General features: G+C 72.6%; 38 protein-coding genes, 1 tRNA gene, 1 pseudogene and 1 riboswitch (1 of these 41 cut by a window edge). Of the genes and pseudogenes, 26 read left to right on the top strand and 14 right to left on the bottom strand.

Annotated elements, in window-relative coordinates:
• The first annotated feature begins 289 nt into the window (after positions 1-289).
• The 5 genes from AB0N63_RS29350 to AB0N63_RS29330 all read left to right on the top strand — a co-directional run bounded on the left by AB0N63_RS29350 (position 290) and on the right by AB0N63_RS29330 (position 10,267).
• Positions 290-1,216 carry a cellulose-binding protein gene (locus AB0N63_RS29350; protein ID WP_365533474.1) on the top strand — a complete coding sequence of 309 codons (927 nt, stop codon included), beginning with the start codon at positions 290-292 and terminating at the stop codon, positions 1,214-1,216.
• A 491-nt stretch (positions 1,217-1,707) separates the two neighbouring features.
• Entirely contained in the window at positions 1,708-2,496 is a 789-nt protein-coding gene (locus AB0N63_RS29345; protein ID WP_365533472.1) for an ABC transporter ATP-binding protein, read from the top strand.
• Positions 2,493-5,072, top strand: a complete 2,580-nt coding sequence (locus tag AB0N63_RS29340; RefSeq protein WP_365533470.1) for an FtsX-like permease family protein — start codon at positions 2,493-2,495, stop codon at positions 5,070-5,072. The genes AB0N63_RS29345 and AB0N63_RS29340 overlap by 4 nt, the downstream gene beginning before the upstream one ends.
• A 538-nt stretch (positions 5,073-5,610) precedes the next feature.
• Positions 5,611-9,165 carry a transcription-repair coupling factor gene (gene mfd / locus AB0N63_RS29335; protein WP_365533468.1) on the top strand — a complete coding sequence of 1,185 codons (3,555 nt, stop codon included), beginning with the start codon at positions 5,611-5,613 and terminating at the stop codon, positions 9,163-9,165.
• Positions 9,166-9,487: 322 nt separating this feature from the next.
• Positions 9,488-10,267 carry an HNH endonuclease family protein gene (locus tag AB0N63_RS29330; protein ID WP_365533465.1) on the top strand — a complete coding sequence of 260 codons (780 nt, stop codon included), beginning with the start codon at positions 9,488-9,490 and terminating at the stop codon, positions 10,265-10,267.
• An 18-nt stretch (positions 10,268-10,285) separates the two neighbouring features.
• Here AB0N63_RS29330 and AB0N63_RS29325 read toward each other — a convergent pair whose 3' ends face one another.
• The 3 genes from AB0N63_RS29325 to AB0N63_RS29315 all read right to left on the bottom strand — a co-directional run bounded on the left by AB0N63_RS29325 (position 10,286) and on the right by AB0N63_RS29315 (position 12,056).
• Positions 10,286-10,729 carry a hypothetical protein gene (locus tag AB0N63_RS29325; protein WP_365533463.1) on the bottom strand — a complete coding sequence of 148 codons (444 nt, stop codon included), beginning with the start codon at positions 10,727-10,729 and terminating at the stop codon, positions 10,286-10,288.
• A gap of 141 nt (positions 10,730-10,870) precedes the next feature.
• Complete coding sequence (locus AB0N63_RS29320; protein WP_365533460.1) at positions 10,871-11,227, bottom strand: hypothetical protein; 357 nt, start codon at positions 11,225-11,227, stop codon at positions 10,871-10,873.
• Between the two features lie 76 nt (positions 11,228-11,303).
• Entirely contained in the window at positions 11,304-12,056 is a 753-nt protein-coding gene (locus AB0N63_RS29315; protein WP_365533458.1) for a hypothetical protein, read from the bottom strand.
• Between the two features lie 402 nt (positions 12,057-12,458).
• On the opposite strand from AB0N63_RS29315, the gene AB0N63_RS29310 reads away from it, so the two are divergent.
• From AB0N63_RS29310 to AB0N63_RS29250, 13 genes are all read left to right on the top strand, one after another.
• Positions 12,459-13,289: a glycoside hydrolase domain-containing protein gene (locus tag AB0N63_RS29310; protein ID WP_365533455.1), complete on the top strand. Its 831-nt coding sequence runs from the start codon at positions 12,459-12,461 to the stop codon at positions 13,287-13,289.
• Between the two features lie 172 nt (positions 13,290-13,461).
• Entirely contained in the window at positions 13,462-14,094 is a 633-nt protein-coding gene (locus tag AB0N63_RS29305) for a SurA N-terminal domain-containing protein (protein ID WP_365533453.1), read from the top strand.
• A gap of 127 nt (positions 14,095-14,221) precedes the next feature.
• Positions 14,222-15,205, top strand: a complete 984-nt coding sequence (locus tag AB0N63_RS29300; RefSeq protein ID WP_365533451.1) for a nucleoside triphosphate pyrophosphohydrolase — start codon at positions 14,222-14,224, stop codon at positions 15,203-15,205.
• Positions 15,206-15,435: 230 nt separating this feature from the next.
• On the top strand, positions 15,436-16,851 hold the full coding sequence (locus tag AB0N63_RS29295; protein WP_365533448.1) for a cytochrome P450: 1,416 nt from the start codon (positions 15,436-15,438) through the stop codon (positions 16,849-16,851).
• A gap of 157 nt (positions 16,852-17,008) precedes the next feature.
• A complete protein-coding gene (locus AB0N63_RS29290; protein WP_365533445.1) occupies positions 17,009-18,127 on the top strand; it encodes a transglycosylase family protein in 1,119 nt (372 codons plus the stop codon).
• Positions 18,128-18,309: 182 nt separating this feature from the next.
• Positions 18,310-18,475: riboswitch (cyclic di-AMP (ydaO/yuaA leader) on the top strand.
• 4 nt (positions 18,476-18,479) lie between these two features.
• Positions 18,480-19,211 carry a transglycosylase family protein gene (locus tag AB0N63_RS29285; protein WP_365533443.1) on the top strand — a complete coding sequence of 244 codons (732 nt, stop codon included), beginning with the start codon at positions 18,480-18,482 and terminating at the stop codon, positions 19,209-19,211.
• A gap of 311 nt (positions 19,212-19,522) precedes the next feature.
• Entirely contained in the window at positions 19,523-20,809 is a 1,287-nt protein-coding gene (gene eno, locus AB0N63_RS29280) for a phosphopyruvate hydratase (RefSeq protein ID WP_365533441.1), read from the top strand.
• Positions 20,810-21,009: 200 nt separating this feature from the next.
• Positions 21,010-21,483, top strand: coding sequence for a septum formation initiator family protein (locus AB0N63_RS29275; protein WP_365533486.1), 474 nt, complete (start codon positions 21,010-21,012; stop codon positions 21,481-21,483).
• A gap of 19 nt (positions 21,484-21,502) precedes the next feature.
• Complete coding sequence (locus AB0N63_RS29270) at positions 21,503-22,060, top strand: DUF501 domain-containing protein (protein ID WP_365533439.1); 558 nt, start codon at positions 21,503-21,505, stop codon at positions 22,058-22,060.
• Entirely contained in the window at positions 22,057-22,998 is a 942-nt protein-coding gene (locus tag AB0N63_RS29265) for a Ppx/GppA phosphatase family protein (protein ID WP_365533437.1), read from the top strand. Before AB0N63_RS29270 ends, AB0N63_RS29265 begins: the two co-directional genes overlap by 4 nt.
• Before the next feature lie 92 nt (positions 22,999-23,090).
• On the top strand, positions 23,091-24,242 hold the full coding sequence (locus tag AB0N63_RS29260; protein WP_365533435.1) for a PRC and DUF2382 domain-containing protein: 1,152 nt from the start codon (positions 23,091-23,093) through the stop codon (positions 24,240-24,242).
• 547 nt (positions 24,243-24,789) lie between these two features.
• Positions 24,790-26,169 carry an NAD(P)/FAD-dependent oxidoreductase gene (locus AB0N63_RS29255; RefSeq protein ID WP_365533434.1) on the top strand — a complete coding sequence of 460 codons (1,380 nt, stop codon included), beginning with the start codon at positions 24,790-24,792 and terminating at the stop codon, positions 26,167-26,169.
• 253 nt (positions 26,170-26,422) lie between these two features.
• A complete protein-coding gene (locus AB0N63_RS29250; RefSeq protein ID WP_365533432.1) occupies positions 26,423-27,730 on the top strand; it encodes a cyclopropane-fatty-acyl-phospholipid synthase family protein in 1,308 nt (435 codons plus the stop codon).
• A 66-nt stretch (positions 27,731-27,796) separates the two neighbouring features.
• Here AB0N63_RS29250 and AB0N63_RS29245 read toward each other — a convergent pair whose 3' ends face one another.
• On the bottom strand, positions 27,797-30,325 hold the full coding sequence (locus tag AB0N63_RS29245; RefSeq protein WP_365533430.1) for an FtsX-like permease family protein: 2,529 nt from the start codon (positions 30,323-30,325) through the stop codon (positions 27,797-27,799).
• A gap of 172 nt (positions 30,326-30,497) precedes the next feature.
• Positions 30,498-31,268, bottom strand: coding sequence for an ABC transporter ATP-binding protein (locus AB0N63_RS29240; RefSeq protein ID WP_365533428.1), 771 nt, complete (start codon positions 31,266-31,268; stop codon positions 30,498-30,500).
• A gap of 495 nt (positions 31,269-31,763) precedes the next feature.
• Between AB0N63_RS29240 and AB0N63_RS29235 the strand changes: the two genes are divergently transcribed.
• From AB0N63_RS29235 to AB0N63_RS29225, 3 genes and pseudogenes are all read left to right on the top strand, one after another.
• Positions 31,764-31,846: transfer RNA gene (locus tag AB0N63_RS29235), tRNA-Leu, on the top strand.
• Positions 31,847-32,090: 244 nt separating this feature from the next.
• Positions 32,091-32,266, top strand: a pseudogene (locus AB0N63_RS29230) (4-hydroxybenzoate 3-monooxygenase); the annotation flags it as partial.
• Between the two features lie 213 nt (positions 32,267-32,479).
• Complete coding sequence (locus tag AB0N63_RS29225) at positions 32,480-33,391, top strand: Bax inhibitor-1/YccA family protein (RefSeq protein WP_365533426.1); 912 nt, start codon at positions 32,480-32,482, stop codon at positions 33,389-33,391.
• 108 nt (positions 33,392-33,499) lie between these two features.
• On the opposite strand, the gene AB0N63_RS29220 is transcribed toward AB0N63_RS29225, so the two are convergent.
• On the bottom strand, positions 33,500-33,727 hold the full coding sequence (locus AB0N63_RS29220; RefSeq protein ID WP_009189013.1) for a DUF4287 domain-containing protein: 228 nt from the start codon (positions 33,725-33,727) through the stop codon (positions 33,500-33,502).
• Positions 33,728-33,828: 101 nt separating this feature from the next.
• Here AB0N63_RS29220 and AB0N63_RS29215 point away from each other — a divergent pair, with 101 nt between their 5' ends.
• Positions 33,829-34,140: a hypothetical protein gene (locus AB0N63_RS29215; protein WP_365533424.1), complete on the top strand. Its 312-nt coding sequence runs from the start codon at positions 33,829-33,831 to the stop codon at positions 34,138-34,140.
• A gap of 104 nt (positions 34,141-34,244) precedes the next feature.
• Here AB0N63_RS29215 and AB0N63_RS29210 read toward each other — a convergent pair whose 3' ends face one another.
• The 3 genes from AB0N63_RS29210 to AB0N63_RS29200 all read right to left on the bottom strand — a co-directional run bounded on the left by AB0N63_RS29210 (position 34,245) and on the right by AB0N63_RS29200 (position 37,878).
• A complete protein-coding gene (locus tag AB0N63_RS29210) occupies positions 34,245-35,048 on the bottom strand; it encodes a hypothetical protein (RefSeq protein ID WP_365533422.1) in 804 nt (267 codons plus the stop codon).
• Between the two features lie 325 nt (positions 35,049-35,373).
• Complete coding sequence (locus AB0N63_RS29205; protein WP_365533420.1) at positions 35,374-36,594, bottom strand: acetyl-CoA C-acetyltransferase; 1,221 nt, start codon at positions 36,592-36,594, stop codon at positions 35,374-35,376.
• Between the two features lie 258 nt (positions 36,595-36,852).
• Entirely contained in the window at positions 36,853-37,878 is a 1,026-nt protein-coding gene (locus tag AB0N63_RS29200) for an SGNH/GDSL hydrolase family protein (protein WP_365533418.1), read from the bottom strand.
• Positions 37,879-38,115: 237 nt separating this feature from the next.
• Between AB0N63_RS29200 and AB0N63_RS29195 the strand changes: the two genes are divergently transcribed.
• Positions 38,116-39,504, top strand: a complete 1,389-nt coding sequence (locus tag AB0N63_RS29195) for a cystathionine beta-synthase (protein WP_365533416.1) — start codon at positions 38,116-38,118, stop codon at positions 39,502-39,504.
• Between the two features lie 651 nt (positions 39,505-40,155).
• Here AB0N63_RS29195 and AB0N63_RS29190 read toward each other — a convergent pair.
• On the bottom strand, positions 40,156-40,587 hold the full coding sequence (locus tag AB0N63_RS29190; protein WP_365533485.1) for a hypothetical protein: 432 nt from the start codon (positions 40,585-40,587) through the stop codon (positions 40,156-40,158).
• Positions 40,588-41,041: 454 nt separating this feature from the next.
• Here AB0N63_RS29190 and AB0N63_RS29185 point away from each other — a divergent pair, with 454 nt between their 5' ends.
• Positions 41,042-41,884, top strand: coding sequence for a MurR/RpiR family transcriptional regulator (locus AB0N63_RS29185; protein WP_365533415.1), 843 nt, complete (start codon positions 41,042-41,044; stop codon positions 41,882-41,884).
• A 102-nt stretch (positions 41,885-41,986) separates the two neighbouring features.
• A complete protein-coding gene (locus AB0N63_RS29180) occupies positions 41,987-42,580 on the top strand; it encodes a hypothetical protein (RefSeq protein ID WP_365533412.1) in 594 nt (197 codons plus the stop codon).
• A 203-nt stretch (positions 42,581-42,783) separates the two neighbouring features.
• On the opposite strand, the gene AB0N63_RS29175 is transcribed toward AB0N63_RS29180, so the two are convergent.
• From AB0N63_RS29175 to AB0N63_RS29160, 4 genes are read right to left on the bottom strand one after another with little or no spacing between them, the layout of a single operon-like run.
• Positions 42,784-43,158, bottom strand: coding sequence for a hypothetical protein (locus AB0N63_RS29175; protein ID WP_164588709.1), 375 nt, complete (start codon positions 43,156-43,158; stop codon positions 42,784-42,786).
• A 37-nt stretch (positions 43,159-43,195) separates the two neighbouring features.
• Positions 43,196-43,741: a roadblock/LC7 domain-containing protein gene (locus tag AB0N63_RS29170; RefSeq protein WP_365533410.1), complete on the bottom strand. Its 546-nt coding sequence runs from the start codon at positions 43,739-43,741 to the stop codon at positions 43,196-43,198.
• Positions 43,742-43,754: 13 nt separating this feature from the next.
• Positions 43,755-44,723: a hypothetical protein gene (locus AB0N63_RS29165; protein WP_365533407.1), complete on the bottom strand. Its 969-nt coding sequence runs from the start codon at positions 44,721-44,723 to the stop codon at positions 43,755-43,757.
• Positions 44,720-45,112 carry a hypothetical protein gene (locus tag AB0N63_RS29160; protein WP_365533405.1) on the bottom strand — a complete coding sequence of 131 codons (393 nt, stop codon included), beginning with the start codon at positions 45,110-45,112 and terminating at the stop codon, positions 44,720-44,722. The genes AB0N63_RS29165 and AB0N63_RS29160 overlap by 4 nt, the downstream gene beginning before the upstream one ends.
• Before the next feature lie 518 nt (positions 45,113-45,630).
• Here AB0N63_RS29160 and hutU point away from each other — a divergent pair.
• On the top strand, positions 45,631-46,209 hold the 5' portion of the coding sequence (gene hutU, locus AB0N63_RS29155) for a urocanate hydratase (RefSeq protein ID WP_365533402.1). The gene runs 1,086 nt beyond the window's last position; the window shows 579 of its 1,665 coding nt (coding positions 1-579); it begins with the start codon at positions 45,631-45,633; the stop codon falls past the right edge of the window.

Below are 46,209 nucleotides of genomic sequence, written 5' to 3'. Positions count from 1 at the left end.
CACCATCCTTATAACAACTATACCTCGACCCGTCTTCCCCCACACGCGCCCTTCCCGTGGGTCGGGGGTTACCCGCTGGGGGAGCGGGGGCCGGGCCCGGTCGTACGACCGGGCCCGGCCCTTTCGCGTGCCCGGCCTCCGCCCGTCGGTCACTCGTCCGGAGTGTCGCGTTATGAAGATTTCCGTCCTATACATCAAGATGTCCGCGCAATCATCGTGATGCGTCCCTGTGTGTCCGTCCGGACGTGCAACGCGTCCGGCTGGTCGGATTCGGCGGAGAGGGTTCGGGATGAGCAGCGCCTCCAGGTCATCGACGTCGTCCGGGTCGTCGGCAGCGGCCCCGGTCCACGGCTTCGTCGTCGTACGGGGGCGCGGCTACCGGCCCGACCAGGTGGACGCGTACGCGGACGCGCTCTCCGCGGACCGGGACGCGGCCTGGGAGCGCGCCGCCCGGCTGACGGTCCTGGCCAAGCACATGGAGGCGGAGACCGAGGCGCTGCGGGAGACGGTCGCCCGACTCGGCGAGCAGACCTACGAGTCGCTGGGGCAGGGCGCCCGTCGGCTGTACGAGCTGGGGCAGCAGGAGGCCGACGCCGTACGGGACCGGGCCCGGCGGGAGGCGCGGCGTACGACGGAGGGGGGGCGCACAGGCGCCGAGGCCGTGCTCCAGGAGGCGCGGGCGTACGCCGACGCGGTGCGCGCGCAGGCCGAGGAGTGGGCGCGTCGCCGGCTGCGCGCGGCCCAGGCGCAGGCCGAGGAGATGCGGATCGCGGTGCGGCACGAGGTGCGCGAGTGCCGCAGTGAGGCGCTGAAGGCGCTGCGCGAGGCGCGCCGCGCCACCTCCCGGATGCTGACCGAGCAGAGCCGCGAGCACGAGGAGCGGATGATCGCGACCGAGCGCGAACTGTCCGGCCGCCAGGCCGCGCTGGAGGCGGAGCAGGCCGTACGGCTGGCCGCCGTCGAGGCGGCGCTGAGCGAGGCGGAGCAGTCGCTCGCCGATGCGCGGGAGGCGGCGCGGCGCGGTCCCGAGCAGGCGCGGGCGCGGGCGGCGGAGGTGCTGGCCGAGGCGCGGCGGCAGGCGGAGCGGACCGCCCGGGAGACCGAGCGGGTGCTGCGCGCGCACGGCGAGATGTGGGACGACATGCGCGCCCAGATGGACACCGTCCAGGACAGCATCACGACCCTGACCGGACGGGCGGCCCGGGTGCCGCAGTGACGCGCGCGACGACCGGGCCCCGGCGGGCCGGGCCCGGGTCCGCGGGTGGAGACGACCCTGAGAGGAACTCCACCCGACGGTGGAAACCCCCTAGGGGTTGCTCCGTACCGGGGTGGGGGGCGGCTTCGTCCCACCGGAGGACGAGAAGGCCCACGCCCCGTCCTTAACCTGGCTTTACGCCACCGGGGGGTGGCCGGCCGCACCGAGGGGGGTGGGGTTTTCCCCCGTGGAAGACGGTGCCGAGCACCAGCGCGCCGACGGCCCGCACCGGACAGACTCTTCGACGTGGCGAAGACGTGCTGAAGACGCACCGAAGGCGCACCGAGGACGGGCCGGAAGGGGCCGTCCCGACGCACCGTCACCCGGGCGCGGTCCCACCGCATCCGCTTCCGCACGCACCGCGCACCACGCACGCACCACACACGACGCACCCAGCACGCACGCGCCGCGAGCCCGCGCGCTTCACGCCTGACCGACATAGGAGACGTACCGTGACATCGGCTGTGACCATTCCCAGGCACGGGGGTACTGGAGGGACTACGGCCGTTGCCGCGCGAGCGCGGCAGGTCGTGAAGGCGTACGGGGCCGGGGAGACGCGCGTCGTCGCCCTCGACCACGTCGACGTGGACATCGCCCGCGGCCAGTTCACCGCGATCATGGGCCCCTCCGGGTCCGGCAAGTCCACCCTGATGCACTGCCTGGCCGGGCTCGACACCGTGACGAGCGGGCGGATACACCTGGCCGACACCGAGATAACCGGTCTGAAGGACAAAAAGCTCACGCAACTGCGCCGGGACCGGATCGGCTTCATCTTCCAGGCGTTCAACCTGCTGCCGACGCTGAGCGCGCTGGAGAACATCACGCTGCCCATGGACATCGCCGGCCGCAAGCCGGACCGGCAGTGGCTGGACCGGGTGGTGGAGACCGTCGGCCTGGCCGGCCGCCTCAAGCACCGGCCCAACCAGCTCTCCGGCGGCCAGCAGCAGCGCGTCGCCGTGGCCCGGGCGCTGGCCGCCCGGCCCGAGATCATCTTCGGCGACGAGCCGACCGGCAACCTCGACTCGCGGGCCGGCGCCGAGGTCCTCGGCTTCCTGCGCCGCTCCGTGGACGAGCTGGGCCAGACCATCGTGATGGTCACCCACGACCCGGTCGCCGCCTCCTACGCCGACCGGGTGCTCTACCTCGCCGACGGCCGGATCGTGGACGAGATGTACCGGCCGACCGCCGAGGCCGTCCTGGACCGGATGAAGGACTTCGACGCACGGGGGCGTACGTCATGACCGTGCTGAAGACCTCGCTGCGCAACTTCCTCGCGCACAAGGGGCGGATGGCGCTGTCGGCGGTGGCGGTGCTGCTCTCGGTGGCGTTCGTCTGCGGGACCCTGGTGTTCACCGACACGATGAACACCACGTTCGACAAGCTGTTCGCGGCCACCGCCTCCGATGTGACGGTCAGCGCCAAGGGCGCCTCCGACACCGGCGAGACCACCTCCGGCACCGGCAGGCCGCCGGTCATGCCGGCCTCCGTGCTCGACACGGTGCGCCGCACGGCCGGGGTGAAGTCGGCCGAGGGCGCGGTGTCGTCCACCTCGGTGACCGTCGTGGACGCCGCCAAGGACAGCCTCTCGCCGAGCAGCGGCGGCCCCACCATCGTCGCCAGCTGGGGCGCCACCGACGCCCGCACCATGAAGATCACCTCCGGCGCCGCGCCCGAGGGCCCCGGCCAGGTCATGGTGGACGAGGACACCGCCGACAAGCACCACCTGAAGCTCGGTGACCGGATCGCCGTGATCAGCGCGGTCGGCACCCACCCGGCGAAGGTCTCCGGCATCGCCGCCTTCACCGTCACCAACCCCGGCGCCGCGCTCTTCTACCTGGACACGAAGACCGCCCAGCAGACCCTGGTGGGCCGAACCGGCGTCTACACCAACGTCAACGTCACCGCGGCGGCCGGCGTCACCGACCCGCAGCTCAAGCAGAAGGTGACGGCCGCGCTCGGCGGCGGTTACAAGGTGCAGACCGCCAAGGAGGTCGCCGACGCCAACCGCAAGGAACTCGGCAGCTTCCTGGACGTGATGAAGTACGCGATGCTCGGCTTCGCCGGGATCGCCTTCCTCGTCGGCATCTTCCTGATCATCAACACCTTCTCCATGCTGGTCACCCAGCGCACCCGCGAGATCGGCCTGATGCGCGCCATCGGCTCCTCCCGCAAGCAGGTCAACCGCTCGGTGCTGGCCGAGGCGCTGCTGCTCGGCGTGACCGGCTCGGTCCTCGGCGTCGGCGCGGGCGTCGGCATCGCCGTCGGGCTGATGAAGCTCATGGGCAGCATGGGCATGAACCTGTCCACCGACGACCTGACCGTCGCGTGGACGACGCCGGTGCTCGGCCTGGTGCTCGGCGTCGTCGTCACCGTGGTCGCCGCCTACCTGCCGGCCCGCCGCGCCGGCCGGATCTCGCCGATGGCCGCGCTGCGCGACGCCGGCGCCCCCGCCGACGCCCGCGCCGGACGCGTCCGGGCCGCGCTCGGACTGCTCCTCACCGGCGCCGGCGGCGCGTCGCTGTACGCGGCGGCCCAGGCCTCCGAGGCGAGCGAGGGCTCGCTGTGGCTCGGCCTCGGCGTGGTGCTGTCGCTGATCGGCCTCGTGGTCGTCGGCCCGCTGCTGGCCGGCGCGGTGGTCCGGGTGCTCGGCGCGGTGCTGCTGCGGGTCTTCGGCCCGGTCGGCCGGATGGCCGAGCGCAACGCGCTGCGCAACCCGCGCCGCACCGGCGCCACCGGCGCCGCACTGATGATCGGCCTGGCCCTGGTGGCCTGCCTGTCGGTGGTCGGCTCCTCCATGGTGGCCTCGGCCACCGACCAGCTCGACAAGACCGTCGGCACGGACTTCATCATCCAGTCCGACCGCGGCCAGCTGATCACCCCGCAGGCCGTGCAGGCCGTGAAGTCGGTGCCGCAGCTGGAGCGGGTCACCGAGTACCGGCTGCTCGACGTCGCCCTGACCACGCCCGACGGCGAGGTGACCCGGAAGAAGACGCTCAACGCCGCCGACGCCTCCTACGCCGAGGACCTGCGCACCAAGACGGTGGCGGGGAAGCTCGCCGACGCCTACCGCGCCGACTCGATGTCCGTCGTCGAGGGCTTCGCCAAGGACCACGGGCTGAAGATCGGCTCCAAGGTCTCGGTCGACTTCGGGGACGGCCGTACGGCACGGCTCACCGTGCGCGCCGTCACCAGCGACGACGTCGTGGTGGACAAGGGCGCGATGTACACCTCCATCGCCACCGTCGCCCGGTACGTGCCCGCCGACCGGATGCCGCTGGACGTGCTGGTCTTCGGCACCGCCAAGGACGGGCAGCAGGACGCCGCCTACCGGGCGCTCAAGACGAAGCTGCACGACTACCCGCAGTACACCGTGCGCGACCAGAGCGACTACAAGCAGGCGCTGAAGGACCAGATCGGGCAGCTGCTCAACCTGATCTACGGCCTGCTCGCCCTCGCGATCATCGTGGCGGTGCTCGGCGTGGTGAACACGCTGGCCCTGTCGGTGGTGGAGCGCACCCGGGAGATCGGTCTGATGCGGGCCATCGGCCTCTCCCGGCGGCAGCTGCGCCGGATGATCCGCCTGGAGTCGGTGGTGATCGCCCTGTTCGGCGCGCTGCTCGGCCTCGGCCTCGGCATGGGCTGGGGCGCCACCGCGCAGAAGCTCCTCGCCCTGGAGGGCCTGCACGTCCTGGACATCCCCTGGCCCACCATCATCGGCGTCTTCGTCGGCTCGGCCTTCGTGGGCCTGTTCGCCGCCCTGGTCCCGGCGTTCCGGGCGGGCCGGATGAACGTCCTGAACGCCATCGCCACGGAGTAGCGGACCGCCGGGACGCCGCGCGCCACGGGGGTGCGCACGGGGTCCCGGCGGGGGAGGGCCGGCCCGGGGCCGGGAAGCCGCGAAGGCTTCCCGGCCCCGGGCCGTCGTGTTCCGCGGGGGCAGCGCCGGTCTTCGACGCCGAGGACGAGTACGAGGGCGCGCTGACGACCGCGGGGCGGCCGGTGCCCGGTGCCGGCCGGCCTCAGGGCGGTCTTCGCGCGCCGCGTCACGGCTGGTCCGACCTCGGCACGGAGTGATGCGGCACGGAGTGAAGCGACGCGCACGGCCGCCGGTCCCGTCCGGCGGGGCGGCGCGTGACCGCTGCCGTGCGTCCACCGCCCGCGCCCGCGCGCCTCCCCGCCCCCGCCGTACCGGCCCCCGTTCCGACGGGCCGCCCGGTGGCGCCGGGGCCGTCGTCCACAGCCGCCCGTCGGCCCCGTCCCCGGCGTCGTACGCTGAAGGAGCCCCGGCCCGTCGCACGAGTCGGGCTCTTCGCGTTGTCCACACCACCCTGTCACCCCGGACGGAAGCCCCCGCCATGAGCCTGCACGGTCTGCTCGACGCCGTCGTCAAGGATGCCGCCCTCGCGGAAGCGATCGCCGCCGCGGCCGACGGCAACCGCATGCACGTCGACGTGGTGGGGCCGCCCGCGGCCCGGCCCTTCGCCATCGCCGCCCTGGCCCGCGAGGCGGGCCGGCCCGTGCTCGCGGTGACCGCGACCGGGCGGGAGGCCGAGGACCTGGCCGCCGCCCTGCGCTCGCTGCTGCCGGCCGAGGGCGTCGTGGAGTACCCCTCCTGGGAGACCCTGCCGCACGAGCGGCTCAGCCCGCGCAGCGACACCGTCGGCCGCCGCCTCGCCGTGCTGCGCCGCCTCGCGCACCCCCGCGCCGACGACCCCGAGACCGGTCCCGTCTCCGTCGTCGTCGCCCCCGTGCGCTCGGTGCTCCAGCCGCAGGTCAAGGGCCTCGGCGATCTGGAACCGGTGGCCCTGCGCACCGGCCAGAGCGCCGACCTGAACCAGGTGGTGGAGGCCCTGGCCGCCGCCGCGTACGCGCGTGTGGAGCTGGTGGAGAAGCGCGGCGAGTTCGCCGTGCGCGGCGGCATCCTCGACGTGTTCCCGCCCACCGAGGAACACCCCCTGCGCGTCGAGTTCTGGGGCGACGACGTCGAGGAGATCCGCTACTTCAAGGTCGCCGACCAGCGCTCCCTGGAGGTCGCCGAGCACGGCCTGTGGGCGCCGCCCTGCCGTGAGCTGCTGCTCACCGACGAGGTGCGCGAGCGGGCCCGCGCCCTGGCCGAGGCCCACCCGGAGCTGGGCGAGCTGCTCGGCAGGATCGCCGAGGGCATCGCCGTGGAGGGCATGGAGTCCCTGGCGCCCGTCCTGGTGGACGACATGGAACTGCTGCTCGACGTGCTGCCCAAGGGCGCCATGGCCGTGGTCTGCGACCCGGAGAGGGTCCGCACCCGCGCCGCCGACCTGGTCGCCACCTCCCAGGAGTTCCTCCAGGCGTCCTGGGCCGCGACCGCGGGCGGCGGCGAGGCGCCCATCGACGTGGACGCGGCCTCCCTGTGGTCCATCGCGGACGTGCGGGAGCGGGCGCGCGAACTGGACATGATGTGGTGGTCGATCACGCCGTTCGCCGCCGAGGAGAGCGCCGACGACGGCGACACCCTCAAGCTCGGCATGCACGCCCCCGACACCTACCGGGGCGACACCGCCAAGGCGCTCGCCGACACCAAGGGCTGGCTCGCCGACGGCTGGCGCACCGTCTTCGTCACCGAGGGCCACGGCCCGGCCGCCCGCACGGTCGAGGTGCTCGGCGCGGAGGGCATCGCGGCCCGCCTCGCCGTCACCGACGGCCGCACCGGCGACCTCGGCGAGCTGTCCCCGTCGGTGGTGCACGTGGCGTGCGGCTGCATCGACACCGGCTTCGTCGACCCCGCCCTCAAGCTGGCCGTGCTCACCGAGACCGACCTGTCCGGCCAGCGCACCGCGAGCCGCGACGGCGCCCGGATGCCGGCCCGCCGCCGCAAGACCATCGACCCGCTCACCCTGGAGGCGGGCGACTACATCGTCCACGAGCAGCACGGCGTGGGCCGCTACATCGAGATGGTGCAGCGCACCGTGCAGGGCGCCACCCGCGAGTACCTCGTCGTGGAGTACGCCCCCGCCAAGCGCGGCCAGCCCGGTGACCGCCTCTACATCCCCACCGACCAGCTGGAGCAGATCACCAAGTACGTCGGCGGCGAGGCGCCCACCCTGCACCGGCTCGGCGGCGCCGACTGGACCAAGACCAAGGCGCGCGCCAAGAAGGCGGTCAAGGAGATCGCCGCCGACCTCATCAAGCTCTACTCGGCCCGGATGGCCGCCCCCGGCCACGCCTTCGGCGCCGACACCCCCTGGCAGCGCGAGCTGGAGGACGCCTTCCCGTACGCGGAGACGCCCGACCAGCTCACCACCATCGCCGAGGTCAAGGAGGACATGGAGAAGTCGGTCCCGATGGACCGGCTGATCTGCGGCGACGTCGGCTACGGCAAGACCGAGATCGCGGTACGCGCCGCCTTCAAGGCCGTCCAGGACGGCAAGCAGGTCGCCGTCCTCGTCCCCACCACGCTGCTGGTGCAGCAGCACTTCGGCACCTTCTCCGAGCGCTACGCCCAGTTCCCGGTGAACGTGAGGGCGCTCTCCCGCTTCCAGACCGACACCGAGGCCAAGGCCGTCCTGGAGGGCCTGCGCGAGGGCTCGGTGGACGTCGTGATCGGCACCCACCGGCTGTTCGCCTCCGAGACCAGGTTCAAGGACCTGGGCCTGGTCATCGTGGACGAGGAGCAGCGCTTCGGCGTCGAGCACAAGGAGCAGCTGAAGAAGCTGCGCGCCAACGTGGACGTGCTCACCATGTCCGCCACCCCGATCCCCAGGACCCTGGAGATGGCGGTCACCGGCATCCGCGAGATGTCCACGATCACCACCCCACCCGAGGAACGCCACCCGGTGCTCACCTTCGTCGGGCCCTACGAGGAGAAGCAGATCAGTGCGGCGGTCCGCCGCGAACTGCTGCGCGAGGGCCAGGTCTTCTACATCCACAACCGGGTGGAGTCCATCGACCGGGCCGCCGCCCGGCTGCGCGAGATCGTCCCCGAGGCGCGGATCGCCACCGCCCACGGCCAGATGTCCGAACAGGCCCTGGAGCAGGTGGTGGTGGACTTCTGGGAGAAGAAGTTCGACGTGCTGGTGTCCACCACGATCGTCGAGTCCGGCATCGACATCTCCAACGCCAACACCCTCATCGTCGAGCGCGGCGACAACTTCGGCCTCTCCCAGCTGCACCAGCTGCGCGGCCGGGTCGGCCGGGGCCGCGAGCGCGGCTACGCCTACTTCCTCTACCCGCCGGAGAAGCCGCTGACGGAGACCGCCCACGAGCGGCTGGCCACCATCGCCCAGCACACCGAGATGGGCGCGGGCATGTACGTGGCGATGAAGGACCTGGAGATCCGCGGCGCGGGCAACCTGCTCGGCGGCGAGCAGTCCGGGCACATCGCGGGCGTCGGCTTCGACCTGTACGTCCGGATGGTCGGCGAGGCCGTCGCCGACTACCGGCGGCAGCTGGAGTCGGGCGGCGTGGAGGAGGAGCCGCCGCTGGAGGTCAAGATCGAGCTGCCCGTCGACGCGCACGTCCCGCACGACTACGCGCCCGGCGAGCGGCTGCGCCTCCAGGCCTACCGGTCCATCGCGGCCGCCAACTCGGAGGAGGACGTCAAGGCCGTCCGCGAGGAACTCACCGACCGTTACGGCAAGCTGCCCGAGCCGGTGGAGAACCTGCTGCTGGTGGCCGGGCTGCGGATGCTGGCCCGCGCGTGCGGGGTCGGCGAGATCGTCCTCCAGGGCGCCAACATCCGCTTCGCGCCCGTGGAGTTGCGCGAGTCGCAGGAGCTGCGCCTCAAGCGCCTGTACCCGGGCACGGTCATCAAGCCGGCCGCCCACCAGATCCTCGTGCCCCGACCGAAGACGGCGAAGGTCGGCGGCAAGCCGCTGGTCGGACGCGAACTGCTGGGCTGGGTGGGCGAGTTCCTGGCGTCGGTGCTGGGGTCGTAGCGCGGCGGGGGCACGGGCGGGCCGTCGCCCGCGCCGGCGGGGGAGCTTGCCCGCGCCCTTTGGGGTCGGCCTGCCCGAGCCGGGGGTCGCGCCCGGGGGTGCCGCCCGTGTCGTCCGGGGTGTCGTACGCGACACCGACCGAATACACCCCATCTGCTCCTTTTGCCTCTTCGCGCCCCAAGTGGGCTGTACTTGCGTCTGGTTACGGTGGGCACAGGTAAGACAGGCCCGCGCGCACCAGGGGCGGGGCCGAAGAGGCGAGGGAGGGTTCATGGGCGCGCAGGTGTGTCATGGTCGCGAGGAACACGCGGGGCGTCGCGGGATGCGGCGCCCCCTCGCACGCACCGGGCTCGCGGTGTGCGCCGCGGTGGCCCTGGTCGCCGGCTGCAAGGGCGGGGTGGACAAGACGGACGGCGCCGACGGCGCCAAGGGCGGCGGGGCGAGCAGCCGGGCGCCGGTCTCGGACGGGCACGCCGTCAGCCCGCTGAAGAACCCGGACGGCACCAGGCCGGGCCTGGCCCCGCTGACGAGCGACACCGACCGGGCCGCGGCCCGCAAGATCATCGCGACCGTGGCGACGAAGGGGCGCGGCCCGAAGACGGGCTACGACCGGGACGAGTTCGGCTACGCCTGGATGGACAGCGTCGACGGCGTGCCGTACGCGCACAACGGCTGCGACACCCGCAACGACCTGCTCAAGCGCGACGGCCAGAAGGTCGCCTTCCGCAAGGGCTCCAACTGCGTGGTCACCTCGATGACGCTGGCCGACCCGTACACGGGCCGCACCATCCGGTGGACCAAGGCGCACGCGACGACCGTCCAGATCGACCATGTGATGCCGCTGTCCTACGACTGGCAGATGGGCGCCGCGCACTGGACCAAGGAGAAGCGCGAGCAGATCGCCAACGACCCGCTCAACCTGATCCCCGTGGACGGCCCGGCCAACGGCGCCAAGAGCGACTCGGGCCCGGCGACCTGGCTGCCGCCGAGCAAGGACATCCGGTGCGCGTACAGCGTGCGCTTCGCCCAGGTCTCGCTGAAGTACAAGCTGCCGGTGACGACGGCGGACAAGCAGATGATGCTGAAGCAGTGCGGCGGCTGACGGCCGGGACGCGGGCGCTCAGGCCCGTGCCGGCACTCCCGCGACGAACCGCGGCCCGTCCCCGCGGTGCTGCACCGGGAAGGTGATCTTCAGGCCCTGCTCCTGCCCGGCGATCGCGAGGTGCGTGACGTACTGGAGGCCGAGGAAGGCCTTCTTCGAGGCGCCGGCCGACACGTGCGCCAGCGGCAGGTCCAGTACGAGCGCGCCGGGCTTGCCGCCCCGGTTGCCGTCGAGGAACAGTACCCGCCGGTCGGTCAGCGCGAGGTACAGCGGGCGGGGCGTGACGGCCGCCATCACCGTGCCGGCGCTGAGCACGCCGACCACGGCGGCGGTGACCGCCTGCCTGCGCAAGGACACCGAGCCGACACCGGCCAGGCTGGTCAGCCGCACCTGCTCGCCGGGGGCGAGCAACGGGGCTGTGGCGTCCATCAGCTGACGGGCGCGGCGGGAGTTGAGAGCCATGGGGACTCCTGGGGAGGGGACGGGACACGGAACGGAAGGACAGGAGAGGGCGAGGAGGACGGCGGCGGAACGGGACCACGCGGCCCCCGCACGCACCGGCCCGCGACCCGCCCGGCGCCCGTACCGGCCCCGGCCGAGTCCTCAGCGGCCGTACGGGTAGCCGTACGGGCCCTGCGGCGCCGGCCCGTACGGCGCCGGCTGGGGCGTGGGCCGGTCGAAGACCGCGAACAGCAGCATCAGCGTCGCCGCCAGCAGACAGGCGATGAAGACCAGGCCGAGGAGCGCGTCGTCGGACCCCTCCTCGGGCATGAGCGAGATCCAGGTCACCAGCACGCAGTCGAACAGCGTGAACGAGGCGAAGGCGCCCCAGTCGGAGCCCCGGCCGCGGCGGACCGCCACGTACAGGAACGGCACCCACACCAGCAGGCCCATCGAGCCCCATGCCAGGACCGACCAGGCGATCCGCTGGAACCAGCCGGCCTCCAGCTGCTTTTCCATCTCTACCCCCCAAGGCAGTGCAGGGGGCAAGGTTAAGCCACGGGGCGCCGGGAGCAGGCCGTGCGGCGACGAGGCGTCAGGAGGCCGGCTGCGCGGACGGCTTGGCCGACTTCAGGGACGCGACGATCCGCTGCGTCAGCTTTCTCGCCGTGGCCGCGCCGTCGTCGTGGCCGTCCGTGGACAGCACGCTGACGACGTTCGTGCCGACACGGGCGGCGATCAGCGTCGTGCCGTTCTCCCAGGCGGGGGTTGTCAGGGTGATCTCGTACGCGGCGTCACCGAGACCGGGCACGGCCCGCTGGGCGACCTTCACCTTCGACTGGGTGTCGGAGTCGGTGAAACCGGTGCAGGAAGCGGCCGCCTTCGCCACGCCCGCCAGGACGTCCGCCGCCGTCGTGCCCCGGTAGGCGTCGATCTCCTGGCCGATGTCCTCGGAGGTGTTCTTGTTCACGTAGTCGTTCTGCGCGAAGGACACCCCGCCGATCCCGGTGATGTCGATCCAGCCGGTGGAGGCGAGCTTCGAGCAGTCCGGCTTCGCCGCGGGGGCCGTCGACGGGGGCGTGTACGTGTCGCCGGTGTCCCGGGCGGCGCCCGGGTCGACCGCGAAGCCGGAGGCGAAGAACGACGCGGGAGCGAGCGCCTTCTTCAGCTGGGTCCCCGTGAGCAGACCGGTGTTCGGGTCCTTCGCGGCGGCCGGGGACGCCGCGGCCGGGGACGCCGTGGCCGTGGCCGACGCGCTCTCGGAGGTGCCGCAGGCCGCCAGGGCCAGGGGAAGCGCGGCCACCGCGAGGAGGCGGGCGGCACGGGCGGTGCGGGACGGGATGTGCATCTGAGTCCTTCGAACAGTCATACGGGGTGCCAGCGGACCCTACGACGCCCAGCGTCTTCACGGTTCACGCACAGGTCATGCGGTGATCAACAGTCGGTCAAGGTCGCCGGACGAACGGAACCGGCCCCCGCTCGTCACCCTCGACGCCATTGTTTTTACCGTTGCTTGAGGGAATCATGTGGCGAGGCAGAGGCTCCGTTTCCCGTACGCGGAAGTCCCGTCGGTTACCGTGCGATCCGCTCCGCGTGCCCGGAGACCGTCGCAGACGGACCCGCACGCGGCATCAGGGGGTCCAGCACGTTCCCAGCGGACGTACGCCGTCACACGACGTGGCCGTAGGCCGCTCCGACACGCATGCACGCGCGCACCCGCGCGTGCGCGCCGACACACGCAGGGGTGGGGATGGCCGAGCACCGGCAGTCCAAGAAGCGCAGATACATCACGTGGGCAGTGGCCGGGGCCGCCGTCCTCGCGGGCGGTGGGATAGCGGCGCAGACCTCGATGGCCGCGACCACCTGGCCCGCCCAGAAGACCTATACCGGCCACGCCTTCGACACCTGCACCGCGCCCTCGCTGAACGCCATGAAGGCCTGGCGCGCCGACAAGTACTACGGAGCGGCGGCCGTCTACGTCGGCGGCAAGAACCGCGGCTGCAACCAGCCCAACCTCACCGCCTCCTGGGTGAAGTCGGTCAGCGCGCAGGGCTGGAAGCTCGTCCCGATCTACGTCGGCGCCCAGCCGCCGTGCCAGACCGGCTCCAACCCGGAGAAGCTCACCGCCGCCACCGCCGTCTCCCTCGGCACCGCCGACGCCAAGGACGCCGTGGCCAAGGCCGCCGCGCTCGGCATGAAGGCCGGCAGCGCGCTCTACCTCGACATGGAGCCGTACGACACGGCGAACAAGTCGTGCAACGACGCCGTGCTGGCCTACGTCCGCTCCTTCGACAAGGAGCTGCGCGCCAAGACCTACCGGGCCGGCTACTACGGCTTCACCAGCTCCAGCGCCAAGGCCGTCGCCACCGCCGGCGACAAGACCGACCTGCCCGGCAACCTCTGGTACGCACTGTGGGACGGCAAGGAGACCGTCACCTCCGACTGGCCCTGGGGCGCCACCCAGTTCACGAACCACAGCCGCGCCCACCAGTACAAGGTGAACAGCAAGGAGACCCGCGGCGGCTACACCCTCACCGTCGACCGCGACTGGTGGGACGCCCCCGTCGCGATCACCGGCTGACGGCCGCGTCCACCGCCGCCACCGGGAGGAGACGCGGACGCGAGGCGGCGGCGGTGCCCGAAGTCGCGGCGAATCGTTGGTCCAATGGCTTGGCCGGAGCCCGGCCGCTGCCTACCATCGATCACCGCAAGACTTTGTGCACCGCCGCACAAACTCTCCTCGGGAGGTTTCCTTGCACCGCCGCCGTCGCACCGCGCTCGTCCTGTCCGCCGCGATCGCCGCGGCGGCCCCCCTCCTGACCGCCTGCGGCAGCGACGCGCATCCCGGCGCCGCGGCCGTGGTGGGCGGACAGCGGATCACCGTCGCGCAGCTGCAGAGCCGGGTGGACGAAGTGCGCCGGGCGCAGCGCGCCGCGGTCCCCGACCAGGCGCAGTACGAGCAGGCCGTCGCCCGCACCGGCACGCTCTCCCGGGACACCCTGCACCAGATGGTGCTCGACCGGGTCCTGGACCGCGCCGCCCGGGACGCGGGCGTCGGCGTCACCCGCCGCGAGGTCCAGCAGCTGCGGGCCGGTCTGGAGCAGCGGGCGGGCGGCGCCAAGGCCCTGGAGACCGCCTGGCTCCAGCAGTACGGCGTGGCCCCCGAGCGCCTCGACGACAACCTCCGCCTCCAGGTGGAGGCGCAGAAGCTGGCGACGAAGCTCCACACGGACACCTCCCAGCCCGCCTTCTGGCAGGCCCTGTCCAACGCCTCCGGTGCACTGCGCGTCGACCTCAACCCGCGCTACGGCGCCTGGGACGTCCAGAAGGGCGGCGTCGAGGCGAAGGCGCCGTGGCTGCGGGACGTGACGGCGGCGGGGGCGTGAGGCAGCGTACGGCCTGAGGGGGCCGCCCCGGCCGCCCTGTGGACACCTCACGGGCACCGGCACCCGGCCCCCGCTGCCCCTGTGGACGACTCGGGGGGCCGTCGGCGCGGTGGGTTACGTTCGAGGGGTGAACACCACCGCCGCCGCCCACAGCACCGAAGCCGCCCCCGGCCGCATCGTCCTGCTCACCACCAGCCACCGGGTCGCCCCCGGACTGCTGTCCTGGCCCGCCTGGCGTGCACTGCACGGTGCTGACCGGGTGCTGTGCGCGGACGGAGCGCATCCGCAGCTGCCGTATCTGCGCGAGGCGGGCGTCACGGTCGACGAGGCGGCGCCGACCGCCGAGGACCTGGTCGCCGCCTGTGCCGGCGGCCGTACGGTGGTGGTCGTGGCCACCGGCGAGGGCGAACCGGCCCTCACCGACGGCCTCGCCCGCCTCGCCGGCTCCGGCCGGGTGAGCATGCCGGAACTGGAACTGCTCCCCGCCTCCTACGACCTCCCCGGCGCCCGCCTGCTGGACCTGGTGCAGGTGATGGACCGCATCCGCGCCGAGTGCCCGTGGTCGTCCCGGCAGACCCACCAGGGCCTGGCCAAGTACGCCATCGAGGAGGCCTACGAGCTGGTCGAGTCGATCGAGGCCGGCGACCGCGGGGAACTGCGCGAGGAGTTGGGGGACGTCCTGCTCCAGGTGGTCTTCCACGCCCGGATCGCCGAGGAGGACGCCGAGGAGCCGTTCTCCGTCGACGACGTGGCCGGCGGCATCGTCACCAAGCTGATCCACCGCCACCCGCACGTCTTCGGCGACGAGAGCGCCACCACCCCGGAAGAGGTCAAGGAGCACTGGCTGCGCACGAAGGCGGTGGAGAAGCGCCGCGCCTCGGTGACGGACGGCATCCCCCTGGGCCAGCCCGCCCTGGCTCTGGCCGCCAAACTCGCCTCCCGGGCCCGCACGGCCGGCCTCGCCGTCCCCCTCCCCCGAGGAGAGGGCATCGGCTACACCCTCCTGAGCCTGGCCGCAGAAGCCGAATCCCGGGGAACAGACCCGGAGGCGGCACTGAGAGCAGCGGCAAGGACGTACAGGGACGCGATCAGAAGGACAGAGGGAGTCTGAGGGAGCTGGAGGGAAGCGGCCGGGGAGTCCCGGAGGGCCGGCTGAGGGGCGCGGGGCTGTACTGATGTGCGGCTCCGCCGCGTGGGCGCGCCCGGCCTCACGGATCCGCACGGGCCAACGAGCCTCAGCGGGCTCTGCGGGCGCAGCCCCCAGGTTCGGGACGGGAAGGAGGTGCGGGGGGCGGCCCGTCCCGGACCGCCCCCCGCACCCTCACGACTAGGGTCACCCCCATGCAAGACCAGCCACCCACCCCCGACCCCACCCCGCGCCGGGAAGACCCCGAAGGCACCGCACCCCACCAGGCCCCCACAGCCGCCCCCACCCTCTTCACCTGGGACTTCGCCACCAACCCCTACCCCGCCTACGCCTGGCTCAGAGAACACGCCCCCGTGCACCGCACCCGCCTTCCCAGCGGAGTGGAGGCCTGGCTGGTCACCCGCTACCCCGACGCCAGACAGGCCCTGGCCGACCCCCGCCTCTCCAAGAACCCCGCGCATCACCACGAACCGGCCCACGCCAAGGGGAAGACCGGCATCCCGGGCGAGCGCAAGGCCGACCTGATGACGCACCTGCTCAACATCGACCCCCCGGACCACACCCGCCTGCGCCGCCTGGTCAGCAAGGCCTTCACCCCCCGCCGCGTCGCGGAGTTCGCCCCCCGCGTCCAGGAACTCGCCGACGACCTCATCGACCGCTTCGCCGCGCACGGCAGCGCCGACCTCATCCACGAGTTCGCCTTCCCCCTGCCCATCTACGCCATCTGCGACCTGCTCGGCGTCCCCCGCGAGGACCAGGACGACTTCCGGGACTGGGCGGGGATGATGATCCGGCACGGCAAGGGCCCCCGCGGCGGCGTCGCCCGCTCGGTGAAGAAGATGCGCGCCTACCTCGCCGACCTCATCCACCGCAAGCGCCTGGCGCTCCCCGCCGAGCCCACCCCCGGCGAGGACCTCATCTCCGGTCTGATCCGCGCCTCCGACCACGGCGAGCACCTCACCGAGAACGAGGCCGCGGCCATGGCCTTCATCCTGCTGTTCGCGGGCTTCGAGACCACGGTCAACCTCATCGGCAACGGCACCTACGCCCTGCTCACCCACCCGGACCAGCGCGGCCGGCTGCAGAGGTCGCTCGCCGCGGGGGAACGCGGCCTGCTGGAGACCGGTGTGGAGGAACTGCTGCGCTACGACGGCCCGGTGGAGCTGGCCACCTGGCGGTTCGCCACCCGCCCGCTCACCCTCGGCGGCCAGGACATCGCCGCCGGCGACCCGGTGCTGGTGGTGCTGGCCGCGGCCGACCGGGACCCGGAGCGGTTCGCCGACCCGGACACCCTGGACCTCGCCCGGCGGGACAACCAGCACCTCGGCTACGGCCACGGCATCCACTACTGCCTCGGCGCGCCGCTCGCCCGGCTGGAGGGCCAGACCGCGCTGGCCACCCTCCTCACCCGGCTGCCCGACCTGCGACTGGACGCGGACCCGGCGGAGTTGCGCTGGCGCGGCGGCCTCATCATGCGCGGCCTGCGCACCCTCCCGGTCCGCTTCACCCCGACCCCGACCCCGACCCCGAACCCCGTCCCCGGCTCCACTCGCGACCCCGCCCCGGGCCCCGACCGGACTCCCGCCCCGCCCCCTTCCACGTCTCCTTGACGAACGCAAAGCTGATACGAGTTCAACTATGTGATGTTCACGTGATCTACGCGGCATTAACTTGTGACAAGTGATCGGGAGCGGCTACCTTCACGCATCAGCGCGGCGGCGGTCACCGCCCGCCGCGCCGTCACCGTTGTCGCCGAAAGGTCTCCGCATGCTCTCCGGGAACGGTCGTCACCGTCGCCCCCGCCAGGCTCCGGCCCTCCTCGTCGCCGCCGGCGTCACCGGCTCGGCCATCGCCATCCCGCTCGTCGCCGCCTCCGGCGCCAGCGCGGCCGACGGCACCACGTGGGACAAGGTGGCGCAGTGCGAGACCGGCGGCTCCTGGAGCGCCGACAACGGCAACGGCTACTACGGGGGCCTGCTGCTGACGCAGGACGACTGGGAGCAGTACGGCGGCCTCGCGTACGCGGCGAGCCCCGACCAGGCCAGCCGGTCCCAGCAGATAGCCGTGGCCGAGAAGATACTCGCCGACCGCGGCCCGGGCGCCTGGCACACCTGCGGGCTGCTCGCCGGGCTCACCAGGAGTTCGGGCGCGGCCGAGGTCGACACGGGCGTGGGCGGTTCCGCGCCCACCACTTCCGGGAAGGGCGCGACAGGCACCGGCAAGTCGTCCGGTTCATCCGGTACCTCCGGTTCGTCCGGCGACGAGGACCCCGGCCTGTCCGACTCGTCCCACGGTTCGTCCAACTCCACCGGTTCGTCCGGTTCCACCGCCGCCGACGGCGACACGACGGACTCGCCGTCCGGTACGCCCGGTACGTCCCGTTCGGCGGACCGGCCCGACGACCCCGCCGCGAAGCAGTCCACTTCGCCCTCCTCGCCCACGAAGAAGGACGACACGGCCAAGTCCGACACATCCCACACGTCCGGTACGCCTGGTACGACCCCCTCGGCGGGTGCCGGGTCCGGCGACTCCGACTACTCGGTCAACCCCCAGCAGGTGGTGGGCTCTTCGGCCCTCGTGGACACCGGGGCGCTGGGCGGCGGCCGGCATCGCGGCGGCAGCGCCGCCGAGGACCCCGCTGGCGACTCCGCGGCCGCCGCGGGCGGTCGGCACGCCTCCCGGACCGACGGACTCGCCACCGACACGGTCGGCGGCTCCTACACCGTCCGCTCCGGCGACTCCCTCGCCTCCATCGCCGACTCCCTTGACGTGGACGGTGGATGGCACGCGCTCTACGCCGCCAACCAGAGCGTCATCGGCTCCGACCCGAACCGCGTCGCCGCCGGTCAGACCCTGGATGTCCCCGCCGAAAACGCCGCAAACTAGGGGGAGTTCACGTCACGCTTCGCGCCGAATGTCCCTTTCGGTGAAAGTGTGGGATGAGTCTCAGAAGCCCTGATCGTCTTTGAAATTCCGTCGATCGCGTGTCTACGGTCGTGATCGCTCGCCACCGCGAGCCCCGGCGGCCGCAACGCCGAATCCTGCCAGCGGCCGTACGGGAACAGTCGTCGCGTCACGCGCCGCAGGCAGGAGCGGGGGACCCAGGTAAGTTGCCGCGCCGGTCGGTTGACCGGAGCGGCTGGGGGTGAAGCCGTGCCTCATCGAGGGCGCGGCCGGGCAACTCAACCGGCCCGAACCCGACAGCTCACCTCGCAGGCGTCGGTGAGGGGATCCAACCATGCTGTTTTCCAGCAAGGGCAAGCACCGTCGTCCCTCCAAGGCCACCCGGGCCATCGCGCTCGCCGGAGTCACCGGTGCCGCCGTGGCCGCGCCGCTGATGGCCGCGGGCAACGCCTCCGCCGCCACCGCCTCCGAGTGGGACGCGGTCGCGCAGTGCGAGTCCGGCGGCAACTGGTCGATCAACACCGGCAACGGCTTCTACGGCGGCCTGCAGTTCACCAACTCCACCTGGGCCGCGTACGGCGGCACCGCCTACGCCTCGCGCGCCGACCTGGCGAGCAAGTCGCAGCAGATAGCCGTCGCCGAGAAGGTCCTCGCGGGCCAGGGCAAGGGCGCCTGGCCGGTCTGCGGCAAGGGCCTGTCCGGCGCCTCGTACTCGGGCGACACCAGCTCCTCCTCGTCCTCTTCCTCCTCGTCGGGCAACGACTCCGGCAGCAGCTCGAAGAGCAGCGGCTCGTCCGGGAGCAGCGCCGCCGGCCGCTCCACCGAGCAGCAGAGCGCCAACCGCTCCGCCACGCGGCCGGCTCCGAAGAAGACCGTCACCACCCCGACCGGCAAGAAGGTCGCGAAGGGCGACGGCGAGTACAAGGTGGTCGCCGGCGACACCCTCAGCTCCATCGCCGCCGCGCACCACGTCCAGGGCGGCTGGGAGAAGCTGTTCCGGCTCAACAAGGACATCGTCCAGGACGCCGACCTCATCTACCCGGGCCAGCAGCTGCACCTGAAGTGACAGCAGGCCGCGGGCCCGCTCACCGGCCCCGCCCCGGCGTGAGCGCCACCATGGTGGCGTCCACACGGGGCTGACCCCCCGTCCCCACGGGCTCCCCGCCCCGGTGCGTTCTCCCCCGTACGCACCGGGGCGGGGCTTTTTCACCTTCTGTTCCCGGCCCCGTCACCGGCCCCTTTGTTCCGTGCTGGAACAATGTGTAGCGTCACCCTGTCCACGGGACGGTCGGTCGGCCGGTCGGCGCCCCGGGACGGTTAGGCTCTAGCCGCAAGGCACACCTGCCCCGCACTTCAAGCGTCACATCCACGAAGGAGATGCTCGTGCCGTCCATCGACGTCGTCGTAGCCCGGGAAATCCTGGACTCCCGAGGCAACCCCACGGTCGAGGTCGAGGTCGGCCTCGACGACGGCAGCACGGGTCGTGCCGCCGTCCCGTCCGGCGCCTCCACCGGCGCCTTCGAGGCCATCGAGCTGCGCGACGGTGACCCGAACCGCTACCAGGGCAAGGGCGTCGAGAAGGCCGTCCTCGCCGTGATCGAGCAGATCGGCCCGGAGCTGGTCGGCTACGACGCCACCGAGCAGCGGCTGATCGACCAGGCCATGTTCGACCTGGACGCCACCGACAACAAGGGCTCCCTCGGCGCCAACGCCATCCTCGGCGTCTCGCTCGCCGTCGCGCACGCCGCCTCCGAGGCGTCCGACCTCCCGCTCTTCCGCTACCTGGGCGGCCCCAACGCGCACCTGCTGCCGGTGCCGATGATGAACATCCTGAACGGCGGCTCGCACGCCGACTCCAACGTGGACATCCAGGAGTTCATGATCGCCCCGATCGGCGCGGAGTCCTTCTCCGAGGCCCTGCGCTGGGGCGCCGAGGTCTACCACACCCTCAAGAAGGTGCTGAAGGCCAAGGGTCTGGCCACCGGCCTCGGCGACGAGGGCGGCTTCGCCCCGAACCTCGGCTCCAACCGCGAGGCCCTGGACCTGATCCTCGAGGCCATCAAGGAAGCCGGCTACGCCCCCGGCGAGCAGATCGCCCTGGCGCTCGACGTCGCCGCCTCCGAGTTCTACAAGGACGGCAAGTACCTCTTCGAGGGCAAGGAGCGCTCCGCCGCCGAGATGACGGAGTACTACGAGGAGCTGGTGGCGGCCTACCCGCTGGTCTCCATCGAGGACCCGCTGTTCGAGGACGACTGGGCAGGCTGGAAGGTCATCACCGACAAGCTCGGCGAGAAGGTCCAGCTCGTCGGCGACGACCTGTTCGTCACCAACCCCGAGCGCCTCGCCCGCGGCATCGAGGAGGGCACCGCCAACGCCCTGCTGGTGAAGGTGAACCAGATCGGCTCGCTCACCGAGACCCTGGACGCCGTCGAGCTGGCCCAGCGCAACGGCTTCAAGTGCATGATGTCCCACCGCTCCGGCGAGACCGAGGACGTCACCATCGCCGACCTGGCCGTCGCCACCAACTGCGGTCAGATCAAGACCGGTGCCCCGGCCCGCTCCGAGCGCGTCGCCAAGTACAACCAGCTGCTGCGCATCGAGGAGATCCTCGACGACGCCGCGGTGTACGCCGGCCGCAGCGCGTTCCCGCGCTTCAAGGGCTGAGCGAGCCAGCAAGCCGCTCGGCCCGGCGGGCGAGCGGCCCGAGCAGGCTGACCGGCCCGCGCCGCCGCCGCGCGGCACGGGCCGCAAAGAGGTCAAGAGGTCAAGATTCAGCCAGTCGTACGTACGTCCCCGGACGCGGTCCCGTACCGTGTCCGGGGACGTACGCACGTGTGAACGGACACGATCGGGAGGCGGAGACGATGGCCGTGCGGGACCGGGACCGGTTCTCCACCGCGACCAGGCTCAGGCTGCTCGGCGAGCAGACCGCCGCCCGCGTCTACCGCTCCCAGACCCGGCGCCAGGCGCGACGCTCCCGGCTCACCGGGCGCGCGGCGCTGCTGGCGCTGGTGGTCTGCTCGATGGTGGTCGCGCTGGCGTACCCGATGCGGCAGTACGTCTCCCAGCGCGAGGGCATCGCCGATCTGAAGCGGCAGAAGCAGCAGGCCCAGCAGCGGGTCGAGCAGCTGCGCGACCTCAAGGCGCGCTGGCAGGACGACGCGTACGCCGAGCAGCAGATCCGGCAGCGGCTGCACTACGTGATGCCCGGTGAGACCGGCTACACCGTGGTCGACCCGGGCCCGGTCAAGCAGTCCCGCGCCGAGCAGGGGACGGCCCGCCGTCCCTGGTACACCAATGTCTGGTACGGCGTCGACAAGGCCGACGCCGGCCAGTGAACGGATGAGAAAGACAGGCATGCAGACCCCTCCGCCGCCCACCGAGCGCACCGAACCCACCGACGCGGACGTCGAGGCCTTCAAGCAGCAGCTCGGGCGGCCGCCGCGCGGACTGCGCGCGATCGCGCACCGCTGCCCGTGCGGACAGCCGGACGTCGTGGAGACGGCCCCGCGGCTGCCCGACGGCACCCCCTTCCCGACGCTGTACTACCTGACGTGCCCGCGCGCCGCCTCGGCGATCGGCACGCTCGAGGCCGACGGCGTGATGAAGGAGATGACGGAGCGGCTGGCCACCGACCCGGAGCTGGCGGCGGCCTACCGGGCGGCGCACGAGGACTACATCCGGCGCCGGGACGAGATCGAGGAGCTGACCGGCTTCCCGAGCGCCGGCGGCATGCCGGACCGGGTCAAGTGCCTGCACGTCCTGGTCGCCCACTCGCTGGCCGCCGGTCCGGGCGTGAACCCGCTCGGCGACGAAGCCCTCGCGATGCTGCCCGAGTGGTGGCGCAAGGGCCCGTGCGTGAGCCTGCCGGCCGGTGAGGGATGCGCCACGGAGACGACGGAGGAGGGCAAGTGACCAGGGTCGCCGCCATCGACTGCGGTACGAACTCCATCCGTCTGCTGGTCGCGGACGTGGACCCCGAGTCGGGCGAACTCGTCGACCTGGACCGGCGGATGACGATCGTGCGGCTCGGCCAGGGCGTCGACCGCACCGGCCGGCTCGCCCCGGAGGCGCTGGAGCGCACCTTCGCGGCCTGCCGCGAGTACGCCGAGGTGATCGAGCGGCACGGCGCGGAGCGGGTGCGCTTCGTGGCCACCTCCGCCTCCCGGGACGCGGAGAACCGCGACGAGTTCGTTCGTGGGGTGGTGGACATCCTCGGCGTCGAGCCCGAGGTGATCTCCGGCGACCAGGAGGCGGAGTTCTCCTTCACCGGCGCCACCAGGGAACTGACGGGGCGTGCGGATCTCGCCAAGCCGTTCCTCGTCGTGGACATCGGCGGCGGCTCCACCGAGTTCGTCGTCGGCGAGGACCGGGTGCGCGCGGCGCGCTCGGTGGACGTGGGCTGCGTCCGGATGACCGAGCGTCACCTGGTGCGCGACGGGGTGGTGAGCGACCCGCCCACCGAGGACCAGATCGCGGCGATAAGGGCCGACGTCGAGGCCGCGCTGGACCTCGCCGAGGAGACGGTCCCGCTGCGCGCGGCGCGCACCCTGGTGGGCCTGGCCGGCTCGGTGACGTCGATCGCCGCGATCGCGCAGGACCTGCCGGAGTACGACTCGGAGCGCATCCACCACTCCCGTGTCTCCCGCGACCGGGTCCGCGAGATCACCACCCGCCTGCTCCACTCCACGCACGCCGAACGCGCCGGGATCCCGTCCCTGCACCCCGGCCGCGTGGACGTGATCGGCGCGGGCGCCCTGGTGCTCCTGGCGATCATGGAACGCATCGACGCGGAAGAGGTCGTCGTCAGCGAACACGACATCCTCGACGGCATCGCCTGGTCCGTGGCGTAGTCGCGGCGTCCCCTTTTCCGCTCAGCGTCTGTTTCGTGGCTTTCGGCCCGGTGTACCCGGATACCGCAATTCCGGACGAAGGGTGACGAGACATGATCACCAGGGAACAGATCGCGAACGTGCTGAACCATCCGGTCCACGACGGCGACGGGAACAAGATCGGTGAGGCCAAGCACGTCTATCTGGACGACGTGACCGGGCTCCCGGAGTTCGTGACCGTCAGGACGGGCCTGTTCGGCACGCACGAGACGTTCGTGCCCACCCGGGAGGCCTCCGTGGTGCGGGACCACATCCAGGTGCCGTACCGCAAGGACAAGGTCAAGGGCGCGCCGCACATCGACGTGGACGCGGGCGGTCATCTCTCGGAGACCGAGGAGCACCGGCTGTACGACTACTACGGCCTGGACTGGAACGACGCCCGCCGCGGCCGCACGACCCCCGGAGCCGCGGGCACGGCCGGCACGGACACGACGACCACCGGCACGGGCACCGGCGCCGGCTTGGGTGCAGGCACCGGCACCGGCGTGGGCACGGGCGTCGGCATCGGGGCCGGTGCCGCGGCCGGCGGGGCCGGTCCGGCCGACGCGGCGGCCCGGGGGCGCGCGAGCGAGCGCACCACCGAGCGCACCACCGAGCACGCCACCGGGCGCACGACGGGGCGGACCGGTGAGCGGGCCGGCGGGTGGACCGGGGAGCGCGCCGCCGAGCGCGGGGAGCGGTCCCGCCCCGGCCCCGGCACCGGCACCGGCTTGGGTACGGGCACGGGCACGGGCCGCGACGACGCCATGACGCGCTCGGAGGAGCGCCTGCACATCGGCGTCGAGAGTCGCGAGGTGGGACGCGCCCGGCTGCACAAGTACGTGGTGACCGAAGAGGTGGAGCAGACGGTGCCGCTGCGCCACGACGAGGTGCGCGTGGAGCGCGAGCCGATCACGGACGCCAACCGCGACGCCGCCCTCGCCGGCCCGGAGATCGGTGAGGCCGAGTACGAGGTGGTCCTGCACGAGGAGCGCCCGGTGGTGGAGACGGAGACCGTGCCCGTCGAGCGCGTCCGGCTGACCACCGAGGAGCACATCTCCGAGGAGACGGTGCGGGCCCGGCTGCGCAAGGAGCACATCAAGGGCGAGACCGAGGGCTTCGACGAGACCACGCGCGGCACGGGGGACGTGGGTGACGTCGGTTCCCGGCGCGGCAGGGGGGACCGGGACGACCGGGGCGACATGGGCCGGGGCCGCCGGCTCTGACCCCCGGCTCCGGCCTCCGGCGGCCGAGGGGCGCGACCCCGGGGGCCGAGGGGCGCGGGCGCCGCGCGCGCGGGCGGCGGCCGGTGACGCCTGTCTCTTTCCCCGGTTCGCTCTACCGCACCGGGGCTACCGGCGGGTAACCTCCGCTGAGCAGTGACGGAGTCGTTTGAGCGGGCTCGCGGGCGCCCTCGGTGCCACTGGTCGACGGCCCGTCGGAAAACTTCGTGAAGTTCTTCACAAGGAAATGCCCCCGGCGGGGCGGCGCGGGGCCCTCTACCGCCCCGTACGGAGGCGGAACGGGCTCCGGACGGCGCTCGGCGGAGCGTTCGCGACGGATTCCGCAAGGGCCGAACGTCCCCCTCCGAAAAGGCCCCGCGGACCCGGAGCGGCAGCTCATGCGGCCTTGACAACGGTCGTAAGCGGACGCCGGTTCCCCTCCGGTCGCGTGCCGTCCGCCACAAGGGCCGCGGAGTTTAACACAGGCCCTTCCGAACCTTGTGAAGGGGCGCACGAGGTGCCCCCCTCGGACGGGTGGATACTCGATGCCATGAGCACCACGGAGCGTCCCAGGATCCTCGTAGTAGGCGGTGGGTACGTAGGCCTGTACGCAGCTCGGCGCATTCTCAAGAAGATGCGCTACGGCGAGGCGACCGTCACGGTCGTCGACCCCCGGTCGTACATGACCTACCAGCCCTTCCTCCCCGAAGCCGCCGCCGGCAGCATCTCCCCGCGGCATGTCGTCGTCCCGCTGCGACGCGTGCTCCCCAAGGCGGAGGTCCTCACCGGCCGGGTCACCACCATCGACCAGGACCGCAAGGTCGCCACGATCGCCCCGCTGGTCGGCGAGGCGTACGAGCTGCCTTTCGACTACCTGGTCATCGCCATGGGCGCGGTCTCCCGCACCTTCCCGATCCCCGGCCTCGCCGAACAGGGCATCGGCATGAAGGGCATCGAGGAGTCCATCGGCCTGCGCAACCACGTACTGGAGCAGCTGGACAAGGCCGACTCCACGACCGACGAGGAGATCCGCCGCAAGGCGCTCACCTTCGTCTTCATCGGCGGCGGCTTCGCGGGCGCGGAGACCATCGGCGAGGTCGAGGACATGGCCCGCGACGCGGCCAAGTACTACAAGAACGTCTCCCGCGAGGACATGCGGTTCGTCCTCGTGGACGCCGCCGACAAGATCCTCCCCGAGGTCGGCCCCAAGCTCGGCCAGTACGGCAAGGAGCACCTGGAGAGCCGGGGCGTGGAGATCTACCTCTCCACCTCCATGGACTCCTGCGTCGACGGCCACGTCGTGCTGAAGAACGGCCTCGAGGTCGACTCCAACACCATCGTGTGGACCGCGGGCGTCAAGCCCAACCCGGCCCTGGCCCGCTTCGGCCTGCCGCTCGGCCCGCGCGGCCACGTGGACTGCGAGCCCACCCTCCAGGTCAAGGGCACCGACTACATCTGGGCCGCCGGCGACAACGCGCAGGTGCCCGACCTCGTCGGCCGCAAGGCGGGCAACGAGAACGCCTGGTGCCCGCCGAACGCCCAGCACGCGCTGCGCCAGGCCAGGGTCCTCGGCGACAACGTGGTGTCCGGCATGCGGGGCTTCCCGCAGAAGGACTACAGCCACGCCAACAAGGGCGCGGTCGCGGGTCTCGGCCTGCACAAGGGCGTCGCGATGATCGTCATGGGCAAGATGAAGATCAAGCTCAAGGGCCGTCTCGCCTGGTACATGCACCGTGGCTACCACGGTCTGGCCATGCCGACCTGGAACCGCAAGATCCGCGTCTTCGCCGACTGGACCCTCGGCATGTTCCTCAAGCGCGAGGTGGTCTCCCTCGGCGCCATGGAGAACCCCCGCGAGGAGTTCTACGAGGCCGCCAAGCCCGCGCCGGTGCCCGCCGCGAAGACGGAGGAGAAGGCCAAGGCCTCCTGACCTCCCGGGCGCCCTGACCCTCCCGGGTCTCCCGGCCGCCCGTCGGTCACCGTTCGAACCGCTCGATCCGAAGGACCTCCCGCCATCCGTGGTGCGGGAGGTCCTTCGGCGTTCCGGACACGGCCGCAAAGTGAGTGGCCGCTGCAACTACTTTGCCCAGTCGTAACCCGCTTGCGGGACTGTGCCGAGGGCGTCCCGGTGTTTACGTGGTGGATGACATTCCGGCGTCCGTCGTCACGGAGGTGTGTGCGTCATGCCCGATGCCGCGTCGCGGCTCACGACACTGCTCGAACAGCTGCTGGAGACCCCGCTGCCGGTGCGCGTACGCGCCTGGGACGGGTCCGAGGCGGGACCGCCGGGGGCGCCGACGCTCGTCGTCCGCAACCGCCGCGCCCTGCGCCGGCTGCTGTTCAAGCCCGGTGAACTCGGCCTGGCCCGCGCCTGGGTGGCCGGCGACCTGACCGTCGAGGGCGATCTCTACACCGCCCTCGCCCTGATGTCCGGGCTTGTCTGGGAGCGCGGGGAGGACGCCCGCGGCCTCGGCGCCCTGCTGCGCGATCCCCGGGCGCGGGCCGCCGTACGCGGCCTGGTGAAGCTGGCCGGGCCGCCGCTGCCGCCCGCCCCGCCGCCCGAGGAGGCCCGCCGCCCCGGCCACCTGCACACCCGGCGCACCGACAGACGCGCCATCAGCCACCACTACGACGTCGGCAACGACTTCTACGAGATCGTCCTCGGCCCGTCGATGGTGTACTCCTGCGCCTACTGGCCGGCCCCCGGACCGGACGCCACCCTCGAACAGGCGCAGTACGACAAGCTCGAACTCATCAGCCGCAAGCTCGCCCTGAAGCCCGGTCAGCGGCTGCTGGACGTCGGGTGCGGCTGGGGCTCCATGGCCGTCCACGCCGCCCGCGAGCACGGCGTGAGCGTCGTCGGCGTCACCCTCTCCCAGGAACAGGCCGTCTACGCCAGGAAGCGCGTCGCCGACGAGGGCCTGACCGACAAGGTGGAGATCCGCGTCCAGGACTACCGGGACGTGACCGACGGGCCCTACGACGCGATCTCCTCCATCGGCATGGCCGAGCACGTCGGCGCCGCCCGCTACCTGGAGTACGCGAGCGACCTGCACGCCCTCCTCAAGCCCGGCGGACGGCTGCTGAACCACCAGATCGGCCGCCGCCCGCAGCGCGACGAGTCGGAGTACCACGTGGACGAGTTCATCGACGCCTACGTCTTCCCCGACGGCGAGCTGGCCCCGGTCGGCACCACCGTCACCCAGCTGGAGCGGGCCGGGTTCGAGGTGCGCGACGTGGAGTCGATCCGCGAGCACTACGCGCTCACCCTGCGCCGCTGGGTCGCCAACCTGGAGGCCGACTGGGACCGCGCGGTACGGCTCACCAGCCCCGGCCGCGCCCGGGTGTGGCGGCTGTACATGGCGGCCTCCGCGCTCGCCTTCGAACGCAACCGCATCGGCGTCAACCAGGTCCTCGCCGTGAAGACCCCCGAGTCCGGCGCCTCGGGCATGCCGCTGCGTGCCCGTACCTGGGGCACGCCGGACGCGTAGCCGCGGGAGACGTGCGAGGGGCCCGTTCCGCCACCGGAACGGGCCCCTCGCACGGGTGCGCCGCGACTACTCGGACTTGATCGCCTGGAGCATGTTCAGCCGGGCCGCGCGCCGGGCCGGCCACAGCGCGGCCAGTACGCCGACCAGCCCCGCCAGCAGCAGGAACACGGCCATCCGCCCCCACGGCAGCACCAGTTCGTACGTCGCCATCTTGGCGCCCAGCAGCTCACCGGCCGCCCAGCCGAAGAACACGCCGAGACCGATGCCGAGGACGCCGCCGAACAGGGCGATCACCAGGGACTCCAGACGGACCATCCGCTTGATGCCCCGGCGGTCCAGGCCGATCGCGCGCAGCATGCCGATCTCCTGGGAGCGTTCGAAGACCGACATGGCCAGGGTGTTGATGACGCCGAGGACCGCGACGATCACCGCCATGGCGAGCAGGCCGTAGAGCATGTTCAGCATCAGGGTGAACATCTGCGCGATGCCGTTGGAGATGTCCTTCTTGTCCTGGACCTGGATCGCCGGGTTGTCGCCGAGCGCCTTGACCAGCTTGTCCTTGGTGGCCTCGGACGCGCCGTCGGCGGTCTTCACCATGACCTGCATGTCGGTCGCCTCGCTCTGGTGCGGGGCGAGGACGGCGTTGTCGAGCATGATCCCGCGGATCATGTCGTTGCCCTCGTAGACGCCGGCGACGGTGAGCTTCTGCTTGCCGCCGTCCTCGTAGGCGACGGTGAAGCCGGACCCGGCGGTCCAGTGGTGGTCCTCGGCGGTCCTGTCGTCCACGACCACCTTGTCGCCGCCGACCGTGAACGAGCCGTCCTTGACCGTCAGGTCCGTCAGCTCGCCGATCGCGGCGCCGTTGACGCCGGTCAGGTACTCGGTCTCGTCGTCGATGCGGGAGGGCGCGTCGCGCAGCGGGCTGAGGGCGGTGACGCCGTCGGTGGCCTTCAGCTCCTGCTCGACGTGCGGGGACAGACCGTTGCCGTTGGCCATCGACACCACGTAGTCGGCGCGGATCGCGGAGGAGGCCATCTTGTCGATCGCGTGCTGGAGGCTGCCCGCCATCACCGTCATGCCGGTGATCAGGGTCAGGCCGATCATCAGCGCGGACGCGGTGGCCGCCGTACGGCGCGGGTTGCGCACCGAGTTCTGCCGGGCCAGCTTGCCGGACACCCCGAACGCGCGCAGCACCGGGGTGGTGGCGGCGATCAGCGGCCGGGACAGCAGCGGGGTCAGGATGAACACGCCGATGATCAGCAGCACGGCGCCGAGCCCCATCGGGGCCTGGGCGGAGTCGGTGTCCATGGAGGTGGCCGCGAGGACCACCGCGACGCCGCCGGCCGCGAACAGCGCGCCGAGGGTGTTGCGCAGCACCAGCGACTTGGCGGTGGCCTGCGCGTGCACGCTGCTCATCGCCGCCACCGGCGGGATCTTCGCGGCGCGCCGGCCCGGCAGCCAGGCGGCCAGCATGGTCACCAGGACGCCGACCGCGAGCGCGGCGACGACCGTGCCGGGCGTGACGACCAGCGGCCCGTCCGGGACGGTGGCGCCGAACGACCCGAGCAGGGAGCGCAGTCCGGCGCCGATGCCGATGCCGGCCAGCAGACCGGTCACGGCGGCCACCGCGCCCACCACGAACGCCTCGATCAGCACCGAGCGGGTGACCTGCCGGCGGGAGGCGCCGACGGCGCGCAGCAGCGCGAGTTCCTTGGTGCGCTGGGCGACCAGCATGGTGAAGGTGTTGGCGATGATGAACGTGCCGACGAACAGCGCGATCCCGGCGAACACCAGCAGGCCCTGCTTCATGCTGCTCATCGACGAGGCGATCGTCTTCGCCTGGTCGTCGGCGAGCTTCTGACCGGTGGTGGTCTCGGTCGTCCCCTTGGGCATCGCCCGGTCCAGCTGCGCCTTGAGCGCCGACTGGCTGGTGCCGGCCTTCGCCGCCACGTCGATCTCGTCGTACGTGCCCGGCTTGCCGAACAGCTTCTGCGCGGTGGCCGTGTCGAACAGGGCGAGGCTGCCGCCGGCGGCGACGTTGCCGTCGTCGGTGGTGAAGACGCCGCTGACGGTGGGAGTCAGGACGGGGCCGTCGACGGAGACGCGCACGGTGTCGCCGACCTTGTAGCCGGCCCGGCGGGCGGTCTCGGAGTCGATGAGGATCTGGTTCGCGCCGTGCGGGGCGGCGCCGGAGAGCAGCGGGTACCGGGGGTCCTTCGCGCCCCAGTAGTTGCCGCCCTCGGACTGGAAGCCGTTGCCGATCAGCTTGCCGTCCTTGTCGGCCAGCGCGGTGAAGCCGCGGACGACGCCGACGGCGGACTTCGCGCCCGGGACGCGGGCGCTGCGCTCCAGCATGTCCTGGGTCAGCTCGGGGCTCTTGCCGACCCGGTCGCCCTCGCTCTTCTGGTACTTGGCCTCGACGGCTACGTCGACGTGGTCGAAGCCCTTGGCGGAACTCTTCTGGAACGCGTCGGAGATGGTGTTGGTGAAGACCAGGGTCCCCGACACGAAGGCCACGCCGAGCATCACGGCGAGCACGGTCATCAGGAGCCGGGCCTTGTGCGCGAGGACGTTGCGCAAGGCGGTGCGGAACATGGGGTGTCTCAGTTCAGGTGAGGTGTACGAGGGCGGGGGGCGGGGGCGCTGCGCACCGGCGGGAGCGGTCCGAGCGGCTGGAGCGACCGGACCGACCGGACCGACCGGACCGGCCGGCGCGGTGGGCACGGGCGGCGCACCGGGACCACGGGGATCACCGGGGTTACCGGGATCAGCTGGTGCGCCCCTTGGCGTCGAACTGCTTCATGCGGTCCAGGACCGCGTCCGCCGTGGGCCCGTACACCTCGTCCACGATCCTGCCGTCGGCGAGGAAGACCACCCGGTCCGCGTACGCCGCCGCCACCGGGTCGTGGGTCACCATCACCACGGTCTGGCCCAGCTCCCGCACGGAGTTGCGCAGGAAGCCGAGCACCTCGGCGCCCGAGCGGGAGTCGAGGTTGCCGGTGGGCTCGTCACCGAAGATGATCTCCGGCTTGGAGGCCAGCGCGCGGGCGACGGCGACGCGCTGCTGCTGACCGCCGGACAGCTGCGAGGGCCGGTGCCCGAGCCGCCCGGACAGCCCGACCATGTCGATCACCGAGTCCAGCCACTGCCTGTCGGGCTTGCGGCCGGCGATGTCCATGGGGAGCGTGATGTTCTCCAGCGCCGTCAGCGTCGGCAGCAGGTTGAACGCCTGGAAGATGAACCCGATCTTGTCCCGGCGCAACCTGGTGAGCTGCTTGTCCTTCAGGGAGCCCAGCTCGGTGTCGCCGATGCGCACCGACCCGGAGGAGAAGGTGTCCAGCCCGGCCACGCAGTGCATCAGCGTGGACTTGCCGGACCCGGACGGGCCCATGATCGCGGTGAACTCGGCCTGCGCGAAGTCGACGGAGACCCGGTCGAGGGCGACCACCTGGGTCTCGCCCTGTCCGTAGATCTTCGACAGATCCGTGGCGCGCGCGGCCACGGTGGTGGTCCGGCCGGCGATGGAGGAGGTGGTCACGGGTGGGGCTCCTGACGGGACGACGATGTTCTCGGGGACGGGTTCCATCGTCCCGTCGGATCAGACCCGCGGCGTCAGCCGCTGTTCCGGTTCCCGGGGGCGACTCGGGTCGGACGGGGGAGGCCCCCTGTCATCCCCAGGTATGACGGCGGCCCCGAGAGCGGCTCGGGGGGGTGGGGGTGGGACTCGGGGGGTGGGGGTGGGACAGGAGGCGCGGGACGGGCCGGGCGGGCGCGCGCCGGGGCGGGACGAACCGGAACGGGGGCGCGGATCGTCAAGACGGGGTGGAGGCTGCCTGTTCGGACGGTGAAATTCCGTCATTCCGCGTACGCGGCCGACTCCAGCCGGTCAGGCTGTAGGCAAGTGCCAACGGCGGTTTTAGCGTTCTGATGGTCCCTCAAGCGCCAATAAAATAAGACAACATGAGGTCACCCGCCCACGGTCAGGGCGGTGTGTCCCGATAGGCTCGGACCTCGGCGCGGAACCCACGGCCTGGCCCGGATGGTGGAATGCAGACACGGCGAGCTTAAACCTCGCTGCCCCTCGCGGGCGTACCGGTTCGAGTCCGGTTCCGGGCACTTCCAGTAAGCGGTGCCGGGCCCGTGAGAACACCGGGCCGGCGCCGCCTTCGTTCTCTTTCCGGCCCTTTCCGCGACCATCGCGGAGCACCGTGCCCCGGCCGCTCGGCGCACCCGCGCGGACTCACTCCCGCGACGACGGCTCCCAGGCCGTCTCGCGCGGTCGCGAGGACGGCCGCGGGGCCGTGGCCGGACCGCCGGGTCATCGGCCTGCGGCCGGACCGCCGCCTCCGTCGGCATCGGGCGCCGCGTCCGGCAGGCCGAGCGGTTCCGCCACGACATGACGCGATGCTCCACCCGGACCCGGACGGCACCCCCTTCGAGGGGCGTCGCCGGCTCGCCCGGCTGGACCGGATCACCTCCTTTCGGGACGCCGCGACCGACCTGGCCGAGGCCTGCACCGGCTTCCCGCTCGGCTGACGGGCTCCCGAGGGGCCGTCCTGGTCTCCGGCCGGTTCCGGACGTGTACCGGGTCGGTCATGAACGCCGCCGCCCGGTGCCCGGAACCGCGCGCCCGCGTAGCGTGTGCCGCAGCAGGGCGGGGGAAAGATCCTTCCCAGGTAGTAGGGTCTATCCTTTGCCGTTCCATTACTCTTGAGCCAAGGCCGCGACGTGCGGCCATGGAGGAGTGAGATGAGGAGCAGAAACCCGGTCTTCTCGCGACGGGGGTTCAGCCGCGACAACGGCTACGCGGGCTTCAACACCGCGCCGCAGGCCGGGGGCCCCGCAGTCGGCACGCAGGGCAACCCGTACGCGCAGGGCGATCCGTACGCCCAGCCGAGCGGCAACCCCTACGCGCAGAACCCTTACGCCCCGCAGGACCTTCAGCACGGCGCCCCGCCGCAGGCCCCGGCCACCACCGGCCGGATGACGATGGACGACGTCGTCGTACGCACCGCCTCCACGCTCGGCGTGCTGGTGGTCACCGCCGCGCTCGCCTGGGCGCTGCTGCCGGTCGACGACGCCCACATCACCCGTTCCTACGGCATCGGGATCGGCGCCGCGCTGATCGCGATGGTGCTGGGCTTCGTCCAGTCCTTCAAGCGCAAGGCCTCGCCCGCGCTGATCCTGACCTACGCGGCGTTCGAGGGCGTGTTCCTCGGCGTCGTCTCCAGCGTGGTCGACAACCGCATCGCCAGCGGCGCGGCCATGCAGGCCGTGCTCGGCACGATGGCGGTCTTCGCCGCCGTGCTGATCGCCTACAAGGCGGGCTGGATCCGGGTCAACCGCCGCTTCTACGGCTTCGTGATGGCGGCCGCGCTCGGCTTCGTGCTGCTGATGATGGTGAACCTGCTGTTCGCAGCGTTCGGCGGCGGTGACGGCCTCGGCTTCCGCAGCGGCGCCCTCGGCATCGTCTTCGGCATCATCGGCGTCATCCTCGGCGCCTGCTTCCTCGCCCTTGACTTCAAGCAGGTCGAGGACGGCGTGGCCTACGGCGCGCCGCGCGAGGAGGCATGGCTCGCGGCATTCGGCCTGACGCTGACACTGGTGTGGATCTACATGGAGTTCCTGCGGATCATTGCGATCCTCAACCAGAACGACTGACACACCGCGCCCGCACGGCCGACGTTGCGCACGTGCGCGGAAGGGCCCCGGCTCCGCCGGGGCCCTTCGCCGTTCCCGGGCCGCCGCGTCCACGGCGGCCCGCGCCGCTCAGCGCAGCTTGCGGGCGGCCCTCCTCAGGTCGTACTCGTGGATGATCGCCTTGGCGTGGCCGTACGCGAGGTTGTGCTCGTGGCGGAGCCAGCTGAGCTTCTCCTCGAAGCAGAGCGCCGGGCCTTCTTCCACGGTGCGCAGCCAGTCGGCGACTTCACGACCGGTGCACTGGGGGATGCGGGCGAGCAGGTTGCGGTGGGTCTCTTCGGAGAAGACTTGGGACATCGGCGCCTCCGGACGCGTTCGATGAATCCGGTCCTTCACGTCACCGTGCCCGAGGGTTCGCTCGTTGGCAACAGTCCGGGTGCGGCGCGTAGTCTCGCGACGTGGTTGACACGACATCGCTGAGCCGGGCAGTGGAGCACTTCGCCGACCGTCTGCGGGCCGCCCCGCAGAGCCGGCTGCAACGCAGCGCGGCCGCCGAGGCACTCGGACTGGCCAGGGAGTTCGCCCGGCGCGCCCAGCTCGCCGAGGACCCCGGGCGGGAGCCGCAGGAGATGCCCGACGCGGGCATGTTCGCCGTCGCCGACCAGATCACGGTGGCCGGACACGACCTGGCCCTCGTACTGAGGAACGAGGCCGAGGTCGAGGAGGCCGTCCGCCTGGTGACGGAGGCCCAGAAACGCGCCGGGGTGTGAGAGGCGCCGGGCGCGGGAGGAGGGCCCCGAGGAAGCCCGGAGGAAGAGACCCGGACGGGACCCCTGGGACGACCCCTGGGAGGTCCCGAAGGAGCCTCGAAGCCTCAGAGGGAGGCGATGACCCGGTCCGCCAGGATGTACACGTTCTCCTCGCCGCAGGCGAAGGTCAGCGTGTAGGCGCCGGAGATGCCCGAGCCGCCGAGCAGGACGGGGGACTCGCCGGCGTGCAGCGCGGCGGCCAGCCGGTCCGCGGTCTCGCGGTGGCCCGGGGTCATGCACAGGGTCGTGCCGTCGGCGAAGACGTAGACGTCCAGGGTGCCCAGCGGGCCGGGCCGGACGTCGGCCAGTTCCACCGCGTCCTCGGCCAGCTTCTCCAGGGTGGCGACGGTGCGCTCGTGGTCGCCGACGACGGGGGAGGCGTGCGGGGTGAAGTCGGGGTGCGAGGGGTGGCGGCGACGGGCCGCGGCCAGCTCGGCGGACTCGCCGGAACCGATGCCGGGCAACTCGTCGGCGTCGGCGCCGGTCTCGGTCACCGGCTCCAGGTGTTCCAGGCCCACGAAGTCGGCCTGCCGGGGCAGGAACAGTTCACTGTCGGGCAGTCCGAGCAGGGACGGCGTGTCGGCGGCGTCCCGCGCCTCCTGCGCGGCCCAGAAGGCCCGTGCCTCGGCCAGCTCCCGCTCCCGCTCCTCCGCGAGCGCCTGCACCACGGCGGTGCGTATCTGCTCGGCGTCCGCCTGCCCGCGGGCGGCGGGCAGCAGCGCCCGCGCCGTGGCGGCGTGGTTCTCGGCGAGCTGGTTCTGCAACGCCGCGACCTGCCGGCGCAGGGCGAAAAGGGTGCGCAGGACGGCGACGCCCACGGCGCCGGTGGCGGCCGTGGTGAGCAGCAGGGCGATGGGCATGGCGCTCACTGACGTACTCCCGGGTTCAAGGTGGACCCCCGACTTCCTACATCAGCTTGAAGGGCGGACTATCCAGCTGTCAGTGCGTAACGTCACGAAACGGACAGGAATGTGGCGTGCGGGCCGGTTGAGGCGCCCGATGTGACGCTGTTGACCTGCGGAGATCCCCTCCAGAAGGGAAATAGGTCACACTCTGGGGGAGATTGGATCACAGAACGGCCCGGAATCCAGGGGTTTCCTGCATTCCGGGCCGTTCGTTCACGCTGGGTGCTCCGGCGGCCACTGACGGTCCCTCACCGGGCCGCCGCGCGGGGGCGCGTGCCGCCGGTCGGGGTCAGCTGAGGCGCTCGATGACCATGGCCATGCCCTGGCCACCGCCGACGCACATGGTCTCCAGACCGAACTGCTTGTCGTGCCACTGCAGCGAGTTGATCAGGGTGCCGGTGATCCGGGCGCCGGTCATGCCGAAGGGGTGGCCGACCGCGATGGCGCCGCCGTTGACGTTCAGCTTGTCGATGTCGATGCCGAGGTCGCGGTAGGAGGGGATCACCTGGGCGGCGAACGCCTCGTTGATCTCGACCAGGTCGATGTCGTCGATGGTCAGACCGGCCCGCTTGAGGGCCTGCTTGCTGGCCTCGACCGGGCCGAGGCCCATGATCTCCGGGGACAGGCCGGAGACGCCGGTGGAGACGATCCGGGCCAGCGGGGTCAGTCCCAGTTCGCGGGCCTTGGTGTCGGACATGATGACGAGCGCGGCGGCGCCGTCGTTGAGCGGACAGCAGTTGCCGGCGGTGACCAGGCCGTCGGGGCGGAAGACCGGCTTGAGACCGGAGACGCCCTCCAGGGTGACGCCGGCGCGCGGGCCGTCGTCCTTGGTGACGACCGTGCCGTCCGGCAGGGTCACCGGGGTGATCTCGCGCTCCCAGAAGCCGTTCTTGATGGCCTCCTCGGCGAGGTTCTGCGAACGGACGCCGAACTCGTCCATCTCCTGGCGGGTGACGCCCTTCCAGCGGGCCAGGTTCTCGGCGGTCTGGCCCATCGCGATGTAGGCGTCGGGGAGCAGGCCGTCCTCGCGCGGGTCGTGCCAGGTGGTGCCCTCCTGCTGCGCGACGGCCTCGGTACGGGCCTCGGCCTCGGCGAACAGCGGGTTGTGCGTGTCCGGCAGACCGTCGGAGCTGCCCTTGCCGAAGCGGGAGACCGTCTCGACGCCGGCCGAGATGAACACGTCGCCCTCGCCGGCCTTGATGGCGTGCAGGGCCATCCGGGAGGTCTGGAGCGAGGAGGAGCAGTACCGGGTGACGGTGCAGCCGGGCAGGTGGTCCATGCCCATCTGCACGGCCACGATCCGGCCGAGGTTGTGGCCCTGCTCGCCGCCGGGCAGACCGCAGCCGAGCATCAGGTCGTCGATGTCCTTCGGGTCCAGCTCGGGGACCTTGGCGAGCGCGGCCTGGACGATGGCGGCGGTGAGGTCGTCGGGGCGCAGGTCCTTGAGGGAGCCCTTGCCGGCGCGGCCGATGGGCGAACGGGCGGTCGAGACGATGACGGCTTCGGGCATCAGGGCTCCACGGGGGTGCGGAAGACGGGCAGGGCTGGTCTGGAAGTTACCCGTACGTATCGCCGCGGTCACGGGGGTGGCGGTGTGACCCTGACCGCAGTTTTCTAAGCGCTTGCTTTTTCGGGTGGCCGGGCGTCCGGCAGGGCGACGCGCGCGTCGGCAGCCCGTCCGGCGTCCGCGGACGAGGCCGTTCAGGCCGACCGCGGGCCCGGGGGCGGAGCCCCCTGGCGCGGCGCCCGAGGGGCGCCGCGCCCTCGATCACGTCGTCGACCGCACGGGCGCGGGCTCCATCGCCGAGACCCGCCGCCTCCGCCGCCGCTTGAGCAACGCCCACGGCCCCCGCGGTCCGGTGGGCATCGCGGCGGCGACCTCCGTACCGGCCTCGGAGGCGGCCTCCGCGGCCGCCCGCGCCACCGGCAGGAACCCCTCCCGCCGTGACACGTCCGGCCGCTCCTCCTCCGCCGGCCACAGCCCGAGCGCCGCGCACACCGTCGGCAGCACCGCCATGGCCGCGGTGGCGTACCCCTCGGCGGACGGGTGGTAGTTGTCCGGGCCGAACAGCTCCCGCGGGTTCGCCTCGAACTCGGGGCCCAGCAGATCGCCCAGCGACACGGTGCGGCCCCCCTGCTCCACCACCCCGATCGTCTGCGCCGCCGCCAGCTGCCGTGAGGTGCGCCGGGCCAGCCAGCGCAGCGGCTGCTGCACCGGCTCGATGGTCCCGAGGTCGGGACAGGTGCCCACGACCACCTCCGCGCCCGCGGTGCGCAGCCGCCGTACCGCCGCCGAGAGGTTGCGCACCGAGCGGGTCGGCGGCATCCGGTGGGTCACGTCGTTCGCGCCGATCATGATCACGCAGATGTCCGGCGGCTGCGCCGGATCGGCCAGCACCAGGGAGACCTGGCGGTCCAGGTCGTCGGAGCGGGCGCCGGTGACCGCGACGTTGCGCAGCCGCACCGGGCGCTCCGCCACCGCCGCCAGCCCGGAGGCCAGCAGCGCGCCGGGGGTCTGCCCGGCCCGGTGGACGCCCTGCCCCGCCGCCGTGGAGTCGCCGAGCAGGACCAGACGCAGCGGCGGCTCGCCGGGGGTGTCGTAGCCCTGGCCGTACAGCCCGTCGGCGAGCGGGACGTGGTTGTCGGCGCCGTTGCCCACATGGCGCCGGGCCAGCCGTACCTCCGCCAGCAGCAGCCCGACCGCGGCCGCGCCGGCCAGTCCGAGCCCCCCGCCGCCGTACGCGGCGCCGGCCGCGATCCGCCGGGCCACCCTCGCCCTCGACATGCTCGTCATGACTGGCTGCCACCTCCCGCGAAGCCGTACACCCACGTCTTGCCCCGTACCGACCGTCGTCCAATCGCGACAGGGAGTGAACACCCGTCCGAGGTCCGGTCCCGACCGCGGGGCCTGCCATACGAATCCCCGCCTGCCGCGAGGCCCGCCCTGCGGGCGAACGACGGTATGTGCCGGACAGGCCCTAGGCTGGCGGGACCACCACGACCACGTTTTTTGCAGCGACCGGAGACAACGGTGCAATTCCACGACTCGATGATCAGCCTCGTCGGCAACACCCCGCTGGTACGGCTCAACAACGTCACCAAGGGCATCAAGGCGACCGTCCTGGCCAAGGTCGAGTACTTCAACCCCGGCGGCTCCGTGAAGGACCGCATCGCCCTGCGCATGATCGAGGCGGCGGAGCAGAGCGGGGAGCTGAAGCCCGGCGGCACGATCGTCGAGCCCACCAGCGGCAACACGGGCGTCGGTCTCGCCATCGTGGCCCAGCAGAAGGGCTACAAGTGCATCTTCGTCTGCCCGGACAAGGTCTCCACGGACAAGATCAACGTGCTGCGCGCCTACGGGGCGGAAGTGGTCGTGTGCCCCACGGCCGTGGCGCCGGAGCACCCGGACTCCTACTACAACGTCTCCGACCGGCTGGTGCGTGAGACGCCGGGCGCGTGGAAGCCCGACCAGTACTCCAACCCGAACAACCCCCTGTCGCACTATCACTCCACCGGCCCCGAGCTGTGGGAGCAGACCGAGGGGAAGATCACCCACTTCGTGGCGGGCGTCGGCACCGGCGGCACCATCTCCGGCACCGGCCGCTACCTGAAGGACGCCAGCGACGGCAAGGTCAAGGTCATCGGCGCCGACCCCGAGGGCTCGGTGTACTCCGGCGGCTCCGGGCGGCCGTACCTCGTCGAGGGCGTCGGCGAGGACTTCTGGCCCACCGCCTACGACCGGACCGTCGCGGACGAGATCGTCGCCGTCTCCGACAAGGACTCCTTCCAGATGACCCGCCGCCTGGCCAAGGAGGAGGGCCTGCTGGTCGGCGGCTCCTGCGGCATGGCGGTCGTGGCGGCGCTGGAGGTGGCCGAGCGGCTCGGCCCCGACGACGTCGTGGTGGTGCTGCTGCCCGACAGCGGACGCGGCTACCTCAGCAAGATCTTCAACGACGAGTGGATGGCCGACTACGGTTTCCTGGAGGACGAGGGTCCGAGCGCCCGCGTCGGCGACGTGCTCAGCGACAAGGAGGGCGGCATCCCCTCCCTGGTCCACATGCACCCCGACGAGACCGTCGGCGAGGCCATCGAGGTGCTGCGCGAGTACGGCGTCTCGCAGATGCCGATCGTCAAGCCGGGCGCCGGCCACCCGGACGTGATGGCGGCCGAGGTCGTCGGCTCCGTGGTCGAGCGGGAGCTGCTGGACGCGCTGTTCACCAAGCGGGCCTCGCTGGAGGACCCGCTGGAGAAGCACATGTCCGCGCCGCTGCCGCAGGTCGGATCCGGCGAGCCGGTCGCCGACCTGATGACGGTGCTCGGCGGCGCCGACGCGGCGATCGTCCTGGTCGAGGGCAAGCCCACCGGTGTGGTCAGCCGGCAGGACCTGCTCTCCTTCCTGGCCAAGGGCGGCAGGCAGTAGGTCCCGTCCCGACGGGAGGCGAGGGGGCGGCGGGCAGTGGCCCGCCGCCCCCTCCGCCGTCCCCGGCCGTATCCGCCGGCGGCTCCGGGAACACCCGGTGACCTGCGGCCGAGGAGCGGTCGCGGAACTGGTACGAGCACGTCACGTGCACGCAGCACCCGCTTAACACGCGTCCGGCAGAGTCATGGGTGTCGGCGGGAAGGGAGCGGCTCCCCTTCCGGCCGGCGAGCGAGACGGCGCCAAGGACCTCCGGAGCGGCTCCCGGACCTCCATGGACGCCTGGATGCGCAGGCCCGGCCTGACCCGGCCCGCGTCCCTCGCGGGGACCGCCGTCGTCCCGCCCCCCAGTGATGGGGGTGCGGCGGTCCCCGCGCACGCTTCTTCCCGGCTCCGCCGGGCTCCTCCCGGCGGAGCCTCCCGGGCCTTTCCCGGCGCGGACCGGCTTTCCCCGGGGCCCGCCCGGCCCTCCGGTGCGGGCCGGCTCGCTTCGGGCTTCCGGGCTCCCTCTGGTGCGGACCGCCTCCGCCCGGCTTCCGCTCGGCTCCCCCGGCTTCCGCCCGGCTCCTCCGGGGCGTCGCCCGGCTTCCTTCGGTGCGGACCGGCACCGGGGTGATCGCGAGCAGGTCTCAGCCCCGTGCCCCGGCCGGGGCCTCACTCCTCCCAGGCGTCGTCCTCCGCGGCCTCGCGGCGGCGTCGGCCGCCGAACAGGCCGGGGTTGGTGCGGGCGGCCTGGACGGCGTTGACGCCCACGATCCCGGCCCAGGCCACGAGCAGGCCCGGGAGATGGGCCACGCCGCCGCCGATCGCCGACAGCGGGACCGCCAGCACCAGCGAGACGATGCCGAAGCCGAACCGCTCCCCCCAGGAGTCCGTGGGCCTCGGCGTCCGCGCGCCGCGCGCCACCGTCAGCTGCTGCTCGGCCAGCTGCCGCCGCACCCGCCGCTCCACGGCGCCGTCGATGCGCTGGTCGACCTTCTCCAGGAACGAGTCGACCAGCGCGGACTCGTACTCTTCGCCCAGCTCCCCGCGAGCCCGCAGCGTGGCGTCGAGCTCCTTCTTGAGGTCGGTGTCCCGCGCGTCCATTCCGGTCATGCGTCCCAGGCTAGGGACCGGGGCCGCCCCGGCGCATTGGGGAAAGCCCCCCACTTCGCTCGGGGGCGGACCCTAGGGGACGGTGCCAGTGCCGTCAGGGGAGCGGGTCACCACCGGCAGGGGACGGTGCGATCACCCTCGGGGAGACGGTGCCACCGCCGTCGGCGTCGCATGGCTGCGGGGTCGGCGCGCCGACGGCGGTGGCCGTCCGGGGCCCCGCGGTCGGGGGCCCGGACGCCGTTCGCCGGGGTGGTGCGAACCGCGTCGCCACCACGAGTAGCACGCGCGCCGGCGCACACCACGCAGCGGCGGCCGCACTTGGCCGATCCGTTGCCTGGCCTTGCCCGCCCTGTATGACGTCATGCAGAGTTCTTGGTGTCTGAATAGGAACTGGTCGGGGAGTACTCTCCCGGGTCGTCGACGACTTCTGGAGGGGGAGCACGGCATGAGCGTGACCGACAGCCCTGCCGCACGACTGCAGGCGCTCTTCGAGGGGCACCGGCTCACGCCGACCCAGCGGCGCATCGCCCACAGCATGGTCCGCCGGGCCGCCGACGTGCCTTTCCTGTCCAGCGTGGAGCTGGCCGAGCTGGCCGGGGTGAGCCAGCCGTCGGTGACCCGCTTCGCGGTCGCCCTCGGCTTCGACGGCTACCCGGCGCTCCGCCGCCACCTGCGGGAGGTCGCGCCCGCCGAGCCGGCCGGCGGACCGGAGACGTACAACGAGTACCAGCAGGCCGTCGAGGCGGAGATCGAGAACCTGCGGCACCTGGCGCAGGTGCTCGCCGATCCGCGCCCGGTGCGGCGGGCGGGCCGGCTGCTGGCCGCCTCCCGGCCGCTGCCGGTGCTGGGGCTGCGGGCCGCGGCCTCCCAGGCGTACGGCTTCGCGTACTTCGCCGCCAAGGTCCACCCCGACGTACGGCTGCTGAACGAGGGCGGCACGATGATCGAGGACCGCATCGACGGCGCGGTCCGGGCGGGCGCCTCGGCGCTGTTGTGCTTCGCGCTGCCCCGGCACCCGCGGGAGGTCGTGGACACCCTCGCCTACGCGCGCGGGGCGGGCCTGAGGGTCGTCACGGTCGCCGACTCCGCCTTCGCGCCCGTCGCCAAGCACTCCGACCTGCTGCTGCCCGCGGCCGTCGGCACCGGCCTCGCCTTCGACACCGCCTGCGCGCCGATGCTGCTCGGCCGGGTGCTGCTGGAGGCCATGTGCGACGACCTGCCGGACGCCCAGGCCCGCCTGGAGGAGTTCGACGCGGCGGCGGCGGCCCGGGGCCTGTTCGTGGACTGAGCCCGGGGGACGATGCCCGGCAGCCGCTCTCAGACTCGTCTCAGGAACGCTCGCTAGCCTGCCCGCCCGATGGAAGTATGCCGGGCACGAGGGAGGCAGCACATGGCACGCGCAGGACGCGGAGGTCAGGGACTGGCCCGGGTGGCCGTCGTCGTACGGGCCGGGGCGGCGCCGATCGGGTGGCTTGGGGCGTTGGCGGCGGGGACCGGACTGGCCGTACCGGGGCTGACCGGGCGCCGGATCGGCCTCCTGGCGGGCGCGGCGCTGTTCCTCCTGACCGCCGCCGTCGTGGCCGGCACCGGACGCCGCCGCTACCGGCGCCTCGCCGAGGGCGCCGTCCGGGCCGGCCGGCACGACGTGCTCCAGGACCGCGCGGTGAGCCTGCGGGTGTGGCGGCGCGGGCACCGCTGGTGGCTGCTGGCGGCGCTCCTGGCCGCGCTCGCCAGCTCCTTCGCCGCGCCCGCGGCCGCCGGACTGCTGCTGGCCGGCGCCGGGACGGGGCTGCGGCTGAAGGCCGCCTGGCTGGGGCGGTTGGAACGGGAGGCCGACGCACTGCTGTGGGTGCGGGTCGACCGGCTCGACAAGCGCGGCGGGCGTCCCGCCGGACGTGCGGTCAAGGGCTACCGCAGCACCGGCCCGGCGGCCGGCGACGCGGCCCCGGGCGGGGCACGCCGCCGCACCGCGGCACTCGTCTAGGGTCTTTCGTCCGGATCAGACCGGAGCGGGGAGCGGGGCCTGGTGCGGTGCATTCGCAAGGCGGAGGATCGTCCGCGTGCTGGGCGTACGCGGACGATCCCGGCGACGCGGCGAGGCGCCGTGCCAGGCGTCGCGGGCCGGACCGGACCTTCTTGTCGCGGGTCACCCGTCCCGCGGGGCCGCGGCCGGCGGGCTCTGCCGGGTCAGACCTCCAGATCCTGTTCGATCCGCCTCAGCTGGTGGCGGGCCATCGCCAGGTTGGACCGTTTGGCGTCCAGCACCAGGTACAGGAAGAGGCCGTTGCCGCCGCGCCCGCTGATCAGCCGGATCAGGTGGTACTGGTCGGACAGGGTGATCAGGATGTCCTCGATCTCGGCCTTGAGGCCGAGGTGCTCCATGGTGCGCATCTTGGCCCGTACGACGTCGGTGTTGCCGGCGGCGGCGACGTTCAGGTCGAAGGTCTTGCTGCCGCCCATCGTGCCCAGCGCCATGCCGCTGGTGTAGTCGACGAGGGCGACCCCGGTCGCGCCCTCGATGGAGGCGAGGGCTTCCTTCAGGCAGGTCTCGGTGTTGGCCATGGCGGTTCTCCTTGAATCTCGGGTTCTCTGGTTCTCGTCAGGTTTCGGTGGCGGTGGGCGCGCCCGCGCCCGGGGCGGTGCCCGTGGTGCGGGGCACGAGGGGCGGTCTGGTCCGCGTCGGCGCGGTCGGCGGAGTGGCCGGCGGGGCGGGACGCGGGGCGGCGGCCGGTCGTGCCGCCCGTGCGGGCGCGCGGCCGGCGCCGCGGGCCGTGGCCTCGGCGTCGACCAGTTCGCCGATGCGCGCGCCGGCCCGCCGGCCCTCCAGATGGAGGCGGCCCACGTTGACGCGGTCCCCGGCGAGCAGCGTCAGCACGGCGGTGCGGCCGGCCGCGTAGGTGGCGACGTAGCCGTGCACACCGCGCACGAGCAGTTCGCGCAGGTCGCCCTGGCCGGTCACGTCCGTCATGCGCACGGACACACCGAGCGCCGTCGCGGTCAGCGCGGCCAGGCTCTCGGCTTCCACGCCGGGGGTGTCGTGGGCCAGCACCAGGCCGTCGACGCTCGCGGCGAGGGCGCCGGTGAGCTGCGGGACGCGGGCTCTCAGCCTGCGCAGCTCCTCCTGGATCTCGGGCTCGGCTGCCATCCGGTGTCTCCTCTCAAAGGGCCTCCAGCGCATCCCTGAGCCTCTTCAGCAGCGTGATGTGGGGGTCGGTGGCGTGCGCGAGCCGCTCGGCGGCGCCTGACGGCGGCGGGTCGGCGAGACCGGACGGCGGCAGCCCGGCCGCGCCCGGCGGTGGCGGTACGGCGCCCGGGGCGCCGTAGGCGGCGGCGGACGCGGTGCCCGGCGCGGTGGGCACGGCGCCGGGCACCGCCGGTCCTGCTGCCGGCCCGGGGGGCGGCGGCGGTTCGGGGGAGGGGCGGGGTGCTATCAGGCCCGCCGCGGCCAGCCGGCGTACGTCCACCAGCGTGTGGAACGCCTGCCGGCCCAGCTCCCGGGCCAGATCGGCGGCGGTGCGGGTGCCGTCGATCCGGTCCAGCAGGCTCCGCTGGCGGCCGGTGAGCCGGGGCGCGGCGGCGCGCGTGCGCATCAGCGGCGCCTGGTCGGGCCGCGGGTCGGGCCAGATGCGGTGCAGCAGCTCCCTGCGGCGCAGCGTCTCGCGCTCCAGGGCGGCGACCGGCACCGGCACGACGGCGCCGAGCCGGTGGCCGACGCCGTAGCGGAACCGGCCGGGGGTGCTGCTCGGGGCGAGCGCGAAGTACGCGGCGTCGTAGAGCGCGGCCAGGTGGCACAGCTGGAGCGCCCCCTCGGCCAGGTGACCGCCGCTCAGCAGGAACCGGGCGACGCCCCGGTGTTCGTCGGCCCGGGACAGGGCCTCGTGCCAGACCTCGCTCCGCACGGTGCCGTGCGCGGTGAGCAGCGCGTCCAGCCCGAGCGCCAGCGGGCTCTCGGCGTACGTCACCAGCCCCCCGTCGAGGTGGAGGGCGCCGCCCTCGCGGACCAGGACGCCGGTGGCCCGCTCGGCGGCGAGCCGGGTGAGCATCGGCGAGACGCCGCCCCAGGCCCGCTCGACGGCGGTCGCCCTGTCCCGTACGGGCAGCGGGGGAGGGAGGTCCACCACGGTCATCCCAGCACCAGCCGCTCGGCCATCTCGCCCAGGCGTATCCGGGCCAGGGCGAGGTTGCCCTCCGCGCGGGTCAGCCACAGGTGCAGGAACACGCTGCTGTCGAAGGACGTGTCCAGGAACCGCAGCAGGTGGTAGCTGTCGCGGTTGCTGACGATCAGGTCCTCCACCGGGGGCCGCTCGCCGCCGGGGTCGTCGGTGGCGGCGAACGCCCCGTGCTCGGCGGCGAGCCGGGCCAGTTCGGCCGCCTCCGCCGCGGTGGTCTCGTGGTCGCCGCCCGGGGACTCCCCGACGGCGCCCAGGGCCAGTCCGCTCGTCCAGTCGACCAGCGCGGCGCCTCTGGCTCCGGGCAGCCGCATGGCTTCCAGTAGGCACTCGTCGATTCCGGGCACCGTTGTTCCCCTCCCGCCTGGGGTTCGGCTGAGTGAGGAAGACGCTACGCACGGTGCACGGGTGCGGTGAGGGTTACGGCATTTTCCAGTGGAACATGCGACCGAGGGGCTAACGTGGGTCGACTGAGCGGGTCTTCGCTCCAGTCGCGCCGGGCCTTGGCCGCGCTTGCCGCCCGGAGGGGCGCGCTGATGCGCAGGGCGTGGTGAGAGCGCGCCCGCACGCCCCCCTTTCGCTCGTCGCGCTCCCGGGGGCCGACGCCGGGCCCGTACGGCAGCAGCCCACACCCGCACGGCGGCAGCCCCACACCCGTACGGCCCCCGCACCCGAACCCCGACAGTCACCCGGGCCCAGGGGCGGGCGGTCCCCGCCCTGGCCGACGGCCACCCCGCGCCCGCGCCGGACGGCCATCGGGCACCCCTGTTCGCGCCCCGAACGTATTGACTAGGTCTATTCATCCCGTCAGGATGTGAATAGACGCAGTAACAATCCCTCGGGAGCAACCGCCAGGAGGCAGACCATGTCAGGACCCCGCCCCGTACGAGCGCCGCGCGGTACGGAACTGAGCGCCCTGGGATGGCAGCAGGAGGCCGCGCTGCGGATGCTCCAGAACAACCTGGACCCCGAGGTCGCCGAGCACCCCGACAAGCTCGTCGTCTACGGCGGCACCGGCAGGGCCGCCCGCGACTGGCGCTCCTTCGACGCCATGGTCCGCACCCTGAGGACCCTCAAGGCCGACGAGACGATGCTCGTCCAGTCCGGCCGTCCGGTCGGCGTGATGCAGACCCACGAGTGGGCGCCGCGCGTCCTGCTCGCCAACTCCAACCTCGTGGGCGACTGGGCCAACTGGGAGGAGTTCCGCCGTCTTGAGGCCCTCGGCCTGACCATGTACGGCCAGATGACCGCCGGCTCCTGGATCTACATCGGCACCCAGGGCATCCTCCAGGGCACCTACGAGACCTTCGCCGCCGTCGCCGCGAAGAAGTTCGGCGGCACCCTCGCCGGGACGATCACCCTCACCGCCGGCCTCGGCGGCATGGGCGGCGCGCAGCCGCTGGCCGTGACGATGAACGACGGCGTCGCGATCTGCGTCGACTGC

Source organism: Streptomyces sp. NPDC093260 (assembly GCF_040683715.1).
GTDB lineage: Bacteria > Actinomycetota > Actinomycetes > Streptomycetales > Streptomycetaceae > Streptomyces > Streptomyces sennicomposti.
This window is presented reverse-complemented; position numbering and strand designations above follow the sequence as displayed.

Bases quoted from the DNA above. Each gene is read 5' to 3' on its own strand.
- AB0N63_RS29180 (WP_365533412.1), top strand. From the start codon at position 41,987: ATGGCACGCGCAGGACGCGGAGGTCAGGGACTGGCCCGGGTGGCCGTC.
- AB0N63_RS29200 (WP_365533418.1), bottom strand. From the start codon at position 37,878: ATGACGAGCATGTCGAGGGCGAGGGTGGCCCGGCGGATCGCGGCCGGC.
- AB0N63_RS29320 (WP_365533460.1), bottom strand. From the start codon at position 11,227: ATGGAAAAGCAGCTGGAGGCCGGCTGGTTCCAGCGGATCGCCTGGTCG.
- AB0N63_RS29190 (WP_365533485.1), bottom strand. From the start codon at position 40,587: ATGGACGCGCGGGACACCGACCTCAAGAAGGAGCTCGACGCCACGCTG.
- AB0N63_RS29175 (WP_164588709.1), bottom strand. From the start codon at position 43,158: ATGGCCAACACCGAGACCTGCCTGAAGGAAGCCCTCGCCTCCATCGAG.
- AB0N63_RS29295 (WP_365533448.1), top strand. From the start codon at position 15,436: ATGCAAGACCAGCCACCCACCCCCGACCCCACCCCGCGCCGGGAAGAC.
- AB0N63_RS29315 (WP_365533458.1), bottom strand. From the start codon at position 12,056: ATGCACATCCCGTCCCGCACCGCCCGTGCCGCCCGCCTCCTCGCGGTG.
- eno (WP_365533441.1), top strand. From the start codon at position 19,523: ATGCTCGTGCCGTCCATCGACGTCGTCGTAGCCCGGGAAATCCTGGAC.
- AB0N63_RS29340 (WP_365533470.1), top strand. From the start codon at position 2,493: ATGACCGTGCTGAAGACCTCGCTGCGCAACTTCCTCGCGCACAAGGGG.
- AB0N63_RS29310 (WP_365533455.1), top strand. From the start codon at position 12,459: ATGGCCGAGCACCGGCAGTCCAAGAAGCGCAGATACATCACGTGGGCA.
- AB0N63_RS29225 (WP_365533426.1), top strand. From the start codon at position 32,480: ATGAGGAGCAGAAACCCGGTCTTCTCGCGACGGGGGTTCAGCCGCGAC.
- AB0N63_RS29260 (WP_365533435.1), top strand. From the start codon at position 23,091: ATGATCACCAGGGAACAGATCGCGAACGTGCTGAACCATCCGGTCCAC.
- AB0N63_RS29245 (WP_365533430.1), bottom strand. From the start codon at position 30,325: ATGTTCCGCACCGCCTTGCGCAACGTCCTCGCGCACAAGGCCCGGCTC.
- AB0N63_RS29255 (WP_365533434.1), top strand. From the start codon at position 24,790: ATGAGCACCACGGAGCGTCCCAGGATCCTCGTAGTAGGCGGTGGGTAC.
- AB0N63_RS29250 (WP_365533432.1), top strand. From the start codon at position 26,423: ATGCCCGATGCCGCGTCGCGGCTCACGACACTGCTCGAACAGCTGCTG.
- AB0N63_RS29170 (WP_365533410.1), bottom strand. From the start codon at position 43,741: ATGGCAGCCGAGCCCGAGATCCAGGAGGAGCTGCGCAGGCTGAGAGCC.
- AB0N63_RS29290 (WP_365533445.1), top strand. From the start codon at position 17,009: ATGCTCTCCGGGAACGGTCGTCACCGTCGCCCCCGCCAGGCTCCGGCC.
- AB0N63_RS29185 (WP_365533415.1), top strand. From the start codon at position 41,042: ATGAGCGTGACCGACAGCCCTGCCGCACGACTGCAGGCGCTCTTCGAG.
- AB0N63_RS29350 (WP_365533474.1), top strand. From the start codon at position 290: ATGAGCAGCGCCTCCAGGTCATCGACGTCGTCCGGGTCGTCGGCAGCG.
- AB0N63_RS29330 (WP_365533465.1), top strand. From the start codon at position 9,488: ATGCGGCGCCCCCTCGCACGCACCGGGCTCGCGGTGTGCGCCGCGGTG.
- AB0N63_RS29205 (WP_365533420.1), bottom strand. From the start codon at position 36,594: ATGCCCGAAGCCGTCATCGTCTCGACCGCCCGTTCGCCCATCGGCCGC.
- AB0N63_RS29165 (WP_365533407.1), bottom strand. From the start codon at position 44,723: ATGACCGTGGTGGACCTCCCTCCCCCGCTGCCCGTACGGGACAGGGCG.
- AB0N63_RS29325 (WP_365533463.1), bottom strand. From the start codon at position 10,729: ATGGCTCTCAACTCCCGCCGCGCCCGTCAGCTGATGGACGCCACAGCC.
- mfd (WP_365533468.1), top strand. From the start codon at position 5,611: ATGAGCCTGCACGGTCTGCTCGACGCCGTCGTCAAGGATGCCGCCCTC.
- AB0N63_RS29275 (WP_365533486.1), top strand. From the start codon at position 21,010: ATGGCCGTGCGGGACCGGGACCGGTTCTCCACCGCGACCAGGCTCAGG.
- AB0N63_RS29270 (WP_365533439.1), top strand. From the start codon at position 21,503: ATGCAGACCCCTCCGCCGCCCACCGAGCGCACCGAACCCACCGACGCG.
- AB0N63_RS29285 (WP_365533443.1), top strand. From the start codon at position 18,480: ATGCTGTTTTCCAGCAAGGGCAAGCACCGTCGTCCCTCCAAGGCCACC.
- AB0N63_RS29220 (WP_009189013.1), bottom strand. From the start codon at position 33,727: ATGTCCCAAGTCTTCTCCGAAGAGACCCACCGCAACCTGCTCGCCCGC.